56 protein-coding genes and 1 other RNA gene (1 of these 57 running past the window's edge) are annotated in these 56,336 nt (G+C 70.5%); 28 read left to right on the forward strand and 29 right to left on the reverse strand.

Annotated features, from left to right (window positions below; translation table 11 throughout):
• The 5 genes from V8688_RS12720 to V8688_RS12740 form a co-directional block, all read left to right on the forward strand.
• Positions 1–1,149: aminotransferase class I/II-fold pyridoxal phosphate-dependent enzyme (locus V8688_RS12720; protein WP_342800856.1), on the forward strand; the 1,149-nt coding region annotated here is incomplete at its 5' end.
• 188 nt (positions 1,150–1,337) lie between these two features.
• Positions 1,338–2,453, forward strand: coding sequence for a Nif3-like dinuclear metal center hexameric protein (locus tag V8688_RS12725; protein ID WP_342800857.1), 1,116 nt, complete (start codon positions 1,338–1,340; stop codon positions 2,451–2,453).
• A 110-nt stretch (positions 2,454–2,563) separates the two neighbouring features.
• Complete coding sequence (locus tag V8688_RS12730; RefSeq protein ID WP_342800858.1) at positions 2,564–3,301, forward strand: C4-type zinc ribbon domain-containing protein; 738 nt, start codon at positions 2,564–2,566, stop codon at positions 3,299–3,301.
• A gap of 4 nt (positions 3,302–3,305) precedes the next feature.
• Positions 3,306–4,457, forward strand: coding sequence for a bifunctional RNase H/acid phosphatase (locus V8688_RS12735; RefSeq protein WP_342800859.1), 1,152 nt, complete (start codon positions 3,306–3,308; stop codon positions 4,455–4,457).
• Between the two features lie 143 nt (positions 4,458–4,600).
• Complete coding sequence (locus tag V8688_RS12740; protein ID WP_218721884.1) at positions 4,601–5,290, forward strand: S1 family peptidase; 690 nt, start codon at positions 4,601–4,603, stop codon at positions 5,288–5,290.
• A 242-nt stretch (positions 5,291–5,532) separates the two neighbouring features.
• Here the strand turns inward: V8688_RS12740 and V8688_RS12745 are convergent, their stop codons facing one another.
• The gene (locus tag V8688_RS12745) at positions 5,533–6,321 is read right to left on the reverse strand and encodes a helix-turn-helix transcriptional regulator (RefSeq protein ID WP_342800860.1); all 789 of its coding nucleotides are present in this window, start codon (positions 6,319–6,321) and stop codon (positions 5,533–5,535) included.
• A gap of 114 nt (positions 6,322–6,435) precedes the next feature.
• Between V8688_RS12745 and V8688_RS12750 the strand changes: the two genes are divergently transcribed.
• The gene (locus tag V8688_RS12750; RefSeq protein ID WP_218721878.1) at positions 6,436–6,828 is read left to right on the forward strand and encodes a hypothetical protein; all 393 of its coding nucleotides are present in this window, start codon (positions 6,436–6,438) and stop codon (positions 6,826–6,828) included.
• A gap of 68 nt (positions 6,829–6,896) precedes the next feature.
• Here V8688_RS12750 and V8688_RS12755 read toward each other — a convergent pair whose 3' ends face one another.
• Positions 6,897–7,439 carry an NUDIX hydrolase gene (locus V8688_RS12755; protein ID WP_218721876.1) on the reverse strand — a complete coding sequence of 181 codons (543 nt, stop codon included), beginning with the start codon at positions 7,437–7,439 and terminating at the stop codon, positions 6,897–6,899.
• Positions 7,440–7,624: 185 nt separating this feature from the next.
• Between V8688_RS12755 and V8688_RS12760 the strand changes: the two genes are divergently transcribed.
• Positions 7,625–8,059: an SgcJ/EcaC family oxidoreductase gene (locus tag V8688_RS12760; RefSeq protein WP_255588704.1), complete on the forward strand. Its 435-nt coding sequence runs from the start codon at positions 7,625–7,627 to the stop codon at positions 8,057–8,059.
• A 16-nt stretch (positions 8,060–8,075) separates the two neighbouring features.
• Here the strand turns inward: V8688_RS12760 and V8688_RS12765 are convergent, their stop codons facing one another.
• Entirely contained in the window at positions 8,076–8,963 is an 888-nt protein-coding gene (locus V8688_RS12765) for an alpha/beta fold hydrolase (RefSeq protein ID WP_218721874.1), read from the reverse strand.
• A 110-nt stretch (positions 8,964–9,073) separates the two neighbouring features.
• On the opposite strand from V8688_RS12765, the gene rnpB reads away from it, so the two are divergent.
• Positions 9,074–9,479, forward strand: an RNA gene (rnpB, locus tag V8688_RS12770) — RNase P RNA component class A.
• A 67-nt stretch (positions 9,480–9,546) separates the two neighbouring features.
• Here rnpB and V8688_RS12775 read toward each other — a convergent pair.
• Positions 9,547–9,918 carry a hypothetical protein gene (locus V8688_RS12775; protein WP_342800861.1) on the reverse strand — a complete coding sequence of 124 codons (372 nt, stop codon included), beginning with the start codon at positions 9,916–9,918 and terminating at the stop codon, positions 9,547–9,549.
• Between the two features lie 412 nt (positions 9,919–10,330).
• Here V8688_RS12775 and V8688_RS12780 point away from each other — a divergent pair, with 412 nt between their 5' ends.
• The 3 genes from V8688_RS12780 (at position 10,331) to V8688_RS12790 (ending at position 12,376) form a co-directional block, all read left to right on the forward strand.
• Positions 10,331–10,663 (forward strand): hypothetical protein, encoded by a 333-nt coding sequence (locus V8688_RS12780; RefSeq protein WP_218721870.1) that lies wholly within the window; start codon positions 10,331–10,333, stop codon positions 10,661–10,663.
• Between the two features lie 20 nt (positions 10,664–10,683).
• The gene (locus tag V8688_RS12785; RefSeq protein ID WP_342800862.1) at positions 10,684–12,114 is read left to right on the forward strand and encodes an RNB domain-containing ribonuclease; all 1,431 of its coding nucleotides are present in this window, start codon (positions 10,684–10,686) and stop codon (positions 12,112–12,114) included.
• Positions 12,115–12,235: 121 nt separating this feature from the next.
• Entirely contained in the window at positions 12,236–12,376 is a 141-nt protein-coding gene (locus tag V8688_RS12790; protein ID WP_342800863.1) for a hypothetical protein, read from the forward strand.
• A 20-nt stretch (positions 12,377–12,396) separates the two neighbouring features.
• Here V8688_RS12790 and V8688_RS12795 read toward each other — a convergent pair whose 3' ends face one another.
• The 4 genes from V8688_RS12795 to panB all read right to left on the reverse strand — a co-directional run bounded on the left by V8688_RS12795 (position 12,397) and on the right by panB (position 15,907).
• Entirely contained in the window at positions 12,397–13,254 is an 858-nt protein-coding gene (locus V8688_RS12795; RefSeq protein WP_342800864.1) for a CHAD domain-containing protein, read from the reverse strand.
• 3 nt (positions 13,255–13,257) lie between these two features.
• Positions 13,258–14,220, reverse strand: coding sequence for a prolyl aminopeptidase (gene pip / locus V8688_RS12800; protein ID WP_218721864.1), 963 nt, complete (start codon positions 14,218–14,220; stop codon positions 13,258–13,260).
• Positions 14,220–14,663 (reverse strand): hypothetical protein, encoded by a 444-nt coding sequence (locus tag V8688_RS12805; RefSeq protein ID WP_218721863.1) that lies wholly within the window; start codon positions 14,661–14,663, stop codon positions 14,220–14,222. Before V8688_RS12805 ends, pip begins: the two co-directional genes overlap by 1 nt.
• A 386-nt stretch (positions 14,664–15,049) precedes the next feature.
• Complete coding sequence (gene panB, locus V8688_RS12810; RefSeq protein WP_218721861.1) at positions 15,050–15,907, reverse strand: 3-methyl-2-oxobutanoate hydroxymethyltransferase; 858 nt, start codon at positions 15,905–15,907, stop codon at positions 15,050–15,052.
• Between the two features lie 263 nt (positions 15,908–16,170).
• Between panB and V8688_RS12815 the strand changes: the two genes are divergently transcribed.
• From V8688_RS12815 to V8688_RS12825, 3 genes are all read left to right on the forward strand, one after another.
• The gene (locus V8688_RS12815; protein WP_342800882.1) at positions 16,171–17,652 is read left to right on the forward strand and encodes an alpha/beta hydrolase; all 1,482 of its coding nucleotides are present in this window, start codon (positions 16,171–16,173) and stop codon (positions 17,650–17,652) included.
• A gap of 121 nt (positions 17,653–17,773) precedes the next feature.
• Entirely contained in the window at positions 17,774–19,111 is a 1,338-nt protein-coding gene (gene glnA, locus V8688_RS12820; RefSeq protein ID WP_218721857.1) for a type I glutamate--ammonia ligase, read from the forward strand.
• A gap of 61 nt (positions 19,112–19,172) precedes the next feature.
• Complete coding sequence (locus tag V8688_RS12825; protein WP_218721855.1) at positions 19,173–22,184, forward strand: bifunctional [glutamine synthetase] adenylyltransferase/[glutamine synthetase]-adenylyl-L-tyrosine phosphorylase; 3,012 nt, start codon at positions 19,173–19,175, stop codon at positions 22,182–22,184.
• Positions 22,185–22,241: 57 nt separating this feature from the next.
• Here V8688_RS12825 and V8688_RS12830 read toward each other — a convergent pair whose 3' ends face one another.
• On the reverse strand, positions 22,242–22,445 hold the full coding sequence (locus tag V8688_RS12830) for a cold-shock protein (RefSeq protein WP_218721900.1): 204 nt from the start codon (positions 22,443–22,445) through the stop codon (positions 22,242–22,244).
• A gap of 222 nt (positions 22,446–22,667) precedes the next feature.
• Here V8688_RS12830 and V8688_RS12835 point away from each other — a divergent pair, with 222 nt between their 5' ends.
• Together V8688_RS12835 and V8688_RS12840 are read left to right on the forward strand one after the other, a co-directional pair.
• Positions 22,668–23,687, forward strand: coding sequence for a hypothetical protein (locus V8688_RS12835; RefSeq protein WP_316574009.1), 1,020 nt, complete (start codon positions 22,668–22,670; stop codon positions 23,685–23,687).
• Positions 23,688–23,803: 116 nt separating this feature from the next.
• Positions 23,804–26,317: a DUF262 domain-containing protein gene (locus V8688_RS12840; protein WP_342800865.1), complete on the forward strand. Its 2,514-nt coding sequence runs from the start codon at positions 23,804–23,806 to the stop codon at positions 26,315–26,317.
• 18 nt (positions 26,318–26,335) lie between these two features.
• Here the strand turns inward: V8688_RS12840 and V8688_RS12845 are convergent, their stop codons facing one another.
• Together V8688_RS12845 and V8688_RS12850 are read right to left on the reverse strand one after the other, a co-directional pair.
• On the reverse strand, positions 26,336–27,001 hold the full coding sequence (locus V8688_RS12845) for a phosphoribosylanthranilate isomerase (protein ID WP_342800866.1): 666 nt from the start codon (positions 26,999–27,001) through the stop codon (positions 26,336–26,338).
• A gap of 29 nt (positions 27,002–27,030) precedes the next feature.
• Entirely contained in the window at positions 27,031–27,315 is a 285-nt protein-coding gene (locus V8688_RS12850) for a hypothetical protein (RefSeq protein WP_218721849.1), read from the reverse strand.
• Between the two features lie 106 nt (positions 27,316–27,421).
• Between V8688_RS12850 and V8688_RS12855 the strand changes: the two genes are divergently transcribed.
• Both V8688_RS12855 and V8688_RS12860 read left to right on the forward strand, forming a co-directional pair.
• Positions 27,422–28,372, forward strand: a complete 951-nt coding sequence (locus V8688_RS12855) for an endonuclease/exonuclease/phosphatase family protein (RefSeq protein WP_342800867.1) — start codon at positions 27,422–27,424, stop codon at positions 28,370–28,372.
• Positions 28,373–28,448: 76 nt separating this feature from the next.
• Positions 28,449–29,894 (forward strand): metallopeptidase, encoded by a 1,446-nt coding sequence (locus V8688_RS12860; protein WP_342800868.1) that lies wholly within the window; start codon positions 28,449–28,451, stop codon positions 29,892–29,894.
• Here the strand turns inward: V8688_RS12860 and V8688_RS12865 are convergent, their stop codons facing one another.
• Genes V8688_RS12865 through V8688_RS12875 form a run of 3 tightly spaced genes read right to left on the reverse strand, consistent with a single transcriptional unit; the run spans position 29,895 to position 32,629 of the window.
• Positions 29,895–30,359 carry a 6,7-dimethyl-8-ribityllumazine synthase gene (locus V8688_RS12865; protein ID WP_218721845.1) on the reverse strand — a complete coding sequence of 155 codons (465 nt, stop codon included), beginning with the start codon at positions 30,357–30,359 and terminating at the stop codon, positions 29,895–29,897.
• A 24-nt stretch (positions 30,360–30,383) separates the two neighbouring features.
• Positions 30,384–31,220 carry an alpha/beta hydrolase gene (locus V8688_RS12870; protein ID WP_218721843.1) on the reverse strand — a complete coding sequence of 279 codons (837 nt, stop codon included), beginning with the start codon at positions 31,218–31,220 and terminating at the stop codon, positions 30,384–30,386.
• Positions 31,217–32,629, reverse strand: a complete 1,413-nt coding sequence (locus tag V8688_RS12875; protein ID WP_342800869.1) for a M20/M25/M40 family metallo-hydrolase — start codon at positions 32,627–32,629, stop codon at positions 31,217–31,219. Before V8688_RS12875 ends, V8688_RS12870 begins: the two co-directional genes overlap by 4 nt.
• 128 nt (positions 32,630–32,757) lie before the next feature.
• Between V8688_RS12875 and V8688_RS12880 the strand changes: the two genes are divergently transcribed.
• The gene (locus V8688_RS12880; RefSeq protein ID WP_218721839.1) at positions 32,758–33,501 is read left to right on the forward strand and encodes a DUF4191 domain-containing protein; all 744 of its coding nucleotides are present in this window, start codon (positions 32,758–32,760) and stop codon (positions 33,499–33,501) included.
• A 67-nt stretch (positions 33,502–33,568) separates the two neighbouring features.
• On the opposite strand, the gene V8688_RS12885 is transcribed toward V8688_RS12880, so the two are convergent.
• Complete coding sequence (locus V8688_RS12885) at positions 33,569–33,952, reverse strand: YrdB family protein (RefSeq protein ID WP_342800870.1); 384 nt, start codon at positions 33,950–33,952, stop codon at positions 33,569–33,571.
• 36 nt (positions 33,953–33,988) lie between these two features.
• A complete protein-coding gene (locus V8688_RS12890) occupies positions 33,989–34,444 on the reverse strand; it encodes an RDD family protein (RefSeq protein WP_218721835.1) in 456 nt (151 codons plus the stop codon).
• Positions 34,445–34,695: 251 nt separating this feature from the next.
• Here V8688_RS12890 and glnA (V8688_RS12895) point away from each other — a divergent pair, with 251 nt between their 5' ends.
• Positions 34,696–36,132 carry a type I glutamate--ammonia ligase gene (glnA, locus tag V8688_RS12895; protein WP_218721833.1) on the forward strand — a complete coding sequence of 479 codons (1,437 nt, stop codon included), beginning with the start codon at positions 34,696–34,698 and terminating at the stop codon, positions 36,130–36,132.
• A gap of 229 nt (positions 36,133–36,361) precedes the next feature.
• On the opposite strand, the gene V8688_RS12900 is transcribed toward glnA (V8688_RS12895), so the two are convergent.
• From V8688_RS12900 to V8688_RS12910, 3 genes are all read right to left on the reverse strand, one after another.
• Complete coding sequence (locus V8688_RS12900; RefSeq protein WP_342800871.1) at positions 36,362–37,573, reverse strand: lipase family protein; 1,212 nt, start codon at positions 37,571–37,573, stop codon at positions 36,362–36,364.
• 395 nt (positions 37,574–37,968) lie between these two features.
• Positions 37,969–38,439, reverse strand: a complete 471-nt coding sequence (locus V8688_RS12905) for a hypothetical protein (RefSeq protein WP_342800872.1) — start codon at positions 38,437–38,439, stop codon at positions 37,969–37,971.
• Between the two features lie 109 nt (positions 38,440–38,548).
• Positions 38,549–39,175: a TetR/AcrR family transcriptional regulator gene (locus tag V8688_RS12910; protein WP_316574015.1), complete on the reverse strand. Its 627-nt coding sequence runs from the start codon at positions 39,173–39,175 to the stop codon at positions 38,549–38,551.
• A gap of 118 nt (positions 39,176–39,293) precedes the next feature.
• Here V8688_RS12910 and V8688_RS12915 point away from each other — a divergent pair, with 118 nt between their 5' ends.
• Together V8688_RS12915 and V8688_RS12920 are read left to right on the forward strand one after the other, a co-directional pair.
• A complete protein-coding gene (locus tag V8688_RS12915; protein WP_316574016.1) occupies positions 39,294–40,094 on the forward strand; it encodes a thioesterase family protein in 801 nt (266 codons plus the stop codon).
• 59 nt (positions 40,095–40,153) lie between these two features.
• A complete protein-coding gene (locus tag V8688_RS12920) occupies positions 40,154–41,806 on the forward strand; it encodes a CocE/NonD family hydrolase (protein WP_342800873.1) in 1,653 nt (550 codons plus the stop codon).
• Between the two features lie 114 nt (positions 41,807–41,920).
• Here the strand turns inward: V8688_RS12920 and V8688_RS12925 are convergent, their stop codons facing one another.
• Positions 41,921–42,856 carry a nitronate monooxygenase gene (locus tag V8688_RS12925; RefSeq protein ID WP_316574035.1) on the reverse strand — a complete coding sequence of 312 codons (936 nt, stop codon included), beginning with the start codon at positions 42,854–42,856 and terminating at the stop codon, positions 41,921–41,923.
• A 172-nt stretch (positions 42,857–43,028) separates the two neighbouring features.
• On the opposite strand from V8688_RS12925, the gene V8688_RS12930 reads away from it, so the two are divergent.
• Positions 43,029–43,325 (forward strand): hypothetical protein, encoded by a 297-nt coding sequence (locus V8688_RS12930; protein WP_342800874.1) that lies wholly within the window; start codon positions 43,029–43,031, stop codon positions 43,323–43,325.
• On the opposite strand, the gene V8688_RS12935 is transcribed toward V8688_RS12930, so the two are convergent.
• The gene (locus V8688_RS12935; protein ID WP_342800875.1) at positions 43,267–43,839 is read right to left on the reverse strand and encodes a helix-turn-helix domain-containing protein; all 573 of its coding nucleotides are present in this window, start codon (positions 43,837–43,839) and stop codon (positions 43,267–43,269) included. The two genes, V8688_RS12930 and V8688_RS12935, sit on opposite strands and share 59 nt — an antisense overlap.
• A 100-nt stretch (positions 43,840–43,939) precedes the next feature.
• On the opposite strand from V8688_RS12935, the gene V8688_RS12940 reads away from it, so the two are divergent.
• Both V8688_RS12940 and V8688_RS12945 read left to right on the forward strand, forming a co-directional pair.
• Positions 43,940–44,596: a methyltransferase domain-containing protein gene (locus V8688_RS12940; protein ID WP_255588699.1), complete on the forward strand. Its 657-nt coding sequence runs from the start codon at positions 43,940–43,942 to the stop codon at positions 44,594–44,596.
• 62 nt (positions 44,597–44,658) lie between these two features.
• Positions 44,659–45,300, forward strand: coding sequence for an HD domain-containing protein (locus tag V8688_RS12945; RefSeq protein WP_218721821.1), 642 nt, complete (start codon positions 44,659–44,661; stop codon positions 45,298–45,300).
• A 111-nt stretch (positions 45,301–45,411) separates the two neighbouring features.
• Here the strand turns inward: V8688_RS12945 and V8688_RS12950 are convergent, their stop codons facing one another.
• The 6 genes from V8688_RS12950 to V8688_RS12975 form a co-directional block, all read right to left on the reverse strand.
• Entirely contained in the window at positions 45,412–46,143 is a 732-nt protein-coding gene (locus V8688_RS12950) for a copper homeostasis protein CutC (protein WP_218721820.1), read from the reverse strand.
• Between the two features lies 1 nt (position 46,144).
• On the reverse strand, positions 46,145–46,924 hold the full coding sequence (gene nagB / locus V8688_RS12955; RefSeq protein ID WP_342800876.1) for a glucosamine-6-phosphate deaminase: 780 nt from the start codon (positions 46,922–46,924) through the stop codon (positions 46,145–46,147).
• On the reverse strand, positions 46,924–48,078 hold the full coding sequence (locus V8688_RS12960; RefSeq protein WP_342800877.1) for an amidohydrolase family protein: 1,155 nt from the start codon (positions 48,076–48,078) through the stop codon (positions 46,924–46,926). Before V8688_RS12960 ends, nagB begins: the two co-directional genes overlap by 1 nt.
• A 208-nt stretch (positions 48,079–48,286) precedes the next feature.
• A complete protein-coding gene (ptsP, locus tag V8688_RS12965) occupies positions 48,287–49,951 on the reverse strand; it encodes a phosphoenolpyruvate--protein phosphotransferase (protein WP_218721814.1) in 1,665 nt (554 codons plus the stop codon).
• Positions 49,951–50,211, reverse strand: a complete 261-nt coding sequence (locus tag V8688_RS12970) for an HPr family phosphocarrier protein (RefSeq protein WP_218721813.1) — start codon at positions 50,209–50,211, stop codon at positions 49,951–49,953. Before V8688_RS12970 ends, ptsP begins: the two co-directional genes overlap by 1 nt.
• 4 nt (positions 50,212–50,215) lie before the next feature.
• The gene (locus tag V8688_RS12975; protein WP_218721811.1) at positions 50,216–51,562 is read right to left on the reverse strand and encodes a PTS transporter subunit EIIC; all 1,347 of its coding nucleotides are present in this window, start codon (positions 51,560–51,562) and stop codon (positions 50,216–50,218) included.
• 227 nt (positions 51,563–51,789) lie between these two features.
• On the opposite strand from V8688_RS12975, the gene V8688_RS12980 reads away from it, so the two are divergent.
• Positions 51,790–52,020, forward strand: a complete 231-nt coding sequence (locus V8688_RS12980) for a PTS glucose/sucrose transporter subunit IIB (protein ID WP_218721810.1) — start codon at positions 51,790–51,792, stop codon at positions 52,018–52,020.
• Positions 52,017–52,472 (forward strand): PTS glucose transporter subunit IIA, encoded by a 456-nt coding sequence (locus V8688_RS12985; protein ID WP_342800878.1) that lies wholly within the window; start codon positions 52,017–52,019, stop codon positions 52,470–52,472. The genes V8688_RS12980 and V8688_RS12985 overlap by 4 nt, the downstream gene beginning before the upstream one ends.
• 45 nt (positions 52,473–52,517) lie before the next feature.
• Here V8688_RS12985 and V8688_RS12990 read toward each other — a convergent pair whose 3' ends face one another.
• Entirely contained in the window at positions 52,518–52,655 is a 138-nt protein-coding gene (locus V8688_RS12990; protein ID WP_342800879.1) for a hypothetical protein, read from the reverse strand.
• A 131-nt stretch (positions 52,656–52,786) separates the two neighbouring features.
• Here V8688_RS12990 and V8688_RS12995 point away from each other — a divergent pair, with 131 nt between their 5' ends.
• Positions 52,787–53,845, forward strand: coding sequence for a class I SAM-dependent methyltransferase (locus tag V8688_RS12995; RefSeq protein WP_218721804.1), 1,059 nt, complete (start codon positions 52,787–52,789; stop codon positions 53,843–53,845).
• Here V8688_RS12995 and V8688_RS13000 read toward each other — a convergent pair.
• A protein-coding gene (locus V8688_RS13000; protein ID WP_342800880.1) for an AAA domain-containing protein crosses the window boundary here: on the reverse strand, positions 53,827–56,336 show its 3' portion. The gene runs 808 nt beyond the window's last position; only the last 2,510 of its 3,318 coding nucleotides appear in the window; its start codon lies off the right edge, out of view; it ends in the stop codon at positions 53,827–53,829. The two genes, V8688_RS12995 and V8688_RS13000, sit on opposite strands and share 19 nt — an antisense overlap.

Here is a 56,336-nt window from a genome sequence, read left to right on the forward strand (position 1 = left end):
GCCCGCCACGGCCGCCGCCCCGACGAGGTCCTGCTGCTCGCCGGCGCCGCCGAGGGCTTCGCCCTGCTGCCCCGGCTCGCCCCGCGCCTGGCCGCGGTCGTTCACCCCTCCTTCACCGAGCCCGAGCTGGCGCTGCGGGAGGCCGGTGTCCCGGTGACGCGGGTGATCCTGGAACCGCCGTACACGCTCGACCCGGATCTCGTTCCCGAGGAGGCCGATCTGGTCGTCCTCGGCAATCCCACCAACCCGACCTCGGTACTGCACCCGGCGGCCGTCATCGCGGCGTTGCGTCGGCCGGGGCGTCTCGTGGTGGTCGACGAGGCGTTCGCCGACGCGGTCGCGGACGGCACCGTCGCGGGTGCGGCAGTGGACGGAGGACCCGGCGGCGGCCGGGAATTCGGCGGTACGGGCGACAACGTGGCCGGCGCTGCCCGGAACGTCGCGTCCGGTGCCGTGATGCGCGGCGCGGTGGCCGATCCTGGTGGTGCGCGGCCCGCGTCGTCGTCCGCGCGCCGGACGCCGGACCTGTCGTCGACCCCGAGTGCGCCGGACGCATCGTCCATCTGGACGGCGCCGGCCGTCGACGTGGAACCGGGAGCGCCGGTGCGATCGACCTCCCGACCGGGGTCGGATTCCCCGACGTCGCACATCGCCGGGGAACCGGAGTCGCTGGCCGCGCTGGCCGCCCCGGACGTCCTCGTCCTGCGCAGCCTCACCAAGACCTGGGCGCTGGCCGGACTGCGGTGCGGGTATGTGCTCGGCGCGCCGGAGGTGCTGGCCCGGCTGACCCAGGGCCGCCCGCACTGGCCGCTGGGCACGCTGCAGCTCGAGGCGATCATCGCCACCGCCGAACCGGCGGCCGTCACCGCGTCCCGTCGGCACGCCGACGAGATCGCCGTCGAACGCGCGGGCATGATCGAGCGCCTCACCGCCCTCGGTCTCGACGTGCACACCCCGGCCGCGGGCCCCTTCCTGCTGCTGCGCGTCCCCGACGGGGAACTGCTGCGCAAGCGCCTGGCCGACCGGGGCATCGCGGTGCGCCGGGCCGACACCTTCCCCGGGCTGGGGCCCGATCACCTGCGGGTCGCCGTGCGCGGTGCGGGCGAGGTCGATCGGTTGGTCGAGGGTTTGCGGGCCTCGCTGTGGTGACAAAAGCCGACTGGGCCCGTAGAGGCGGACTGGCCCGTGGTGGCCGCGGCGGGTGGTGCTGTGGTGCCGGAGGACCGGGTCGGGGCCACCGCAGGTCCCCGGCGCGAGTAGTGGAAAGCATTGTGGTGCAAGGTGATCCCGCCGCTTCGATGGTGTCGGGGTAAGGCAACGGAACGAAGGAGGCGGCGGTGACCGACCTGGCCGAACTGATCGGGGTACTCGACGCGGCGTACCCACCGCGGCTGGCCGAAACCTGGGATTCGGTCGGGCTCGTGTGCGGTGACCCGGGCCGGGAGGTGACCAAGGTGGTGTTCGCCGTCGACGCCACCGCCGCCGTCGTCGACGAGGCGATCGAGTGGGGGGCCCAGGCGTTGGTCGTGCACCACCCGCTGCTGCTGCGCGGCGTCGACACCGTCGCCGCCGACACCCCCAAGGGCGCGCTGCTGCACCGGCTGATCCGCTCCGGCTGCGCCCTGTTCTCCGCGCACACCAACGCCGATTCGGCCGACCCCGGCGTCTCGGACGCGCTCGCTGCCGCCGTCGGCCTCACCGTCACCGGCCCGCTCGACCCCAAGCCCGCTGCCGCCGTGGACAAATGGGTGATCCAGGTCCCGCAGACGCACACCGCCTCGCTCATGTCGGCACTGTTCACCGCGGGCGCGGGCGCGATCGGCGACTACCGCGAAGCCGCCTGGTACACCTCCGGCACCGGCCAGTTCCGTCCCCTGCCCGGCGCGAATCCGGCGATCGGGGCCGTCGGCACGGTCGAGACCGTCACCGAGGACGCCGTCGAAGTGGTCGCGCCGCCGACCTCCCGCCTGGCCGTCCTGGCGGCCCTGCGCGCGGCGCACCCGTACGAGGAACCGGCCTATCACGTCACCGAGCGCGCGCCGCTGCCGTCCTCGCTCGGCATCGGCCGCATCGGCGAACTCCCGGAACCCGAGACCCTGCGCGAGTTCACCGCCCGGGTCGGCGTCGGCCTGCCGCGCACCGTCTGGGGCGTGCGCGCCGCCGGTGATCCGGACCGCGTCATCCGGCGCGTCGCCGTCTGCGGCGGCGCGGGCGACTCCTACCTGAACGCGGCCGTCCGCGCGGGCGTCGACGCCTACCTCACCTCCGACCTGCGTCATCACCCCGTCGACGAACACCTGCGCCGCGGCGGCCCCGCCCTCGTCGACGCCGCCCACTGGGCCACGGAGTTCCCCTGGTGCGGGCAGGCGGAGCAGGTGGTCCGCGCGGCCCTGCCCGGGATCGAGACCCGCGTCTGCACCCTGCGCACCGACCCGTGGACGGTCACCGGCTGACCCCGCCGGGGAGCCCGGGCCCAGGTCCTCGGGTCATGGCGTACCCACACCGCGCGGCGCGGTACGGTTGACCAACCCATCCGTCCACCGTGTTCAGGAGTTCGTGCGCGTTGAATGTCGAACCGTCGGTCCAGTCCAAGCTGCTCCAGCTCGCCGCTGTCGATGCCGAGTTGACGCGGATCGCGCACCGCAGGAACGCGCTGCCCGAACAGCAGGAGGTGGCGCGCCTGGCGGCCGAGCGCAACGGCTACAAGGACGCCGCCGTCGCGGTCGAGATCGGCATCGACGATCTGGACCGCGACATCCGCAAGCTCGAGGGTGAGGTCGACGCCGTCCGCAAGCGTGAGGACCGCGACCGCGGCATGCTCACCGCGGGCACCGTCGCCGCCAAGCAGCTCTCCGAGATCCAGCACGAGCTGGGCAGCCTGGAGCGTCGCCGCTCGGTGCTCGAGGACGAGCTGCTGACCGTGATGGAACAGCGTGAGGCCATGGTCGCCGATCACGACCACGCGGGCGCCCGATTGAGCAAGGCCGATCAGGACCTCGCCGACGCCGAACGGCTGCGCGACGAGGCGATGGCCGATCTGGAAGTGGCCCAGCAGCGATGCGAGAACGACCGGGCCGGGCTGGTCGGCCTGTTCCCGGACGAACTGCTCGCCATCTACGACAAGCAGCGCGCGGCCCACGGCGTCGGCGCCGCCCTGCTGCAGGCCCGGCGCTGCGGCGCCTGCCGGATCGAGATCGATCGCGGCGAGATGCAGCGCATCGCCAAGGCCGCCCCCGACGCGGTCCTGCGCTGCCCCGAGTGCAGCGCGATCATGGTGCGTACCAAGGAATCCGGGCTGTAACCCGATGAACGAGGTGATCGTCGAGGCCGACGGCGGGTCGCGCGGCAATCCCGGCCCCGCCGGCTACGGCGCGGTGGTGTTCGCCGCCGATCATGTGCGGGTGCTGGCCGAGCGCAAGGAGTATGTCGGCGTCACCACCAACAACGTGGCCGAATACCGCGGTCTCATCGCCGGTTTGGCCGCCGCGGCCGAGCTCGGCGCGCGGGTGGTCACGGTCCGGATGGATTCCAAGCTCGTCGTCGAGCAGATGTCGGGACGCTGGAAGGTCAAGCACCCGTCGATGATTCCGCTCGCCGAGCAGGCGCGCGGGCTGGCCGCCGGGTTCGATCGGGTCACCTTCACCTGGATTCCGCGCGCGGAGAACTCCCACGCCGACCGATTGGCGAACGAGGCGATGGACGACGGCGCGGTCGTCGGCACCGTCCGCGACGCCGTGGCGGCCGGGCACGCGGCGGGCGACGAGGTCGCCGTGCCCGCCACCGAACCGCGCGATTCCGCTGCCGCCCAGCGTGTTCCGGCCGCCCCCGGCTGGACCGGCGCGGTCGGCAGGCCGACGCGGCTGTTGCTGCTGCGGCACGGCCAGACCGAGCTGTCGATCGAGCGCCGCTACTCCGGTCGCGGCAATCCGCCGCTGACCGATCTCGGCCGCGACCAGGCCGAGCGGGCCGCGAAGATGCTGGCCGCCAAGGGCGATATCGCCGCGGTGGTGACCTCGCCGCTGCAGCGGGCCCGCGCCACCGCCGAAGCCGCAGCGGCCGCGCTCGACGTGCCGCTGCGCGTGCTCGACGGGCTCATCGAGACCGACTTCGGCGACTGGGAGGGGCTGACCTTCGCCGAGGCCGCGCAGCGCGATCCGCAGCTGCACGCGGACTGGCTGGGCGACCCGTCGGTGCCCGCGCCCGGTGGCGAGAGCTTCGATCAGGTGCGCGAGCGGATCGAATCGGTGCGCCGCGATCTGGTGGGGCTGTATCCGGGCGAGAACATCGTCGTGGTCAGCCATGTCACGCCGATCAAGACCCTGCTGCAGCTGGCGCTCGGGGTCGGCCCGTCGCTGCTGTATCGCCTGCACCTGGACCTGGCCTCGCTGTGCATCGCGGAGTTCTACCCCGACGGCGGCGCTTCCGTCCGTCTGGTCAACGACGTCTCGTACCTTTAGCGCTGGCCGTCGGTCACCCGGGCGCGGTACGGTCGCCCCGGTTCGTGGTCGGCGTAACGACTATGCCCCGGCGCCCGAGAAGTCTCTCGGGCGTGCGGAGATGCCGCGGCCGTCGAGAAAGGTACTTGATGAGGTTTCTACGGATGGCGGCGTTCGCGGCGGCCATCGCGGGGGCGCTCACCGCGTCCGCTGGTGCGGGCAGCGTGTCGGCCGATCCGAGCGTGGTGCTCGGCGCGGCCTCGGGCATCGTCTTCGACAACAACTCCGGTTGCTCGCTGACCGCCATCGGCCACGACAACGCCGGTCGCCTGGTCGGCCTGACCGCCGGGCACTGCGCGCCGACGGGGGCTCGGGTCGGCGCCGAGCAGGCGCTCAACGCGGGCGTCATCGGCACCGTCGCCTTCTCCGACGACGGCGACTACCTGGACTTCGCGGTCCTGCAGCTGGACGCGTCGAAGGTCCTGCCGGTGCGCACCATCGGCCAGACCACCGTCGTCGGCATCGGCGGCGCGCCCGGCCCCGGCACCACCGTGTGCTCGGACGGTCGCACCAGCGGTCGCAGCTGCGGCGTGGTGTGGGGTGAGCTCGAAGGCACCTCGATCAACCAGTACTGCTCCCAGCCCGGTGATTCCGGCGGCCCGGTCGTCGTCGGCGACCGGCTGGTCGGCATGAACCAGGGCCGGCTCACCGGCCTGGGCCCCGTCGACTTCGATATCCCGTGCACCGGTGGCGCCAACCCGATCCACTCGCCCGCCTACTTCCAGCCCATCCAGGTCATCCTGGACGTGCTGAACCGGGCAGGCGGCGTCGGCGCGGGCTTCCAGCCGATCTGATCCCGGCTCGACCCGACAGGGGCGCATCACCGGCTCGGTGGTGCGCCCCTGTCGCCGTCTCCGCCCGAACTCGTCGCCGCGCCACCGGGCTGCACCGCGGTGTGCCTCGAATCGACCGAGGGCAACGATGCCGCCGAAAACCTCTACCGGTGACACGGTTTCGCACCGACCGGCCGACGCGGGCCGGTGGAACCGGGTGATCCGCGCACCGAGTTCGAGATGCGCCGCTCGCTCCGGCCCGGTCAGGGGGCGGCGGCCATGGCGCGCAGCGCGGTGGCGGTGGCGTCGTCGAGGGGGTAGAAGAACTCGATGGCCAGTTCGGAGAGGGTGACGTCGGCCGGGGCGCCGAAGGTGGCCATGGTCGAGAACATGGTGAGGGGGCCCAGCGGTGAGTTGATGCGGATCGGGACCTGGAACGGGCCGGTCGGCTCGGCGGTGCCGGGCGAATCAGCCGGTGCCGGATAGCTTCTGACCTCGTCGTAGAGGGCGCGCAGTCGCCTGTCTCCGGTGGCGCCGAGCTGGCGCAGGAGCCGTTCGAGGAACAGTTCGCGGACCTGGTGCAGGTTCTCCAGCCTGCGCGCGAGCCCGTCCGGATGCAGGACCAGCCGGAAGACGTTGGGGCGCGGGGTGAGCAGATGCTCGGGCACCCCGGCCATCAGCACGGGCATGGCGGCGTTGCCCGCCACCACATCCCACCAGCGATCGACCACCACCGCCGGATACGGCTCGTGCGCGGCGAGCATCGTCTCGATCGCGGCGCGCGCGGGCGAGAGCGCGACATCGTCGAGCGCGGACTCCCGGAACGCGGGCGCGAACCCGGCGGCCAGCAGCAGCGTATTGCGCTCCCGCAGCGGCACATCGAGGGTGTCGCACAGCCGCAGCACCATCGCTCGGCTCGGCTCGGCACGCCCGGTCTCGACGTAGGAAAGGTGCCGGGAGGAAGTGTCGGCGGCCAGCGCGAGGTCGAGCTGGCTGAGCTTGCGCCGCTGCCGCCACTCCCGCAGCAGCGGCCCGATCCGCGGATCCGTCATCGGCCCAGCGTATCCAGCGCGACCAAGGCCCGGCCATGACCTCGGAGGTCATTGCGAGCATGACCCGCGCCCCGCACAGTGGCCTCGTCACCCCCCGGAGAACAGGAGCCGACGATGACCACGATCACCGACCGACGCCGCGCTGGACTGCCCACCGTCCTGCGTGTAGACGGCTGGAGCACAGCGCTCTTCGGCGGCGGGCTGACCCTGTGCGCGCCACTGCTGCGCGCGCCGCTCGGTCTGCCGACCGCGCTGTCGCTGCTCTTCGGCGCCGTCATGATCACCGGCGGCGCGGCCCTGCTGTCCATCGCCGGTCACCGCCCGCATCGCTACGGCCGCGTGGTCGTCGCTGTCAACGCCGCCTCGGCCCTGGGCATGACGGCTCTGGCCTGTTCGGGTCTGCTGCCCCTGACCGCCCTCGGCATCGGCTTCCTGCTCACCGGCGCGGTCCTGGTCGCGACCTTCGCCGCACTCGAATTCGCGGGCCTGCGAGCGGCCCTCCGATGACGGCCACCCGCGGATCGATCAGCACGGACGGTGGGCGACGGCACCCGCGTCACCCCGGCTGGGAAGACCTACGGTGAGCTGAGGCCGCGTTCGTGCATGAGCAGCAGGCCGTACCCGGCTACCGCGTGGGCGTCGATGATCTCCCCGCGCAGGATCATCGCCTCGAACTGGGCGCGGGAGAACCACGCGGTGCGCATGTCCTGCTCCTCGGGTTCGCGCTGCGGCTCACCCGGGGTGAGGTCGGTGGCCAGGAAACAATGGCCACGCTGACTGGTCGAGGCCGGTGCGGTCGCCAGGATGCCCAGCGGCGTCATCCGCCCGGCTCGCAACCCGGTCTCCTCGCGCAATTCGTTGTGCGCCAGCTCGAGCGGCGACGGCGCCGTGCCCTGCGGGGGAGTGCCCGCGGGGAACTCCCAGTAGCGTTCGCCCAGCGGGTACCGGTACTGCTCGACGAGATGGAACCCCGCGCCGTCGAACGGGATCACCATCGCCCAGTCGACCTTGTCGACCACGGCGTAGATCCCCACCGACCCGTCGGACCGGCGAATGGTGTCCTCCCGCAGCCGCATCCACGGATTGGTGTAGATCGTGCGCGAGCTGAGCTGTTCCATGCCTCCATGGTGCCCGACTCGGGACTCGACATAGGGCAAGTGCCGGGCCTCGATCGAAGTATCCGTTCCGGTCGGCCTCTCGCCGGCGTATCCGGGTGGATGTCCGGCCATGACCTCGGAGGTCATTGCGGCGCCTGCCGATGGCACGGAAGGGTCGAACCGTCACTTCGAGACAGGAGACGGATATGACCACTCTCGGCGGGCCGATGGCCGAACCCGACGAGCGCGCCGTGCGCGCGCTGTTCGCCGCCCAAGCCGCGGCCTGGGCGGCCGGAGACGGCAGCGCCTTCGCCGACACCTTCACCGACGATGCCGATTTCGTCTCGGTCTTCGGTGAATTCGTCCAGGGCCGCGCGGAATTGGCGACCGTCATGCAAGCGGGGTTCGACGGCATGATGCGGGGCACCTGCCTGTCGGAGCCGGACGGGACGAGTCTGCGGTTCCCCACCCGCGATACCGCGGTGCTGGTGACCTATGGCGTGCGGCCCCTGCCGCCGGGCGCGCCGCGAACCGAACCGCAGGAGCGCAGCATCCAGATCCGAACCGCGGTGCGCACGGAACGAGGCTGGCGCTTCACCTCGTTCCAGAACACCCGGATCGCCGGCCGGCGCCCGCGCTGACGGGACCTCGGCGGGTTCAGGGACGCAACACCGACACCAGGAAATCGGTCTGGTCGCGCACGACCTGCTCGAAGACGTCGTCGAAGTACACGTCGAAGTGGCCGACCGGGTACTGCTTGACCACCGCGTGCTTGGTGCGCTCGGCCGCCTTGCGGGTCGGGCCGGCCGGGGCGACCGAATCGTTCTCGGCGATCGCGTAGAACACCGGTACCTTCAGCGCCTTCGCGCGGCGGCCCGGCGCGTCGAACAGGGTCGACAAGGCCACCCGCGCACCGACTTTCGGCCGGTAGGTCTCGCTCTCCTCGGCGAGCCTGCCGAATCCCTCCGGTACATCGGGCGCGCTCATCAGCGCCGCGGCCCGTTTGCGGCCCGCCAGCCGGATCCGCACGGGCTTGCGCCGGATCGGGCCGAACAGCAGGTCGGTGGCGGCGATGGTGGCGACCTTGGTGACGCTGATCGGTCCCTTCGCCATCGCCGAGGCCCACCCGCTGGTGAACGGTACCTGCGCGACCACCGCGGCGAGGTAGTCGTCGTCGGGCGCCACGGATAGCACGTGCCCGCCGCCGAACGAGGTGCCCCACAACGCGATTCGGGTCGCGTCGAACCCCCGGATGCTGCGCCCGTAGGCGATTGCGGCCTTCCAGTCCTGCCGCTGACGGGCGATGTTGAGCACCTGGCGCGGATCACCCTCGCTGGCGCCGAAATGCCGGTAGTCGAACGCCAGCACCCCCATCCCCGCCGCGGCGAACCGCCGCGCATATCGATCCAACCCCATTTCGCGGGTTGCCCCCAGCCCGTGTCCCATGATCACCAGCGGGCGCGGCCGGGGCGCACCGTCGGGCAGGTAGAGCCACGCAGCGCACTGCTGGTCACCCGAGGGGAAACTGACGTCGACACGTTCCATGGGTGATTACCGTACTGCGTTTTCGGGCGGCGCTCCCGGGGCCCTGCGCGGTCACGCGGGCTGCCGCCGCCGAGGCCGTCGTTCGCGCCACGGTACTCTGTACGAGCGGACGAGTCGGCCGGGCGACCGCGGTGACGAGAACGGGCGCGTGCGCGCCGCTGCTCGGTACCGAGGAAAGTCCGGACTCCACAGAGCAGGGCGGTTGCTAACGGCAACCCGGGGTGACCCGCGGGACAGTGCCACAGAGAACAGACCGCCGCACAGCACGTGCGGTAAGGGTGAAACGGTGCGGTAAGAGCGCACCAGCGCCCCGGGTGACCGGGGCGGCTCGGTAAACCCCGCCCGGAGCAAGGTCGAAGGTCGCACCTCACGGTGCGGCTGCGCAGGTGTTCGAGGGCTGCTCGCCCGAGCCTGCGGGTGGACCGCTCGAGGCACCCGGCGACGGTGTGTCCAGATGGATGGTCGCCCCCCGGTGTGAACCGGGGACAGGATCCGGCTTACAGGCCGGCTCGTCCGCCTGTCGAACGACGAGGCGGCGGCTCCCCCCAGGGGAACCGCCGCCCCGGTCGCGCCGGAATCCGGCTCAGCACATCAGCGTGGACATCTGGTAGATCGCCTTGGCCTCGTCCTCGGTCGCGGCGTCGGCGCCGTTCTTGGTGGCCTTGATGATCCCGGCGATGGTGTCGGCCTCGGACTTGCCCGCCTTGATGTCACCGCACGACTGGTTCAGCACGGTCGCGACGGCGGCATCGTCACGCCCGGCGGCCAGCTTCGGGAAGGCGTTGCGGTAGCTCACCACGAACATGCCCGCCTTGCTCGGATCGACCTTGTACTCGGGCGTCGTGGTGGCCGAGGAGCCCGCGGCGGCGGAAGAGGAGGAGTCGTCGCCGCAGCCGGTCAGAAGCAGGGCGAAGACGGTGGCGCTGGCCGCGAGAGCGGCGGTAGTTCTACTCACGCGCGGGATGCTAGCGCCCCAGAAAACAAGCCGCCTCCCGTGAGGTTAACGGGAGGCGACAGGTGCTCGATCTGCTCGGTGAGCTACGCGGGGTTGATCACCAACAGCTGGGCCCAGTAGGACGCCTGGTCCGGGCCGAGGATCGGCAACAGGTAATCGAAAATCAGCGACGACATACGCTCGGAACTCCCATTTATCGACGTGGGTGCCGCACTGCCCGGCAGCTGCCGGGTGTGCCGCCGACACAGTAACAACTGGCGGGACGAGCGCGGGAAAAGTGTGTCGCCTGCGTGAAAATGCGCTGGAAGTCGCCGGAAACGTGAGCGAGGTCATAGAGTGTTCGCCGTCGGCAGGGCTCGCTGCCCGGGTGGTGAGCCCAACACATTCGATCGCGGAAGCAGGTCACATTTACATGCGGGTAGTTCGTTCCATTGTCGCCGGTGCACTGATCGCCGGAGCCGCTGCGGTTTTCACCTCGCTGGGTGCCGGATCGGCGAGCGCGGTCGCGGTGACCCCGCTGGCGGGCGGGGTCCAGGTCGACCTCAGCCCGGCCGATACCGCCTGGGTCCACCAGACCCGGTTCGGTCTGACCGTCGCCGGTCTGCCGCACCCCTCGGCGGCCTCGTTCGGTCAGGCGCTCGACGCCGCGGCGACCGTCTCCTCGTCGGTCCCCAACGGTCGGGTCACCTTCACCGTGTACGGCCCGTTCGACCAGCTCAACGGCACCATGCTGGCACTGCAGTAGGCACTCGCTAACCTGCCAGGATGGAACTCCATCAGCGGATCGTCTCGGCGCCGGTCGACTTCGGCGCCATCCGTTCCGAATTCGGGCTGGCCTCGGACTATCCGGCCGAGGCCGTCTCGGAGGCCCGCGACGCGGTCGACGCGTTCGCGGGCACGCGGGTCGACCGGACCGACATCGAGTTCGTCACCATCGACCCGCCCGGCGCCATGGATCTGGACCAGGCGCTGCACCTCGAACGCACCCCCACCGGCTTCACCCTGCAGTACGCGATCGCCGATCTCGGCGCCGTGATCGTGCCGGGCGGTGCGCTCGCCCGGGAATCCGAAACCCGTGGCCAGACCTTCTACCTGCCCGACGGCAGCGTCCCGCTGCACCCGACGGTGCTGTCCGAGGGCACCGCCAGCCTGCTGCCCGGCGTGGACCGGCCCGCCGCGCTGTGGACCATCGACCTCGACGAACGCGCTGTCCCGCAGCGCTTCTCGGTCACGCGCGCGCTGGTGCGTTCCCGCGAGCGCTTCGACTACGCGCAGGTCCAGGCCGCCGCCGACGCGGGCACGCTGCACCCCTCGCTGGTCGCGCTGCCCGAGTTCGGCAGGTTGCGGATCGAGGCAGGCCTCGACCGAGGCGCGATCGCGTTGCGACTGCCCGCCCAGGATGTGGTGCGCCACGGCGACAACTGGCGCCTGGAACTGGAACCGCGCACCGCCGCCGACGACTGGAACGAGCAGGTCTCGCTGCTCACCGGCATGTGCGCGGCCCAGATCATGCTGGCGCACCAGGGCCCGGCGATCGGTCTGCTGCGCACCATGCCGCCGCCGCCCGACAGCGCGATCGCCTCGATGCGGCGCACCGCGGCCGCGCTCGGCGTCGCCTGGCCCGCCGACATGCCCGTCGGCCGACTGCTGGCCGGCCTCGACGCGAACACCCCCGCCGCCCTGGTCCTGATGTCGGAGGCGACGAGCCTGCTGCGCGGCGCCGGCTACACGCTGCTCGCCGACCTCGACCAGCCGACCGCGGATCAGCTCACCCACAGCGCGATCGGCGCCCCCTACGCCCACGTCACCGCCCCGCTGCGCCGTCTGGCCGACCGCTTCACCACCGAGATATGCCTGGCCCACTGCGCGGGCACCGAGGTCCCCACCTGGGTGATCGACGGTCTGGGGCCCGCCGCGGAAACCCTGCGCCGCACCGACTCCGTCGCGAGCAAGGTCGACCGCGCCTGCGTCGACCTGACCGAGGCGACCGTCCTGGCGCCCCGGGTCGGCACCGAGTTCCCGGCGCTGGTCCTGCGCGAAGCCAACGGCACCCGCGACGCCGAGATCTTCGTCAGCGAACCCCCGATCCTGGGCCGCTGCGCGGGCAAACCGCCGGAAGGCGAGCACGTCCCGGTCCGGCTCGTGACCGCCGATATCGCCACCCGCACCATCGGATTCGACTACGCCCGACCCTGATCCGACACCGGCGGGCAGGCTCGGGGTGGGGGCAGCCGTCGCAACCGCCGTCTCCTGGCCGGCGACACGACCTACCGGTGGGCCGTCTCGCATCGGCACGAGCTGACCGGCGAGGCCGGGTGTGGTCCGCACCCTGCTCGACCTCGCGTCGGCCGACGACGCGGGCTTCGACCGCACCAGGGAACTGGACGGCTGGCCGCTGCTCGACCGGGCGCTTCGGGAGCGGGACCGGGACCGGGACCGGGAGGACCGGTGTCCGTGACGAACCGACGCGGCCGACCGCTAGTCGGCGGCGGTGGCGAAGGCCGCGGCGGCGGGATAGTGGGCGATGGCTCGGCCCGCGGCGGATTCCTCGGTGTCGGCGAGGAGTTCGTAGAGGGTCGCGGTCGCGGTGGGCGACGTTGCGGCCGCGGCGAGGATGGCCTCGCGGGATTCGACGGCGTCACGGTGGTCGCCGAGGACGGTTTGCAGGCGTTTGGCGCGCGAGCCGAGGTCGGTCGCGTCGTCGCCGAGGACGGTGCCTGCCGCTTCGCAGGAATAGCGCAAGCGCTTGGCGCCCTTGCGGATATCGTGCAGAAGCTCGACGCGGTCGGCGGGGGCGGCGGTGGGTTCGGCGAGGACCAGTGCGCGCAGGCGCTTGCGGTCGCGACGCACGACGCCGTCGAAGACCTTGCGCGCGGGCGTGCGGGCCAGGTCGCGGTCCAGCGGGGGATCGGTGCGCCAGGCGGTCAGGGTTTTGCGCAGGCGCCGGTAGCGCTTGCCGTCGAGCGCGCTCAGCACCTCGGCGTGGGCGTCGGTGTAGGCATCGAGGGAGGCGCCGACCAGCGCTTGGGTGACCTCGTCGGGGACCTCGTCGTGCTCGGCGAGCAGGTCGACGAAGCGCTCGGCACGGACCTCGGCATCGCGGGCAACGCCGAGTAGATCGGCCAGCCACTTGAGCTCGGCCTCGGTGGCCGCCGCCCGCTTCGTGTGGAAGAGCCTGCGATAGGACCGCAGGACGCTGCGCAGGCGGCGGGTGGCCACGCGCATCTGGTGCACCGAGTCCTCGGCGTCGGCACGCACGTCGGGTTCGGCGGCGAGCAGCCGGTCGATGTCGTCCCGCAGTGCCGCGACGACGGCTTTGCCGGCCTTGGGCGCCATGATTCAGCCTCGCTTCCCGAACGCGTCGGTCGCTTCCACCAGATGGTGGGTGATGCCGGGCTCGTGGGCGGTGTGCCCGGCGTCCTCGACGATGTGCAGGGTCGAACCCGGCCAGGCGTTGTGCAGATCCCACGCGCTCACCGCGGGGCACACGATGTCGTGGCGGCCCTGCACGATCACCCCGGGGATGTCGGCGATCCGGTCCATGTCACGCAGCAACTGTCCCTCGTCGAGGAATCCGCCGTGCCGGAAATAGTGGTTTTCGATGCGCGCGAACGCCAGCGCGAAGCGTGCCTCGCCGGTCTCGGCGACCCGATCCGGTTGCGGCAGCAACGAACTCGTCGCGCCCTCCCACGTCGACCAGGCCACGGCGGCGTCGAGCGCCACCTGCGGATCGGGCGAGTGCAGCAGCCGGTGATACGCCTCCACCAGGTCCTCGCCGCGCTCGGCGACCGGCACCGGAGCCAGGAACTTCGCCCACTCGGCCGGGTAGACGTTGCCCGCCGCGCCGTTGTAGTACCAGTCGATCTCCTTGCGCCGCAACAGGAAGATCCCGCGCAGCACCAGCTCGGTGACCCGCTCGGGATGGGCTTGGGCGTAGGCCAGGCCCAGGGTCGATCCCCACGAGCCGCCGAACACCTGCCAGCGGTCCACGCCGAGGTGCTCGCGCAGCAACTCCATGTCCGCGATCAAATGCCCGGTGGTGTTGACGCCGAGGTCCGCGCCGTCGGCGAGGTGTGGCACCGACCGGCCGCACCCGCGCTGATCGAAGAGCACGATGCGGTAGACGGCGGGATCGAAGAACCGCCGTTGCAGCGGCCCGGTGCCGCCGCCCGGCCCGCCGTGCACGAACACCACCGGCTTGCCGTCGGGATTGCCACTGACCTCCCAGTACACCGACTGGCTGTCGCCGACGTCGAGCAGGCCGTGCGCGAACGGCTCGATCTCCGGGTAGAGGTCGCGCATCAGAACGCCAGTCCCGCAGCGAGATTCGGCAGATCCAGGGCGGTCATCGCCTCGGTACGCACGTCCGGGCAGGCCTCGGTGGTGACCCGGTCGACGATCGCCTTGTCGGCCAGCACCTGGGCGTTGATCCCGCCGTTGCGCAGCGCCCACTCGTGCACCATCGCGTTGAGCGCGAACCGGCCCAGCGTCGGGCCCTGCACCCGGAAGTTGGACAGCTCGGGCCGGATCATGTCGCACAGCTGCGCGGCCGCGGTGTCGGTGATCGTCACGCTCCCCGGCGTGCCGGAGGTGCTCGGCTTCGCCACGCTGGTCGTCGCGGCGGTCGTGGTGCCGGAACTGCCGGTCGGGGTGGTTTCCCCACTGCCGCAAGCGCTCAGGCTCGCGACGGCGAGCGCGCCCGCGAGCAGCAGCGCGGGACGGGTCTTCCAACGGCGGTGCGGCATCGATACCTCTACTCGTGTCGACTATGTCGGTATCGAGTCTGCCATCCGGTGCCACCGCGCACATCCGGCCGAACCCTGAGTTCGACGCGCGAGCCCGCACGCCCCGCCCTCGGCCGGACATGCCGTGAACCCGGCCCCACGCGCCCCGACCCTGAGGAGGGCAGGCCGCGCAGCGGCCGTCGCGGCCGTCCCGTCGGTCAGGTGCCGTTGCGTAGGCGACGAAGGAGCAAGCAACGGTGCCCGACCGACGGGACAGGAGGGGCCGCGACCTCGAGCGCGCCAGCGCTCCAGAAACTCAGAAGCTGTGCTCCGGGCCGGGGAAGGTGCCCNCCCGACCGACGGGACAGGAGGGGCCGCGACCTCGAGCGCGCCAGCGCTCCAGAAACTCAGAAGCTGTGCTCCGGGCCGGGGAAGGTGCCCCGGCGGACCTCGTCGGCGTAGGCGGCCGCGGCCGAGCGCAGCTCGTCACCGACATTGCCGAAGCGCTTGACGAACTTCGCCGTCTTGCCGCTGGTGTAGCCGGCCATGTCCTGCCAGACCAGCACCTGGGCGTCGCAGTCGGCGCCGGCGCCGATGCCGACGGTCGGGATGGTCAGCTTGTGGGTGACCTGGCCCGCCAGCTCGGCCGGGACCATCTCCATGACGACGGAGAACGCGCCCGCCTCCTGCACCGCGATGGCGTCGGCGATGAGCTGCTCGGCACCGTCGCCGCGCCCCTGCACCCGGAACCCGCCGAGGGTGTTCACGCTCTGCGGGGTGAAGCCGATGTGCGCCATCACCGGGATGCCGGCGGCGGTGATCAGCGCGATCTGCTCGGCGACGCGTTCGCCGCCCTCGAGCTTGACCGCGTGCGCGCCGCCCTCCTTCATGAACCGGGTGGCGGTGGCCAGCGCCTGCTGCGGCGAGGACTCGTAGGTGCCGAACGGCAGGTCGGCGACGACCAGCGCGTGCGGCGCGCCACGGACGACGCCGCGCACCAGCGGGATCAGCTCGTCGATGGTGATCGGCACGGTGGTGTCGTAGCCGTACACCACGTTGGCGGCGGAATCGCCGACCAGCAGGACCGGAATGCCCGCTTCCTCGAAGAGGCGCGCGGAGGAGTAGTCGTAGGCCGTCAGCATCGACCAGCGCTCGCCCTCGGCCTTCATCTGCTGCAGATGCTGGACGCGGGTCTTGCGGCGGGGCTTGGCTTCGGCGGCGGGAGCGGCACCGTAGGCAGGGGTCTGCTCATCGGATACGGACATCATCGTCCCTTTCGTCTGGTTCCTCGAGGCCCGTACCGGGTCCCCGGGTTTTTCTGACGAATCCAGTGTGCCACCTCGGGCCGAGCCGACTTAAGGGCCGGTACCGGTGTGATCGGTCACAGCGGTGGTTCGGCTAGCGTGAACGAGAGCCCTTTCGCGCGGATCGGGCGCATCGTGTTGTGCGCCGTGCGGCGCGGAAAGGTGGGCCCACAGTGCAGCGTGGCAGGCTCGTCGTGCTCCTCGGCGCTCTCGCGGCGCTGATCGTGTCCGGCTGCACCAGCGCCGAGACCAGCGCGCCGCGCGCGGAGCTGCCGCCACCGCCGCCCGGTCTGGAGAAGTTCTACGACCAGCCACTCGACTGGGGTTCGTGCGAGGGCTTCGGCAGCCCCGAGGACCGGCTGCCGCCCAAGACCGAATGCGCGCGGATCACCGTGCCCGTCGACTACACGCGCCCGGACGGCCCGACCGCCCAGATCGCGCTGTCGCGGATCCCGGCCACCGGCGACAAGATCGGCTCGCTGCTGCTGAACCCCGGCGGCCCCGGGGTCTCCGGGCTGTCGATGGTCACCGTCGGCAACCGGACCGAGCTGGCCGAGAAGTTCGACCGGGTCGGATTCGATCCGCGCGGCGTCGGGTCCTCGCTGCCCGCGATCGTCTGCCTGACCCCACAGCAGGCCGACGCCGAACGCGCCGAGCCGCCCACCGACAACACTCCGGCCGGCATCGCCGACGCCGAGGCCGACAATCGCGAGTACGCCGACCGGTGCGCCCAGCGCACCGGCACCGACCTGCTCGCCCATGTCGGCACCCGCGAGGTCGTCCAGGACATGGACGTGCTGCGCGCGGTGCTCGGCGACCCGAAACTGAGCTACCTCGGCTACTCCTACGGCACCCGGCTCGGCTCGGCCTACGCCGAGAAGTACCCGCAGAACGTGCGCGCCCTGGTCCTCGACGGCGCGGTGGACTCCTCCCAGGACCCCGTGCAGGAGTCGCTGCGCCAGGCCGCGGGCTTCCAGGGCGTGTTCAACGCCTACGCCGCCGACTGCGCGAAGAACGCCGACTGCCCGCTCGGCACCGATCCGGCCCAGTCCGTGGCCCGGTTCCGCGCGCTGGTCTCCCCGCTGGAGGCCACGCCCGCCGCCACCGCCGACCCGCGCGGGCTCAGCTACGGCGACGCCATCACCGGCGTCCAGCAGGCCCTCTACACCGACGACCTGTGGAACGTGCTCACCCAGGGCCTGACCGAACTGCGCGACGGACGCGGCGACACCCTGCTGCAACTGGCCGACATGTACGACGGCCGCCGCGAGGACGGCACCTACGCCAACACCCAGGACGCCTTCAACGCCATCCGCTGCGTCGACGATCCGCGCGTCACCGATCCGGCGGTCACCGGCCGCCAGGACACCGAGTACCGCAAGGCCGCGCCGTTCCTCGACGACGGCAAGGGCACCGGCGCCGCCCCGCTGGAACTGTGCGCCTCCTGGCCGGTGCCCAACACCAGCACCCCGCACCGGGTCAGTGCCCCCGGCGCGCCGAAGACGGTCGTGGTCTCGACCACCGACGACCCCGCGACGCCGTACCAGGCCGGTGTCGATCTGGCCGCGCAGCTGGGTGCCGACCTGATCACCTTCCGCGGCAACCGGCACACCGCCGCCCTCGTCGCGGGCGACCGCTGCCTCGACGACGCCGTCATCGACTATCTGGTCGACCTCGCCGCGCCCGGCGCCGGACTCACCTGCTGAGGCGGATCGCGGCTCAGCGCGCCCCGTCACCGCGGGTGAGATGTGCGAACGATGTGACGAGATAGCAAACGCGAGCGCGTATGTAACACGGATTTAACGCCGGGTGCTTACGCTCGCCGGTATGGATCGCCAGAAGGAATTCGTGCTGCGGACGCTCGAAGAGCGGGACATCCGCTTCGTACGTCTCTGGTTCACCGACGTGCTGGGTTACCTGAAGTCCGTCGCCATCGCGCCCGCCGAGCTCGAGGGCGCCTTCGAGGAGGGCATCGGCTTCGACGGCTCGGCCATCGAAGGCTTCGCGCGCGTGTCCGAGGCGGACATGGTTGCGCGGCCCGATCCGTCGACCTTCCAGGTGCTGCCCTGGGCCACTTCCAAGGGCCACCAGCACTCCGCCCGCATGTTCTGCGACATCACCATGCCCGACGGCTCGCCGTCGTGGGCCGACCCGCGCCACGTGCTGCGGCGTCAGCTCAACAAGGCCGCCGACGTGGGCTTCAGCTGCTACGTGCACCCCGAGATCGAGTTCTTCCTGCTGGAGAACGGCCTGAAGAACGGCGCTCCGGTGCCCGCCGACAACGGCGGCTTCTTCGACCAGGCCGTGCACGACTCGGCCCCGAACTTCCGCCGCCACGCCATCGACGCGCTCGAGTCGATGGGCATCTCGGTGGAGTTCAGCCACCACGAGGGCGCCCCCGGCCAGCAGGAGATCGACCTGCGCTACGCCGACGCGCTCTCGATGGCCGACAACGTGATGACCTTCCGCTACCTCATCAAGGAGGTCGCGATCGACGAGGGCGTGCGCGCGACGTTCATGCCCAAGCCGTTCGCCCAGTACCCCGGCTCGGCCATGCACACCCACATGAGCCTGTTCGAGGGCGAGTCCAACGCCTTCGCCGACCCCGACGATCCGGAGAACCTGTCCGCCACGGCGCGCTCGTTCATCGCGGGCATCCTCGAGCACGCCCCCGAGATCAGCGCGATCACCAACCAGTGGGTCAACTCCTACAAGCGCCTGATCCACGGCGGCGAGGCCCCGACGGCCGCCTCCTGGGGCCGGTCCAACCGCTCGGCGCTGGTGCGCGTGCCGATGTACACGCCGAACAAGTCGTCCTCGCGCCGGGTCGAGATCCGCAGCCCTGATTCGGCCTGCAACCCGTACCTGACCTTCGCGGTGCTGCTCGCGGCCGGGCTGCGCGGCATCGAGAAGGGCTACACGCTGCCCCCCGAGGCCGAGGACGACGTGTGGTCGCTGACCGACGCCGAGCGTCGCGCGATGGGCTTCCGCTCGCTGCCGGGCACCCTCGACGAGGCCCTGCAGGTGATGGAGCGCTCGGAGCTGGTCGCCGAGACGCTCGGCGAGCACGTCTTCGACTTCTTCCTGCGTAACAAGCGCCGGGAATGGGCCGCCTACCGCAGCCAGGTGACCCCGTGGGAGCTCGAGGAATACCTCAGTCTGTGACACCGCGCCCGGCCGCGCCGGGCGTGACGCGGTCGATGCGCGGACCATGTACTTTTAGGGCATGGTCCGGCCACCGACTGCCCGCTCCGCTGTCCCCGGCGTCGGCCGGCTCGGCTTGCTCGAGCCCACCGCAGCGGATTCCCTGCACCAGCTCGGCTGGGACAATGTCGACGGCGTACCAGTGCTCTGGGCGCTGTCGCGTTCGCCCGACGCCGATCTGGCCCTGTCCACGCTGATCCGGCTGCGGGAGTCGCTCGGAACCGACTGGGCCGAACTGGATTCGGCCATCCGCTCCGATGCCACGTTGCGCGGCAGACTGTTCGGGCTGCTCGGCTCGTCCACCGCGTTCGGCGATCACCTCGTCGCCACGCCCGCCGCGTGGAAAGTGCTGCGCGCGAACCGGCTTCCCGAACGCGACGAACTGATCGCCGACCTGCTCGCCGCGGTCGAGGCGAAACCCGAGAGCGGACCCAACGCGGGGCCGATGCTGTTCCGGGCCGAGATCGCCGGTCCGGAGGCGATCGCGTTGCTGCGGAGCCGGTATCGCGATCAGCTGATGCTGCTGGCCGCGGTCGACCTGGCCTCCACTGTCGAGAACGAGCCGGTGCCGCCGTATCAGGTGGTCGGCAGGCACCTGTCCGATCTGGCCGACGCCGCGCTCACCGCCGCGCTGTCGGTCGCCGTGGCGCGGGTGTGCAAGAACGGCCCGGTGCCGGTGCGCCTGGCGGTCATCGCGATGGGCAAATGCGGTGCGCGCGAACTGAACTACGTCAGCGATGTCGACGTGGTGTTCGTCGCCGAGCCGGCCGACGCCACCGCGACCAGGCTGGCCGCGGAGATGATGAGCGTCGCCGGTTCGGCGTTCTTCGAGGTCGACGCCGCGCTGCGCCCCGAGGGCAAGGCGGGCGCGCTGGTGCGCACGCTCGACTCCCACCTCGCCTACTACAAGCGCTGGGCCCGCACCTGGGAGTTCCAGGCGCTGCTCAAGAACCGGCCGATGACCGGCGATCTGGAACTCGGGCAGCAGTACCGCGACGCGATCATGCCGATGGTGTGGACCGCCTCCGAGCGCCCCGACTTCGTCGCCGACGTGCAGGCCATGCGTCGCCGGGTGGAGGATCTGGTCCCCGCCGACCTGCGCGAACGCGAACTCAAGCTCGGCGCGGGCAGCCTGCGCGATGTCGAATTCGCCGTACAGCTCCTGCAATTGGTGCACGGCCGGGTCGATGATTCGCTGCATGTCACCAACACCGTCGAGGCGCTCACCGCGCTGGCCGCGGGCGGCTACGTCGGGCGCGACGACGCGGCCAACCTCACCGCCTCCTACGAGTTCCTGCGGCTGCTCGAGCACCGGCTGCAGTTGCAGCGGCTCAAGCGCACCCACACCCTGCCCGCCTCCGACGACGAGGAGGGCATGCGCTGGCTCGCGCGCGCGGCCCACATCCGGCCCGACGGCAGGCAGGACGCGGTCGGGGTGCTCGAGACCGACATCCGCCGCAATTCGATGCGGGTGCGCAGGCTGCACGCCAAGCTGTTCTACCGGCCGCTGCTCGAGTCGGTCGCCCGGCTCGACTCCGACGCGCTGCGGCTGAGCCCCGACGCCGCGGTGCGCCAGCTCGCCGCACTCGGCTACGGCGCGCCCGCCAACGCGCTCGGCCACCTCAAGGCGCTCACCGGCGGCGTCTCGCGCAAAGGCCGCATCCAGGCGCTACTGCTGCCGACGCTGCTCGAATGGCTCGGCGACACCCCGAATCCCGACGCGGGCCTGCTCGCCTACCGCCGGGTCTCGGAAGGTCTCGACGACCAGATCTGGTTCCTGCGCGAACTGCGCGACGAGGGCGCCATCGCTCAGCGGTTGATGATCGTGCTCGGCTCCTCGGAGTACCTGCCCGACCTGCTGATCAACGCCCCCGAGACCATCCGCATGTACGCCGACGGCCCCGGCGGTCCGCAGCTGCTCGGCCCGCAGCCCGAGGATGTCGCGCGCGGCATCCAGACCGCCGCGGCCCGCTACGACGATCCGTCTCGCGCCGTCGCCGCGGCCAGGTCGCTGCGCAGGCACGAGCTCGCTCGCGTGGCCTCGGCCGACCTGCTGGGCATGCTGGACGTGCCGCAGGTGTGCGCGGCGCTGTCGTCGGTGTGGGTGGCGGTGCTCGAGGCCGCGCTCAGCGCGGTCATCCGGGCGTCGGTGGCCGAGCGGGGCGCGCCGGCGCCCGCCGACCTCGCGGTCATCGGCATGGGCAGGCTCGGCGGCATGGAACTGGGCTACGGGTCCGACGCCGACGTGCTGTTCGTCTGCGACCCCCGCCCCGGCGAGGACGAGACCACGGCGGTGAAGTGGGCGACCGGCGTCGCGGAGAAGGTCCAGCGCCTGCTCGGCGCGCCGAGCACCGACCCGCCGCTGCAGGTCGACGCGGGCCTGCGCCCGGAGGGCCGCAACGGCGCGTTGGTCCGCACGCTGGCCGCCTATCAGGCCTATTACGCCCAGTGGGCCCAGCCGTGGGAGGTGCAGGCGTTGCTGCGCGCGCACCAGGTGGCCGGCGATCAGGATCTGGGCGTGCGGTTCCTGCACGTCATCGACCCGATCCGCTATCCGGCCGGTGGCGTCTCGGCGGAGTCGGTGCGCGAGATCCGCCGGATCAAGGCCCGCGTCGACGCCGAGCGCCTGCCGCGCGGGGCCAATCCGGCCACCCACACGAAGCTGGGGCGCGGCGGTCTGGCCGATATCGAGTGGACCGTGCAGCTGCTGCAGCTGCGGCACGCGCACGAGGTGCCCGCGCTGCACAACACCTCGACGCTGGAGGCGCTCGACGTCATCGAGGCCGAGGGCATCCTGGAACCCGAGGACGTCGCGCTGCTGCGGGAATCGTGGATCACCGCGACGGCGGCCCGCAACGCGCTCGTGCTGGTCAAGGGCAAGCCGACCGATCAGCTGCCCGGTCCGGGCCGACTGCTCTCGGCGGTCGCGCGGGTGGCGGGCTGGCCCACCGACGACGGCAGCGAGTTCCTCGACAACTACATGCGCATCACCCGCCGGGCCAAGGCGGTCGTCGAGCGGGTGTTCGGGGGATAGCGGACAAGAGAAAGGCCCCGCACCGAGGGTGCGGGGCCTTTCTCGTTCACGCCGGAATCAGATGGCGCGGACGTCCTGAGCCTGGGGGCCCTTCTGGCCCTGGCCGACCTCGAACTCGACCCGCTGGCCCTCTTCGAGGGACTTGAAGCCCGAGCCGCTGATGGCCGAGTAATGCACGAAGACGTCGGGGCCGCCTCCGTCTTGGGCGATGAAGCCGAAGCCCTTTTCGCCGTTGAACCACTTAACAGTGCCTTGAGTCATGTGTTTTACAAGTCTTTTCAGTCGATGAGCCATGGCGATCTCTGTGATCAGCCCAGTCTCAGCAGCCAAGTATGCCATACTCGCCGACAAACTGCGCGCAGGGGGTCTCGGCACCGCGATGTGGGCGGAGTCTGCGCCTCGCGCACGGCGTGTCGCCATGGCCGATCGGCGACGGGTGCGCCGAGGTCACACTGTCGCCCGCGATGTGCCAATCTGGGCGGCATGGGTGAGAGCAACGAGGCGGACTCCGGACACGTCGATCTGGCACTGCGGGTGCTCGACGCGCACGTGGCCTTCGCCAAGGAACAGCTGCTGACGCCCGCGGGCTTCCTCGAACTCGTCACCGAGGAGGTCGACGGCGTCCTGGCCGAGTGCGCCGTGCTGACCCTGGCCGAGGCGGTCACCCGCGAGCAGATCAAGGGCGTCGCGCACAAGTACGCGGTGCAGATCCCGGTCGAGGGCGCGATCCCCGAACTCGTCGGCGAGATCGCCGCCCGGCTGTACAACCATCGCGCCCAGGACGAGATCCCCGTCGGCGACGTGGTGGACAACCGCCGCTTCGACGAACTGGTCTCGGCCGTGGCCGACATGGAGGTCTCGCACCGGCTGGTGCGGCTGGTGCTCAACAGCCCGGTCACCGTCGACGCCTGCGTCGAAGCGGTGCAGCGCGCCGTCGTGACCGCCGTCGACGACGGCAAGCACGCCGAGGGCGGCGGTCTGGCGCAGTCGCTGCGCGGCGCGCTGGCCCGGCTGGCCGAGCCGGCGCTGCCCGCGATCGAGAACGGCGTCGGCCGGATCACCCGCACCGGTGCCCGATTCGTCCTGCGCGGCAATCGCGACGACGCCGACGACATGCTGCTCGACGCCGCCCGCGAGACCTGGCGCAAGCACACCGGCGATTCCATCGGGTCCTTCCGCGAGCTGGTCTCGGCCAACGACGTGGAGGACGCCGTCGTCCTCACCTTCGAGTTCTGGCGCACCTTCCGCGACACCGACTACTTCCACGCCCTGCTCGACGAGGGCATCGATCACGTCTTCGACAAATACGGCGACACCCCGCTGGCCGAACTGCTGGCCGAGCTGGGCATCGGGCGCGCGGACATGATCGAGGAGGCGCTGCGTTTCGGCCCCTCGGTGCTGGCGACACTCGACGAGCGCGGCTATCTGGACGCCGTCGTCCGGCGCAGGCTGGCGCCCTTCTACGCCTCCCCGGCGTTCCGCGCCGCGGTGACCGGAACCTAGGACTCGCGAACCCGCGGACCGTGAGTTCTGTTCGGCCGCTGGTGCGTCGGTGTTTGTCGGTACGATCCGTGCAACGATGGAGCGCTTGCGCTACCGGATCGCGATGAAAGGCTGCCGTGACACGTCTGTCCTCCCTGCTCGACCAGATCGACTCCGGAGCGGTGCTGCTGCCCGAATTCCAGCGCGGTTACGTCTGGAACAGGGACCAGGTGCGCGGACTGATGCGGTCGCTGTATCTCGGGTATCCGGTCGGCGGGCTCCTGGTGTGGGAGACCGGATCCGAGGACATCGCGGTACGCGGCCAGGGCGGCGGCTCGGGATTGCGGCAGCTGCTGCTCGACGGCCAGCAGCGCATCACCACCCTCTACGGCATCCTGCGCGGCACCGCGCCCTCGTTCTTCGAGGGCGACGCCGTCGCGTTCACCGGACTCCATTTCGATGTCGACCGTGAGGTTTTCGAGTTCCAGGTGCCCGGCCGCGAGACCGCGCCGACCTGGATCGATGTCACCGAGCTGTTCGCGCTGGGGCCCGTGCACTACCTGCCCCGGTTCACCGAGGTCCCGCCGGAGACTCTGGCGGTCTACCTCGACCGGCTCAACAAGCTGCGCGAGATCACCCACCGCGAGTTCAATGTCGAGACCATCACCGGCTCGGACCGCACCGTCGACGAGGTCGTCGACATCTTCAACCGCGTCAACTCCGGTGGCACCAAACTGTCCAAGGGTGATCTGGCGCTGGCGACGCTGTGCGCGCAGTGGCCGCAGGCCCGCGGCAACCTGCGCGACCACCTGATCCGCTGGGACAAGGACGGCTACACCTTCACCCTGGACTGGTTGCTGCGCAATGTGATCGCCGTCGGCAACGGCCGCGCCCACTTCGACGCGCTCGGCGATCTGTCGCCCGCGGAGTTCGAGCAGGCGCTCAGCAATACCGCCACCCAGGTCGACACCTTCCTCGACACCGTGGCAGGCCGCCTCGGCCTCGACCACGACCGAGTCCTGATGGGGCGCTACGCGATTCCGGTCATCACCCGGCTGCTGTTCCTCAACGGCGGCCGCTTCGACGACGACCTGCACCGCGACCGGGTGCTGTACTGGTACATCCATTCCGCGCTGTGGGGCCGGTTCAGCGGGTCCACCGAGACGTTCCTGCAGCAGGACTACGAGACGCTCGAACGCGGCGGCATCAACGGCCTCATCGGCTCGCTGGAACGGCTGCGCGGCGGCTCACTGGACCTGTGCGCCGACGACTTCGGCGGCGCGACCCGCGGTTCCCGGTTCTATCCGCTGCTGTACCTGCTGACCCGCGTCGACGGTTCCCGCGACCTGGGCACCGGCGACGAACTGGGCATCGAGCAGTTCGGCGAGCGCACTCCGGTGCAGGTGCACTATCTGTTCCCGAAGACCACGCTGCGCGACGCGGGCTACGAACGCAACGAGATCAACGCGATCGCCAACTTCTGCTTCCTCAGCCCCGGCTCGGAAGCCGAACTGGGCGAACGCGAACCGGCCGACTACCTCGCCGAGGTCGAGCGCCGTCATCCCGGTGTACTGGCCTCGCAGTGGATTCCGACCGACCCCACGCTGTGGCGGGTCGAGAACTACCGCGAATTCCTGCGCGCGCGACGCAAACTGCTGTCCGCGGCCGCGGACGCCTTCCTCGAGCAGCTGCGCACCGGCACCCTGCACCGGCCGACGCTGCTGTCGGTCGGCGTGGCCGGGGTGAGCCTCGGTGACCCGGCGGTGGACCTGGTGAACGCGCTGGTCGACGACCTGGTCGCCGACGGCTTCGGGTTCCCGCTGCTCGACAGCGAGGTCTCCGATCCGGTGACCGGCCGCGAACTCGCTGTCGCCGAAGCGTTCTGGCCCGAGGGCCTGCAGCCCGGCGTCGGCATGCCGGTGGTGCTGGTGCTCGAGCCCGCCAACGCCGACCTCACCCGCCTGGCCCAGCTCGGCTACGCCGTGTTCACCTCGGTGGACGCGCTGCGCGGCTATGTCGACAACCTGCGCGTCGAGGTCTCGGGCGACACCGGCCTCTACGGCCCCGCCGCCGACGTGGCCGCGCTGGCCGATCGCCTGCCCGCCACCTGGGTCGGCAACTCCGAGCAGGTCTGGTTCCGCTTCGCCTGGAACCAGCTCGAGCGGGACCGCGCCGAGGGCCCCGACGCGGCGCTCGAGCCCGAACAGGTCGCCCTGCGCTACATCGCGCTGTGGGCGCTGACCCGCACCTTCTACATCCACGCCTTCGACCAGGGCAATCCGGGGGAGTGGCGGTACTACCTGGGCGACGCGATCGGCCCGAACCCGTTGGTCCCGCGCGACTGGCTGGCCCGCCGCGCTGTCGCCTCCGGCGCGCTGGCCCCCGGCGCCACCCCCGGCGACGAGGACATCGCGATCGCCATGGTGCACGGCGTCCTCGAGGTGGTCGAGGATGTCGCCACCGCCCTGTCCCACCTCCTCGGCGGCCCCGGCCTCTTCGCCTCCCTCTGGGCCTCGGCGGGCGCCGCCGAGCACTACGGCTACCCCCTGTCCACCGACCAGATCAACGACCTCATCAACCAGGTCGTCAACGATCCGGCCTCGCGAAAGATCCAGGCCTACAACTGGATCGAGGCTGGCCTGCCGCTCTGACCGTGCCGAGGGCCTGTCTCAGCTGTGCCGTGCGGCGTGCGCGGCGGCGACGAAGCGTTCGCACGCCTGCTTCGACTTGTCGCCCGCGGCTTCCTCGACGCCGCTGTTGACGTCGACCCCGAACGGTTTCACCGCGCTGATCGCCGCGTCGACATTGTCCGCGGTGAGTCCGCCCGCGAGCACGACCGGGCAGCCGAGTGCGGCCAACTCGGTCACGATGCGCGCGCTGATGGTCCAGTCGTGGGTGCGGCCGGTGCCGCCCAGCCGGTCGGCGGTGCGGGAATCCAGCACGACCGCATCACAGTCGGCGGCAGCGGCTTTCGCCTCCAGGATCGCGTCCGCCCCGGCGACGTGGACGGCGCGCAGGATGGTCCGGCCCCGCGCCTCGGCCCTGACCTGCCGCAGTGTCTGCGCCGATACCAGCCCGTGCACCTGGATCGTGTCGACGCCGAGGTGATCGGCGAGCTCGATGATCGCCGCGGCGTCGTCGAGGTGGGTCACCAGGACGGTGTTGACGAACGGCGGGACCAGCGCGGCCAATCGCCGTGCCGTCGCGGCGTCGAGCCCGTCTTCGCTGACGTGGGTGATGCCCGAGATGAGGCCGACCGCGTCCGCGCCCGCCTCGATCGCGAGCCGCAGGTCGGCTTCCGAGCGGATTCCGCAGATCTTGGCGCGCACGGTCATGGACCGAAGACTATCGGGCCGCGAGCACGTCAGCCCCGCGCGCCGGTGGCGTGCTGGAACGTCGTGACGAAATCGCGCAGGGCGGTGCGGTCCTCGGTGTCGGGTGGGCGGTGACCGCGGGCGGCTTCGATGGTGATCGGGGTGCCCGCGCGGATGGGGAGCTCGGTCCAGCAGACCGGCAGGACCGGGAGCTGGACGGTCCGGTCGGCGACGGTGAGGGTCAATGCCGAGGTGTAGCGGCCCGCGACGGTCATCAGCGCGTCGACGGCGTCCTCGGTGAGCGGGCCCGCGGCGGGGAATTCCTCGATGTACACGCGGTACCTCCTTCTGCGGCGCCAGTGTAGGCCGACGCGGGCACCTCAGAGAACCTTTAGCGGCACCATAAGGGCGCGCCAAGGACGTCGGCTTAGGCTCGGCCCCATGATGCGGAAATGGTTGGACCGGGCATTGCTGGTCCTGGGGTGGGGCGCACTGATCGCGGCGACGGCGGGGATCGTGTTGCATCTGGGCAGCTGGCGGCAGCAGTCACTGGTGCTGCTGGCGTCGGGGGCGATGTGGCTGATGCTGGGCGCGGTGATCGGGGTGGTCCTGGTCCTCCTCGCGCGCGGATGGCGCAGCGCGATCGCCGGGGGCGTGGTGCTGGTCGGCGCGGCGTGGCTGGTCGTTCCGGCCTACATTCCGGCGGCCGGTGCCGCCGAGGGGCCGCAGCTGCGGGTACTGCAGTCGAATCTGCTGTTCGGCCAGGCGGATCCGGCCGCGGTGGTCGCCGCGGTGCGCGACAACGACGTCGACGTGCTCACCGCCGACGAACTGACCGTCGACTCGATCACGCGGCTGCGAGCGGCGGGCCTGGAGGCCCGGCTGCCCTACTTCTATCTGGAACCCGCGCAATCCGGCGGCGGCGGTACCGGCATCTACAGTCGATACCCGTTGCGCCAGACCGTGAAGTACGACGGCTTCATCATGAGCAACATCTCCGCGACGATGGAACATCCACAGCGCGGCCCGATCTCGGTGTACGCCTTCCATCCGATCCCGCCGAACATCGATTTCGCCGCGTGGACCGCCGAGCTGCGCCGGGTCGACGAGATCCTGGCCACGGCGCCCACACCCGCGATCGTCGGCGCGGATTTCAATGCGACGCAGAACCACGCGGCCTACCGCGCGCTGCTGGACGGTCCGTTCGCGGCCGCGGCGGAACAGACGGGCGACGGCGTCCTGCTGACCTTTCCCGCGGATCGCCGGTGGGGGCCGGTGATCGGCATCGATCACATCCTCGTCGCCGGTGGCGTGGCCGAACAGGTACGCACGCTGACGATTCCGGGCTCCGACCATCGCGCGGTGCTCGCCACGGTCAGAATGCGGGATTGACGGCGTCGATTACCATGTGAGCGCTCGACATCGGACCGCTCGGCGTCCATGTCATTGCCCGGGGAGGAATCAGCGGATGATCAAACATCGGTTCGCCATGGCCATGGCGGCACTGGTGAGCGTCGGCCTGCTCGCCACCGGTTGCGCGGCGACGACCGTCGCCGGCGACCAGGCGATGCCCACGATGGACAACCCGTGGGAGGTGGCGGGCGCGACGTCGAACACCGGGCCCAGCGGCACCCGTCCGGGTGTGCCCGACACCGACAAGAAGGCCGACAACGGCGACAACGGCAAGATCGACAAGCTCGCGCTCAACGCCATCGCCGATATCGAAGAGTATTGGCAGACCGAGTATTCCAAGACCTTCCGGGGCAACTTCAAGCCCGCCTCGAAGTACATCTCGTGGTCGGCGAAGGCACCGGAATCGGAGTCGGTGCAGTTCTGCAAGAGCAGCACCTACAAACTGGTCAACGCCGCGTACTGCCCGCTCGACCACACCATCGGCTGGGACCGCTCTGTCCTGCTGCCGCTGCTGGTCGACAAGTACAAGGAGATGTCGGTGGTGATGGTGCTGGCCCACGAGTACGGCCACGCCATCCAGTCCCAGGCCGATCTGCTGCGCGGCTTCCTCACCGACGCGCTGGTGAAGGAGCAGCAGGCCGACTGCCTGGCCGGCGTGTTCCTGCGTCACGTCGCCGAGGGCAAGTCCAAGCACTTCACCCTCAACACCACCGACGGCCTCAACGGCGTGCTCGGCGCGACCGTCGCCGTGCGCGACCGTGACCCCAACGACCCTGACGCCGTGCACGGTTCGGCCTTCGAGCGCGTCACCGCGGTGCAGAAGGGTTATACCGAGGGTGCCGGGTCCTGCAAGGGGATCGACAAGGACGAGATCAGCAAGCGCCGCGGCGGTCTGCCGGTCACCTTCGAGGACGGCGAGCGCGATCAGCAGCTGCCGGTGAACAAGGAGAATCTGAGCTCGCTGGCGACCCAGCTGGGCAAGTCGATGCCGGTGAAGAACGCGCCGACGTTCGACTACGCGGGCGTCACCCGCAACTGCGCCTCGACGACCACCACCGAGCCGGTGTCCTACTGCCCGGGCAGCAACACCATCGGCACCGACCTGCCCGCCATGGCCAAGCGCGCGGGGGAGGGGTCCACCGGCAAGGAGGAACCGCTCTCGGCGGTCGTCACCGGCGACTACAACGCCGCGGTGGTCTTCGTGTCCCGCTACGCCCTGGCGGTGCAGCAGGACCGCAAGCTGTCACTGACCGGCGCCGAATCGGCGGGCCTGCGCACCGCGTGCCTGTCCGGCGCGCTGACCACGAAACTCAGTGAGCCGAGCAGTGATCCGCGCCTGTCGGCCGGTGATCTGGACGAGGCCGTGTCGGGCCTGCTCGCCGACGGCCTCGCGGCCGCCGACGTCAACGGCAAGGTGGTGCCGAGCGGGTACCAGCGCCTCGAGGCGTTCCGCACCGGCGTGCTCGACGGCGAACAGGCCTGCCTGACCCGGTTCGAGTAGTCAGCGCGCCGCGGGCAGTGACCGCAGGGAGCTGAGGGTGTTCGCCACCGCGCGGGCGGCCTCGGCTCCCTTCGTCACGAAATGGTTGGTGTAGTAGTCGACGTGCTCGCTGTGCTCGTGGAAGTGGTGCGGGGTGAGCACCACCGAGAACACCGGGACGTCGTTGTCGAGCTGGACGCGCATCAAGCCGTCGATCACCGCGGTGGCGACGAAGTCGTGGCGGTAGATGCCGCCGTCGACGACCAGCGCGGCGGCCACGATCGCCTCGTAGCGGCCGGTACGGGCCAGACGCTGCGCGTGCAGCGGGATCTCGAAGGCGCCGGGGACGTCGAACACCTCGACGGCGGCCGGGTCGAGCCCTAGACCGGCGTATTCGGCGACGAAGCCCTCGTGGGCCTTGGTGACGATGGAGCTGTGCCAGCTGGCGCGGATGAAGGCGACGGCGCCGGTAGACGTGGTTCCCATGGGCGGAGTCTACTAGGCTCTAAGCTACTCATCGGTAACATGTTGGGAAAGCCAGTCGACGACGTCGCCGATCACCTGGTCGCGCTCGGGCTCGTTGAACACCTCGTGGAACAGCCCGGGATAGCGCAGCACCGTCACATCGGACGAACCCGCGTCGCTCTCGAGCAGGTCCGCACTCGACGGCGCGGCGACGGTGTCGGCCGTGCCGTGCAGCACCAGCAGCGGCGCGGTGAGCGCGTCGAGACGCTGCTTCACCAGCGCGGTGTGCTGCAGGATCTCCACCGCCGTGCGGGCGGGCAGCTTGCCGCGGAACACCAGCGGGTCCGCGTCGTAGGCGCGCACGACCTCGGGATCGCGGCTGATCGTCGACGAATCCAGGGTCAGCACACCGAGATTCGGCGCCAGCCGGGTGAGCAGGGGAGCGGCCAGGCGCTGCACCGGATTGCCCAGCGGGATGTCCAGCGGCGGCGCGGAGACCACGATCCCGGCCACGTCGACCGGTCCACGGGTGGCCAGGTGCAGCACCACCAGACTGCCCATCGAATGGCCGAGCAGGAATCGGGGCACGTCGGGATGGGCCTTGCCCGCCAGGTCGAGCAGGGTCGCCACATTGTCGGCGGCCGCGTGCATCGAACCGATATTGGCCGCCGCGCCCTCGGACAGGCCGTGTCCGATGTGATCGAGCGCGTACACCGCGAAACCTTGCGCGGCCAGCGCGTCGCCCACGTACTCGTAGCGCCCCGAGTGCTCGGCGACGCCGTGCACCAGCACCACCACCGCGCGCGGTGCGGTGTCGGGTTGCCAAGCGCGCCAGGCGATCCGGCCGCCGTTGCCGGCGAATTCGCCCGTGTCCGTCGTCATCGCTGCGCTGCTCCTTCGTCGCCGGGCGCCACCGCGAGCCGCTCGATCAGGCGCCGATTGAACTCGATCAGTCGAGCGTAGTTGAGCCGGGAGATCCGCTCGTCGGTTCCGTGGATCCGTGCCAGATCGGCCGCGGTCAGCACGATCGGCGCGAAGTTGCAGCGGGTGGCGGCCAGACCGTCGTAGTGGCGGGAGTCGGTGGCGCCGGGCACCAGCCCGGTGGTCGTCACGATGCCGGGGACCAACTCGGCGGCGAGTTCGGCGATCAATGCGTAGGCGGGGCCGGGACCGGCGACCCGCGACGGCTCCGACGCGGGCCCGACGAGCTCGATCGCCACACCGAGGTCGCGGATCACCCGGCGGCAGTGCGCGAGCACCGTCGACACCGAATCGCCGGGCAGGATGCGGAAATTCACCAGTGCCTCCGCGCTCTGCGGCAGCACATTGGCCTTCACCCCGCCCCGGATCACCGTCGGCGCCGTCGTCGTGCGGACCAGCGCCTCGGTGGTGGGGCCCGCCGCCAGGATCCGGGTGAGCAGCGGTCCGGTCAGCGTGGCCAGCCCGCGTCGGTCGGTGAGTTCGAGCAGCTTGCGGCGGGGTTCGGGCAGCGCCACCCGCATCCGGGCGAGCATGTCGGTGATCACCGGGGTCAGCCGCAGCGGCATCGGATGGTCCTGTACCCGGGCCACGGCACGCGCCAGGCGCCCGACCGCGGTCTGCTTGCCCGGCATCGAGGAGTGGCCGCCGGTCTCGCTGACCGACAACCGCACCGTCGCGTAGCCCTTCTCACCCAGCATGATGCTCGCGACCGGCCGGTCGACCCCGTCGGCGACCCCGTCGGTGATCACCCCGCCCTCGTCGAGCAGCAGCTCGGCCCGCACGTTCTCGGCGCGCAGGTGCTCGGCCATCCGGACCGCGCCACCGTCGCCGAAGACCTCCTCGTCGTGGCCGAAAGCCAGGTAGATCGTGTGCCGCGGGCGGACCCCGGCCGTCAGCGCCTGCTCCACGGCCTCGAGCACGGCGAGGACCCGGCTCTTGTCGTCGATCGCGCCCCGGCCCCAGATGAACTCCGCGTCGACGACGCCGGCGAACGGGGGATGGGTCCAGCGCTGCGGATCGTCGACCGGGACGACGTCCTGGTGGGCCAGCAGGATCGCCGCCACCGGTCCCGGCTCGGCGCCGTCCCAGCGGTAGAGCCTGCTGCGGCCGAAGGTGGTCAGGGTCAGCTCGGCGTGCACGCGCGGGAACGACGCCTCGAGGTGGTCGGCCAGGCGGGCGAACTCCGCGTCGGCGGTCTGGGTCGGGTCCTCGGTGGACACCGTCACGCAGCGCAGCGCCGCGGCCAGTCGCTCGGCGACCTCCTCGTCGACTCCGTCGGTGACGGGGGATCCGGTCGGTTTCTCGGTCATCGGGCGCACCCTCGCCATTGTTGCCCGTGCCCGGCGGGTTCGCCGTCAAAGACGTCCGAAACGCCGTGTTCGAGGTCGGGGCGTCATGCGGTCCGACAGCCCGGCGAGGGGCCATCTAAGCTGACACCATGGCAGGAGGCAAGGGCGGCAAGCCGTCGAAGGAAGCCAAGGCCGCGGCTAAAGCGGCCCGTAAGCAGGCATCACGCGAACGGCGTCAGCAGTTGTGGCAGGCGTTCAACATGCAGCGCAAGGAAGACAAGGCGCTGCTGCCGCTGATGATCGGCGCACTCGTCGGCACCACGGTGGTCTTCTTCCTCATCGGTCTGATCTTCGACATGCAGTGGTTCCTGCTGCCGCTGGGTCTGCTGCTCGGTGTGCTGTTCGCGTTCATCATCTTCGGACGTCGCGTGCAGAAGAACGTCTACCGCAAGGCCGAGGGCCAGGCGGGCGCGGCGGCGTGGGTGCTGGAGAACCTGCAGGGCAAGTGGCGGGTCGCCAACGGCGTCGCGGCCACCACCCAGCTCGACGCGGTGCATCGCGTCATCGGCCTGCCGGGCGTGATCTTCGTGGCCGAGGGTTCCCCGCAGCGGGTGAAGTCGCTCATCGCCCAGGAGAAGAAGCGCACCGCCCGCCTCATCGGTGACACCCCCATCTACGAGGTCGTCGTCGGCAACGACGAGGGCCAGACCCCGCTCAAGGATCTGCAGAAGTTCCTCACCAAGCTGCCGCGCAACATCGACGTCAAGCGGATCGACCAGATCGAGGGCAGGCTGACCGCGCTGAGCTCGCGCAGCGGACCCGCGATGCCGAAGGGCCCGATGCCCCCCGGCGCCAAGATGAAGGGCATGCAGCGCGCGATCCGTCGCCGCTGACCCCCGCCTACCGACCGAGCCCGGCACCTGATCGCAGGTGCCGGGCTCGTGTCGTGTCAGGAGTTCGTCAGGAGTTCGGCGGCCGTCCGGTCAGCAGCCACAGGATCCGGTCGTAGGCCAGCAGGTGGTAGCCGACCAGCACCGCTGTCGCGATCAGCGCGAGCCGGGGCAGCCCGGCGCCCCACAGTGCCGCGGCGCCGCCGAAGAGCACGCCGAACTCGACGAGCAGCCGCACCGGGCCCGGGACCGGCACCGGCGCGCCACCGCCGCGACTCGGATCATCGGCGAGGGCGAAGGTGCCCCACAGCAGCGCGGCCGCGATGGGCAGCACCACGACGAGCAGATATCGCCAGGGGGAGTCGAATGCCCGCCAGCCGAAGACCCCGAACGAGGTGATGGCGATCAGTTCGAGCAGGAAACGCACGGCCAGCAGGGCCGGATTCAGTGACACGGCCACAGCGTAAGGCCGTGGCGGGCCTGCTGCGGGTCAGCGCGCGTTGACCAGGGCCGTGCCGGTCGCACGGTCGTGCATGCCGCGCCCGTCGGCATCGGTGAACAGCGCCGGGATGACGAACACCAGCAGCACCTGCCGGGCCAGCGCCCGCACGAACCCGACCGCCACCGGGGCGTCGATCCGCAGCACCCGCAGCTTCAGGAAGTACTGGCCGGGGGTGAACCCGAACAGCGTCACCGCGGCGACGCCGATCACGAACCACACCAGCAGCGGCACCGACGACGAGGCGAAACTGCGGGTGATCACGGCGGCGATGCCGACCGCGATGAACCAGTCGACGAACAGCGCGACCACCCGGCGCCAGGTCGGCGCCAGCGAGCCCGCGCCCTCGCGTGGCAGCCCGTAGAGCTCGCCGGGGTAGCCGGATGTTTCCGGGTCGCCCGGTTCCGCCGGATTGCCGGAGAGCCATGTGCCGGTGATACGCGCCATGGCTTCCAGGATAGTGGCCGGCTATCGCCCGCTCACGACCGCATTAGTGGAGGTCACGTCACCGCGCGGTCGGACGGATGGCAGGATTACGATGCAGGTCGCGCCCGGATGGCAGACATCACCCCGCCTCCGGCACGCGTAACACTGGCGAAACACAGCCTTGACTGTAGGGAAACACCGCGTCCTTAGCGTCAGGTCGCGACGAACCCATGCATCGTGACTGGCTGGGAACCGATCCGTAAGGAGAACAAGTGACGTTCAGCACGGCCGAAGAGGTCATCCAGTACATCAAGGAAGAGGACATCGAATACGTCGATATCCGCTTCTCCGACCTGCCCGGCGTCCAGCAGCACTTCTCGATCCCGGCCAAGGCGTTCACCGCCGACCTGGCCGAAGAGGGTCTGGCGTTCGACGGCTCCTCGGTGCGTGGCTTCCAGTCGATCGACGAGTCGGACATGCTCCTGCTGCCCGACTTCAGCACCGCTCGGATCGACCCGTTCCGTGCCGCGAAGACCCTGAACCTGAACTTCTTCGTGCACGACCCGTTCACCCGTGAGGCGTACTCCCGCGACCCGCGCAACATCGCGCGCAAGGCGGAGGAGTACCTGCGTTCGACCGGTATCGCCGACACCGCGTACTTCGGTGCCGAGGCCGAGTTCTACATCTTCGACGGCATCCGCTACGGCTCGGGCATGAACGGCTCGTTCTACGAGATCGAGTCGGTCTCGGGCTCGTGGAACACCGGCAAGGAGTTCAACCCGGACGGCAGCCGCAACCTGGGCTACAAGGTCCGCAACAAGGGTGGCTACTTCCCCGTCGCCCCGTACGACCACTACGTCGACCTGCGCGACAAGATCTCGACCAACCTGCAGAACGCGGGCTTCGAGCTCGAGCGCGGCCACCACGAGGTCGGCACCGCCGGTCAGGCCGAGATCAACTACAAGTTCGGCACCCTGCTGGGCGCTGCGGACGACCTGCAGCTGTTCAAGTACATCGTGAAGAACACCGCGTGGCAGGAAGGCAAGTCTGTCACCTTCATGCCGAAGCCCCTCTTCGGTGACAACGGCTCGGGCATGCACGTGCACCAGTCGCTGTGGAAGGACGGCAAGCCGCTGTTCCACGACGAGGCCGGCTACGGTGGGCTCTCGGATCTGGCGCGTCACTACATCGGCGGCATCCTGCACCACGCCCCGTCGCTGCTGGCGTTCACCAACCCGACCGTGAACTCCTACCACCGTCTGGTGCCGGGCTACGAAGCCCCCATCAACCTGGTGTACTCGCAGCGCAACCGCTCCGCCGCGGTCCGCATCCCGGTCACCGGCAACAACCCGAAGGCCAAGCGCATCGAGTTCCGCGCGCCGGACTCCTCGGGCAACCCGTACCTGGCCTTCGCCGCCATGATGATGGCCGGCCTGGACGGCATCAAGAACAAGATCGAGCCGCTGGCTCCGGTCGACAAGGACCTCTACGAGCTGCCGCCCGAGGAGGCCAAGAACATCCCGCAGGCCCCGACCAGCCTCGCGACGGTCATCGACCGCCTCGAGCAGGATCACGACTACCTCACCGAAGGCAACGTCTTCACCGAGGACCTGATCGAGACCTGGATCCAGCTCAAGCGCGACAACGAAATCGCGCCGGTCAACCTGCGTCCGCACCCGTACGAGTTCGAGCTCTACTACGACGTGTAAGCCTGACCTGCGGGAACGGGCCTGATCGGCCCGTTCCGTCCGCAGTGGGTACGCAGTAAACGGTGTCGAGTCCACCCGCTCCGTGATCACCCATGATCACGCGGCGGGTGGACTCGTCTGTACCGGGCCCGCGACGCCCGTGTGCCGCGTCTGCGTGGCCGCGAGCCTGCACGACCGCGATGGTCGCGCTGCCCGCACTCGGCGGCGAGGTCAGGCCGTGCTTACCGCGCTACGCGCCACCGAGCGACATGGACGTCACTGTGCGCGTCGAGCAACCGTCCGGCGCGGTCTGTCCCGCCAGACGTTCATCGATCCACCGCAGGACCGCGGGAGTCGCGCTGATCGCCAGACTGACGTGCTCGCTCAACAGGTCTCGCGTGTAGGTGATCGGCGCCCCCGCCGCGCACCACTGCGCCACCGCCTTGTCGGGTCCGGCGATGGTGACGATCTCGTCGTGCACGGCACTGTAGAGGAACAGCGGCGCCGTCGAGGCCACGGCGCTGAAGTCCAGCGCGTCCAACGACGGTCGTATCTCCTCGAGCAGGCGTGTGAACGGGATCGTCAGGTAGTCGTCCATGCGCACGAACGCGTGCTGAGCGACGTTGGCCGTCACGCATTTGCTGTCACCCGCTGCCAGCAGAGCGCGTCCGGCAGGCGTCAGATACTTGTCGAAAGCCGCCGCCAGACGCGGGTCGGCGCGCAGCATGCCCGGCAGGAGCGACGGCAGGAAGCCGGAGAACGGACCGGCGTCGAGCGTTCCCAGGTAGCTGCCGATGGGCGCTGTCCAACCACCCATGGCGACTCCGACCAGTTGTATTTCCGGAGCGTAGGTCGGCTGCACGTGCGCGGCCCAGCTGGTGCCGATCGACCCGCCGGAGTAGCCCATCGCGGCCACCGGGGTCTCGGTGCCGGGCAGGCCGAGCGGCGCGAAGCCCTGGGCGGCGCGCACTCCGTCGAGCGCGGCGTAACCCGGCTGTCTCGGGGTGAACAGCGTCCCCTTCGGCCCCTCCCAGTCGGGGATGGAAATCGCATGACCGGACGACAGCATCTGGTCGATCTGGATGAGGTCCAGCGAGGAGTCGTACTTGTCGGGCGCTCCCTGCCGGAGCACGAACGAGGGCGCGCACTGCGGGGCCGAGGCATCGGTGGCGGGCTGATAGGAGATCAAGCCTTTGACCTGTCCGGTCCGTGGCCGCAGCACCGTCGTCACGGTCGCCATGGGTCGGCCGTCGGTATCGGTCGACCGGTACAGCAACTGCCAGGCATCGGCGTCTTGTGCCTGGGGTTGCAGCGAGGCCACCTCGACGGGTCGCGAATGCAGGACGGTGCCTGGCGCCGCCGAGTCCCAGCCCGACGGCGGCGTGTAGAACGGATCGTTCTGCGGAGTTGTCAGCGGGTCCGCATGACCGATCGCTATCGAAGTGCCGGTCAAGCACAACACTGCCGAAACTGCGATCACCGCCGAGCGCAGGTGACGGCGTTGGACTGCCGAACCCCATGCACCACCGGGCGAAACGACACTGCCTGTCATTCGATCTTCCCTTCCGGGGGACCACAGCCCGCGAATCCCCCTGAAGGCAGTCAGGCTATCTCCCGAGATCGGGCTGGTAACCCGAACGACGAAGATCGCGTCGGGTTCGACGACCGTCGCGAAGCGCGGGAGAGCAGGCCGGCGGCAATACGCTGCGGCTGTGGAGTTTTCGGAGGTGCTTCGGGCCGCCGACCAGCCCTCGGCCCGTTCCAGCGGCGTCGGCGTGGGGCGAATGCTGTGGTGCGGGACGGGCGGTGGGGAAATCCCTGGGGGCGGTGCGTAGTCGGTGCGGGGCCCGACCCGGACTAGCGGGCGGCGAGCTTGGCGTGGATGGCCGCGACGAAGGCGGTGGGGTCGGGGTGGGGGCCGGGGCCGAGGTTGAGGTGGCTGTGGTCGGCCCAGGAACCGAGGGTGGTGGCGTCGGAGCGGTCCGGGGGCTGGAAGGCGGCGCGTTCGAGGGTGAAGATCCGGATGTCGTCGGAGTCGTCGGGGAGGACGACGGCGACGAAATGCGCCTCCACGGGGGCGGCCGGCGTCGGGAGCTGGACCAGCAGGAGCCGGAATCCGTCGCCGTCGAGGCGTCGGCCGGTGATGTCGTCGCAGGGGAGCCGGTCGGCGGGGGCCAGTCGCTCACCGACGCTGTCCCAGAGGTATTTCAGCTGTTCGGTGTAGCCGAACGGCGGTTCGTCGGTGACCATGCGCGCGCCGAGCCGCTGCGCTAGGTCGGGCAGGACCCGATGGGCGAATTGGTAATGATGGGTTCTCGGCTCAGCCACAGTGGGTCCCTCCCGTGACGAGCGAGAATTCCCCGCCCGTGCCGGAGAAACTACCCCTTCGCTCCGACACCTGCCCCGCGGGTCCGCGCGGTGCCCGATCTGCGAGCTTTCAGGCTCGGACGAACAGCCGCAACGATTCGTCGACGACGGCGGCGCGGGTCCGCCCGTCCGGATCGGCGTCCGGGCGCAGCCAGATCGAGGCGTGGTTCAGGATGCCGTGCAGGCAGTGCAGCGCGACCGGCGGGTCGGGGCAATCGAATTCGCCGGCGGCGATGCCCGCGTCGACGACCTCGCGGAAGAGCCGGTCGTGCCGCCTGCGCATGGTCTTGATCGCCTCGGTGTGCTCGGCGGGCCACGGCGCCGGGAACGAGAAGAGCTTGCCCACTTCGGGATACAGCACGGTGAGCACCCGCAGCTGCTCGTCGACGAGCGCGCGCAGCCGTTCGGCGGCCGACCGATCCGCCGCGCCGTCGAGGGCCGCGCCGAGATGGGTCAGCACATCGGAGGTCAGCTTCTCCAGCGCGGCGGAAACCAGCGCGTCCTTGCTCGGAAAGTAGTGGTAGAGGGTCGCTTTCGCGATGTCGGAGCGCTCGGCGACGTCCTCGAAGCGCATTCCCTGATAACCGCTGCTCGACAGGATCTGCAACGCGGCATCGATCATCTCCGCCTTGCGGCGGTCGCGGCGTCTGGCCGCGCGCCCGGCGGGCGCGACGCTCTCGTCCGCCATCGAAGTCATCGGCCGATCATATCGGGGCCGCCGGCGGGCGTGCCGGGGCAAGCCGCCGCTGTGAGGTCGACCACAAGGATGGTGAATCGACTAGCGAGATGAAAATTCGACCCTTAGGTTGAATTTTGTGACGGAGACGATCGCCCCCAGCTACTTCCAGCGCGTCGGCACGCACCGCTTCGTGCCCACCGTCCACGCGGGCGGCGCCTGGGACCTCGACGAACAGCACTTCAGCCCCCTCGGCGGCCTGATCGTCCACGAGATCCTGCGCACGCGGGCGCGCGAACAACGTCCCGCACTGACCCTGAGCCGGATCAGCTTCGACATCCTCGGCCGGATCGGCTTCGAGGAATTCGACATCGACGTTCGGATCGTCCGCCCCGGCCGCACCATCGAACTGGTGGAGGCCACGGTCACCATCGCCGGCCGCGCCGTCGTGAGCGCCCGCGCCTGGCTGCTCAGTGATCAGGACACCGACAGCGTCGCCGGCGGCGAGCCCGATCGGCTGCCCGCCCCGGACACGCTGTCCTCGTGGCCGCTCAGCTCGATCTGGCCCGGCGGCTATATCGCCACCCTCGACACCCGGCCCGTCGGGCATCCGCAACCCGGGCGAACCGGAGCCTGGATCCACTCGGCGGTGGAGCTGGTGGCCGGCGAGCCGAGCGAGCCGCCGGCGTCCTTCATCGCGCTGGTCGACACCGCGAACGGCATCGCGGTCCGGCAGGAACCCACCAAGTGGATGTTCCCCAACGTCGATCTGACGATCCACCTGTACCGGCAGCCCGAGGGCGAGTGGACCGGCCTCGACACCAGTGTCACCTTCGGCCACGCCGGCCAGGGTCTGACCAGCACTGTGCTGCACGACGTGCGCGGACCGGTGGGCGTGGCCCAGCAGATCCTCACCGTCCGCCCGCAACCGCTGCCCTGATCCGCGGCCCCCGGATCTCGGGGCTGGACGCGCGCGACGCGACCGGCGATAGTCCATCCGTGCAATGGGGTGCGATGGTGGCGCGGGTGGCCGCCGGTGTGGCGTTGATGCTTGGTATGGCGGCGCCGGTGTCGGCCGAACCGGTGAATGTGGCGTTCCAGTGGACGCAGGACTATCTGACCGCCCCCGACGGCACCCGCCTGCACGCCGACATCCTGCGTCCGCACGGCATCGCCGACGACGTGCGCACTCCGGTGCTGCTGACGGCCAGCCCCTATCGCGCGCACCTGGCCTACCTCACCCAGCCGCGCCCCGAGGGCGGCCCGTCGACCGACAACCTGCCGGTCGAGTGGGCGTTGAAGGCCGGCTACACCTACGTGATCGTGGATCTGCGCGGCTACGGCGGCTCCAACGGCTGCCCGGATTTCGGTGGCCCGGGGGAGCAGTCCGATGTCGCCGCCGCCGTCGAGTGGGCCGCGAGCAGGCCCTGGTCGACCGGCCGGGTCGGCGTGGTCGGCACGTCCTACGAGGGCTGGACCGGGATGCTCGCGTTGGCCGCGAAGCCGAAGGGTCTGGCCGCGGTGGCCGCGTTCGAGCCGGTCGTCGACCCGTACACCTACCTGTACATGCAGGGCGTCTCGTGGAAGTTCGGCGGAAAACCGTTGACCGAGGACGGACTTCGCCCCGCCGACCTCGCCGGCCCCGAACACCTCGCCATCGCCCACACCCCCGGCCGCTGGGACGACTCACCCGAATATCAGGCCAACGCCGTCGCGCTGACCAAGGAATGCACCGACAACTATCTGGCCCTCACCACCGACCACAACGGCGCCAACCCGGGCTGGCGCGACCGCGACATCGTCGAGGACCTGCGCGGCAACACCACCCCGCTGTTCCTCGGCCAGAGCTTCCTCGACTCCAACACCCGCGCCGATCGTGTCCTGGACGCCTGGCAGGCGATGGGTCCCGGTGAGCACCGGGCCTGGTTCGGCCAGTGGGGGCACTCCGACTGCCGCAGCCGCTGCGGCACACCGCATTTCACCGACGAACTGGCCGCGTTCCTGGACCGCCACGTTGCCGGTGCCGCCGTCGAGGTGCCGGGTCCACCGGTCACCGTCGGCCAGTTCGACGGCGGCTGGCGCGGGGAAAGCGTCTGGCCGCCGGTCGATTCCGAGCGTGTTTCCGTCGACCTGCGCACCGGCACCTACACCGATCGCGGCCTGCTCCCCGGCCCCGATCGCGAGATCTGGTCGATCTCGGCGCCCGTCACCGAAGCGCTGCACCTCGCGGGCCGGGCGACAGCGACCGTTCGGCTCTCCGGACCGCCGGAAGCGACGGTCGCGCTGGAGCTCTACGACATCGCCCCCGACGGCCGCGCTACTGTGCTGACCCGCGGCATCGCTCCGGTCCGCCCGGAGGCCGCGATCCGCCTGCTGTGGCAGGACGCCCGCCTGGCCACCGGCCACCGGCTCGGTATCCGGATCACCGACGTGGTCGACGACGTCTGGTCACACACCCCGGCCAACGCCGCGGTCACGGTGACCGGGGCCCGCCTCGAACTCCCGCTGCTCACCTCCGCGCGGGAGACGAATCTGCCCGGCGGCGTACCGATCTGGCACGCCCGGTGGCGGACCGAGGAGACGATCCAGCTCGACCAGGGTCTGCTGAACGACCCCGCGCGCGTCGTCGACCTGCGCAATCCTGTCCGTTGAGTCACCGAGCCCGTGGGGCCTCGTCTCCGAAGCCTCGGGCTGCCGAGCCGCAGAGTGGTGGGGGAGTTCGGCGTAGCCGTGGTCGTGGCCGCTGAGCGCAAGACCGCGGTACCCTCAGCGCCGCAACAAGGCGGCCGCGTCCCGGCAGAGTCGGTCGACGATCGCGGCCGCGGGCTCGATGTGGGTGATCAACCCGACGCCCTGTCCCGCGTCGACCGGCGCGATGGTCGCGTCGTCGACGGCGATGGCCGCGCGCAGCAGGTCCGCGTCCGGCCGGGTCTCGTCGAGTTCCGGGCGTGACCACGGATCGGTGAAGTCGTTGCGCAGCACCCGCGCCGGATAGATCGGCGGCCACGGCAGGTCGAGCGTCTCGTCGAAGGCCGTGGTCACCACCGTGTGGGTGGAATCGGCCGCGAGCATCGCGCGGCGCGCGTTCTCGGGCAGCAGGGATTCCTCCGCCGCGGCCAGGCACGTTCCCAACCAGGCCCCGGCCGCGCCCGCCGCCAGCACCGCGGCCAGGGTGCGCCCGGAACCGATCCCGCCCGCCGCCAGCACGGGCACGGTCGCGATGTCGAGGACGGCGTCGAGCAGCGGCAGCAGCCCGAGCCGGTCGGCACCGTGCCCGCCGCCCTCACACCCCCGCGCGACCAGCACGTCGATCCCGGCATCCTGTGCGCGATGCGCCCCCGGCACGTCGTAGACCTGGGTGATCGCGACAATCCCCGCGTCTTGTACCACCGGCACCCAGGAGAAGTCGGTACCGAAACTGATCGACAGGGCACGGGGTCCGGCGGCGATCGCGGCGTCGAGCAGTCCGGCTTCGCGCTGCCGCACCCAGTCGACCAGCCCGATCCCGAACGCCGCGTCGCCGGTGAGCGCGAGCTCACGCTCCAGCGCGGCCACCGATCCGGCGCTGCCCATTCCGATCATGCCGAGCCCGCCCGCCGCGGTCACCGCCGCCGCGAGCCGTCCGCCCGCCGCCCCGCCCATCGGCGCGTTCACCACCGGCACGCGCAGGCCGAGCGAACGCGACCACGATGTCGCCAGGATGTCGAGCTCCGGTGTGGTGGTCATGGGCGCAACCCCTCTCGTCGTGGCTGGGCTCACCCATCATGCCAAGAGCGCCCGACGCTCCCGGGCACGGCGTTCGCGAACCGCCGGGCAACGCATCGTCCGGCGCGTATGTTCGACAGCAGTGCCGCGACGACCGACGGGGGTTCGGATGACGATCAGGGACCGGCTCGAGCAGGCGGTCACGACGCCGCCGATGATCTTCGGCGACCCGGTGCCGACCGCCGACGGCGCGACCGTGATCACCGTCGCCCGCGGCGGCGGATTCGGCCGAGCCGCCCGTCCGGTCGGCGTGTTCGTCATCCACGACGGCCGCGCTCGCTGGACGCCCGCGGTCGACACCAACCGGATCGCTCAGCTCGGCGAATGGATCGGCCTGCTCACGGGCGTTATCGCGGCGCTGACCCTGCTGCGCCGGCCGCCGTGGCCCGACCTGGGCCGCCGCTGAGCCCGTACAGGGCCAGCGTTTCGAAGTGCTGCCAGGCGGTCGCCGGCGCGACCGGATCGTTCGGCTCTATCACGGCGCCGAGGAACCCGACCAGTCCCCACGACAGGAAGGCGACGGTGTCGCGGGGCAGTTCCTCGACCAGTTCGCCGATCAGGTCGGCCACGCACCGTTGGTAGGCGTGCAGCACCGTCGTGGTCGCCTTCGGCCCGATCAACGGTCGGTAGACCTCCGGATACCGCGCGGCGAGGGCGAACATCACCCGCAGCGGTGCGAGCGGTGAGCCCGGCACGGTGGTGCGGGCGATCTCGCGGCGCAGATACTCGGTGCAACTGACCAGCAGCAGGTCGTCCTTGTCGCGATAGTGCGCGTAGAAGGTGGAGCGCCCGACATCGGCGCGCTCGATGACGTCGCTGACCGTCACCCGGTCGTAGCCGCGCTCGATCATCAGCTCGATCAGCGCGCGGTGCAGGTTGTCCCTGGTCCGGCGGACCCGGCGATCGGTGTGCTCGGCCATCGTTCCTCCACGGGACGGATTCCGCGGATCTGTCCGGAAACGGACAGATCCGGCGATTCTGATCCTGGTCGCCGCCGTGGCCGCGTCCGACCATGGACCCATGTCAAGAAACCAGCTTCTCACCCCCATGTTCGTCGAGGACAGCGACACCGGCATCGTCATCGCGGGCCTGCGCCGGTACAACCTGTTCACCACGGTGTTCTTCCTCGGCAGGCAGCGTCGCCTGCTGGCCGAGTTCGTCGCGGCGGCCGGTATCGCGCCGGGGCAGCGCACGCTCGATATCGGCTGCGGGCCGGGCAAACTCGTGCGCGCCTCGGGTGCGGTGACCGGCGCGTCCGGTGCGGCGGTCGGGGTCGACCCCTCGGCGATCGCCGTCGCCGACAATCGGCAGCGCGATCGCGCGGCGCAGCACCGCTACGAACAGGCGCCCGCCCAGGACCTCCCCTTCGCCGACAGCGAATTCGACGTCGTCACCTGCACTTTCGTCATGCACCACATCCCCGCGCAGCACCGCGCGGCCGCGATCACCGAGATGTGGCGGGTCCTGCGCCCCGGCGGCCGGTTGCTGCTGGCCGACGCCTCGCTCACCCCGCGGGCGCGCCGGATTCTCGCCCCGTTCTTCGGCGGCGGCAACCCCTTCGCCGATGCCGACATCCGCCACTACACCGACCAGCTGGGAACGGCCGGTTTCACCGAGCTCGAGTACACGCAGAGCAAGTACCAGACCGGCATCCTCACCGCCAGGAAGCCGCGCTGATTGTCGGTGGCCTCGGCTAGGGTCGATCTCGTCACGATCCGAATCGAGCACGGGGGTGCGATATGGAGTTCGATCAGCGGGAATCCGAGGCGCGGGCGTTCGCCCTCGAGTCCCACGGCGACCAGCGCTACGGCGAGCATCCGTATATCACCCACCTCGCGGCGGTGCGGGCCGTCCTCGACGACTTCGGCTACGACGGCGCGGTCGGTACCGCCGCCTGGTTGCACGACGTCATCGAGGACACCCCGGTCACCGCCGAGGAGGTCGAATCTCGTTTCGGTCGTGAGGTTCTCGATTTGGTCTGGGCCGTCACCGGCATCGGCCCCGACCGCAAGGCCCGAAACCTGAACGCCTACGCCAAGATCGCCGCCCACCCGCCGGCGGTGATCCTCAAACTCGCCGACCGCACCGCCAACGCCGAGGCCAGCCCGCCCGACAGCAGCTGGATGGGCATGTATCGCACCGAACACCCCACCTTCAAAGCCCACCTGGGCGAACTGCTCACCGACGACCCGACGGTGGCCCGCATGTGGGAACGCCTCGAACGCCGACTCGACCTGTCGGTAGCCGCCCCGACCGACCAGTGGGCCGAGATCGACCGGCTGGTCGCGGCGGGGGAGCACGCCGAAGCCATCGCGGCAGTGCAGGCGGCGTTCGACTGCAACCCCGGTGAAGCGGAACTCATTCTCGCCGAACGTTCTTGAGGTCGCTGCGCCGGCTGGTGGCCCTGCGATGCCGGTGGCGGACATCCAGCTGCTGTGGTCGATGCCGCCACCGGTCGCCCGATGTCCTCGCGGCCCGATCCGGATGACAGATCAGCCCGCCGACGCCGCGTCGCGGAGCCGCGTCGCGACCGCTGCGGCGAGATTCTCGTCCAGCTGTTCGTGGCCGGTGGTGCCCCCACCGCCCGGTCCACCGTCATCGGCGACGACGCGACGGGCCGAGAGGTGGACCGCGTCGACGCCGATGCGACGCAGTGCGGGGATATCGGCCACCGTGATGCCGCCACCGGCCATGATCTGGAGTCGGCCCGCCGCCTGGTCGACCATGGCGGCGAGCTCGTGGAGACCGGCGGCGCAACACGTCGCGCCGCCGGAGCTGAGGACTCTGGTCATGCCCGCCGCGATCAGGCGGTCGATCGCCGCCGACCGGTCACCGATCTGGTCGATGGCCCGATGGAAGGTGAGCTCGATGCTGTCGACCGGAACGCCGTCGAGGATGCGTTCCAGCGCGTCGAGGTCGACCCGGTGCGCGGGCGTGAGCGCCCCGACGACGAGCCCGGCCGCCCCGGCCGACACCGCCGCCTTCGCATCGGCGTTCATCACCGCGATCTCCTCGGCCTCGGAATACACGAACCCGCCCGCCCGACAGCGGATCAGCGCGTGCACCGGAATCCCGGTGGACACGACCGCCTCGATCATCCCGATGCTCGGCGTCAGCCCACCGGTACTACCCAGCGCCGCGCACAATTCCACCCGATCCGCGCCGACCCGGCGGGCGCCGACCGCACCCGCCACGTCCTGCACCGCGAACTCGAGCGCGGTCATCTCAGAACGACTGCCAGGCAGGTTTGTTCGCCAGCGCGTACTTGTAGTAGTCGGCCAGCTTCAGCTTGCTCGCGGCGGCCTCGTCGATCACCACGGTGACGTGCCGGTGCCACTGCATGACCGAGGCCGGGCAGAAGGCGGACAGCGGCCCCTCCGCGGCGGCGGCGATGGCGTCGGCCTTGCCCGCGCCGAGCGCGATCATCACCAGGTGCCCGGCTTCGCCGATCGTGCCGAGACCCTGGGTGAGGACATGGTGCGGCACGTCGTCGGGCCCGTCGAAGAAGCGGGCGTTGTCCTTGCGGGTCTGTTCGGTGAGCGTCTTCACCCGGGTGCGCGAGGTGAGCGCCGAGCCGGGTTCGTTGAAGCCGATGTGCCCGTCGGTGCCGATGCCGAGCAATTGCACGTCGACCCCGCCCGCCGCGGCGATGGCGGCGTCGTAGCGCCTGCCCTCGCCCGCGATGTCCCCCGCCTCGCCGTTCGGGCTGAGTACCCGCGCCGGATCGAGATTCACGTGATCGACGAATTCGGCACGGATCACCGAGAAGTACGACTGCGGATGCTCTTTCGGCAGTCCGACGTACTCGTCGAGCAGGAAGGCGCTCGCCGTCGAGAAGTCGAGTTCGCCCTCGCGATACCGTCGCGCCAGCTCCTGATAGCTGCCCAGCGGCGACGACCCGGTGGCCAGGCCGAGGATCGCGTTGCCGCGCTCCACATAGCCGCCGACGATATCGGCGACCGTCGTGGCCACCTCGTGCTCGTCCGCCCGGATGACGATTTCCATCAGGTTCCTTCCGTTCCGGCGACGTACACCCGCCGCGGCTGCAATGACTGATCGGTGACGAGAAGATCGGCGCGCATGCCGACGGCGAGGACGCCCCGGTCGTGCAGACCGAGCACCCTGGCAGGCGTGCGAGTGGCGGCGGTGACGGCGACGACCAGCGGAATCCGCGCCTCCCGCACCGTCCAGCGCAGCACATCGAGCAACCGCGCGGTCCCGCCCGCGATCGCGCCCGGCGTCCCGTCCGCCGTGGCGAGCCGGGCGACGCCGTCGCGCACGCGCACATCCAGCGCCCCCAGCTGATAGTCACCGTCGCCGAGCCCGGCCGCCGCCATCGCGTCGGAGACCAGCGCGATCTGCTCGGGCCCGACCGTGTCGAACACCATCGCCACGGTCTCGGGCGCCAGATGCACGCCGTCGGCGATCAATTCGAGCACCATCTCGCCCCGACCGGCGGCGGCCAGGCAGGCGGCGACCGGGCCGGGGGAGCGGTGGTGCAGGGGCGGCATGCCGTTGAACAGGTGCGTCGCGGTGATCGGTCCACCGGTCGCGTCCGCGATCCGCGCCGCCGTCGTCGCGGCGTCGGCGTCGGTGTGTCCGAGACTGGGCAGCACATCGTTGCGGCGCATGGCCGCGAGTAGTTCCGCGAAGTGCGCGGTCTCCGGCGCCAGCGTCATCGATCGGACGGTGCCGCGCGACGCCGCATAGATCCGCTCGAACAACGTGGGATCACCGGGAATGATCGCCGCGGGATCCTGTGCGCCACAACGACATGCGTTGAGGAACGGCCCCTCCAGGTGAATCCCGAGCAGTACGCCGTCATCCACGAGATCGGCGAGCAGCTCCGCCTGCCGAAGCAACACCTCCGGCTGCGCGGACACCAAACTCCCGAGCAACCCGGTCGTCCCCTGACCGCGGTGATTCGCCGCCGCGACCCGCGCACCCTTCGTATCGGCGTTGGGGAATCCGAATCCGCCACCACCATGGCAGTGCACGTCGATCAGGCCCGGCAGCACCAGCTCGTCACCCGCCGAGGGAAGTTGCCCCGCCGCAGGATGATCCGCAGCCCCACCCACCCAGGTGATCCGGCCGTCCGCGAATTCGACCACCCCGTCGGCGATCTCACCGCCGGGCGTCCCGACAAGCCGTCCCCGCACGACACCTCGTGCGCTCACCGCGCCGCCCACCGGCTGTGGTCGGTTGCTCGCGTCGGCCACCGGCCGTGGTCGGCTGCCCGCACCGGCTGTTGCCTGAGGCCGGTTGGTCGCTGCGCGGTGGCAACGAAGGGGCCCACAAAATGGCCCCGCACACACCCATCGTGCGACGGCCCGACCACCGGCCGGACCGCCCACACCGTCCTCCGATTCATGCCCGCCCGACGATCGCCGCGACCGCCTCGCGCGCCACCTGCGGATTCCGGGCCGCGCACGCGGCATCGGCGGCGTCGCGGCAGGTCTCGATATCCACCGCCGACAACGCCGCCCGCACCCCGGGCAACGCGGGCACCGACATCGACAGGCTCGTCACCCCGAGCCCGACCAGCACCGGCGCCAGCGTCGGATCCGACGCCGCCTCGCCACACACGCCGACCGACTTCCCGGCGGCCGTCCCCGCCGCGCCGACCATCGCGATCAGATCGAGCACCGCGGGCTGCCACGGATCGAGCAGATGGGCGAGCCCACCCGCCATCCGATCGACCGCGCAGGTGTACTGGCTGAGATCGTTGGTCCCGATGCTGACGAAGTCCAGATGCGCCAGCAGATCGGCCGCCCGCAGCGCCGCCGCCGGAATCTCGATCATCGCGCCGACCTTGCGCAGCCCCGATTCCCTGGCGAGCGCGGCGAATCCGGCGGCCTCGTCGGCGGTGGCGACCATCGGCGCCATCACCCACAGGTCCGCTCCGGTGGCCTCGCCCGCCCTGGCCAGTGCGGTGAGCTGGGTGGCCAGGGTGTCGGGGAACACCGTCCCGATCCGCAGCCCGCGCACACCCAGCGCGGGGTTCTCCTCGGTCCCCAGATCGAGGAACGGCAGCGGCTTGTCCGAGCCCGCGTCGAGCGTGCGGACCACGACCTTGCGACCGGCGAACGCTTCGAGAACCGTGGTGTAGGAGGCGATCTGCTCGTCCAGGCTCGGCGCCGTCGCCTTGCCGAGATACATGAACTCGGTACGGAACAGCCCGACGCCTTCGCTGTCGACGGGGCCCGCCTTCTCGGCGTCGTCGACGGTCCCGATGTTCACCAGCAGCTGCACCGGCGTCCCGTCGGCGGTATGCCCCGGCCCGCTGGCCGCCGCCAGCCGCGCCGCGTCGGCCGCCGCCTGCTCGATCGCGGCCTGCTGCCGCAGCGGACTCGGATCGATCACGACATCCCCGGTGCTGCCGTCGAGCAGGACCGGCGCGTCCTCGATCAGCCGGTCGGTGTCGGGACAGTTCACCACCGCGGGCAGCCCCAGCGACTTCGCGAGAATCGCGGTGTGACTGGTCGGCCCGCCCTCGGTGGTCAGCAGCCCGACCACCTCGCTGTCACCGAGCATCGCGGTATCGGCGGGCGCGAGATCCCGGGCGACCAGGACGAACGGATGGCCGGGCTCCGGAATGCCCGGCATCGGTTCCCCGAGCAGCACCGCGACGGTGCGCCCGCCGATATCGCGCAGGTCGGTCGCGCGCTCGGCCATGTACCCGCCGAGCGCCTCGAGCTTGGCGCAGAAACCCTCGAACGCCAGGTGCACCGCGTGCGCCGTCGGCATCCCGTCGGTCAGCTGCTTCTCGGTGGCGGCGACGATGCCAGGGTCGCGGGCCATCGTCGCCGACATCGACAAGATCTCCGCCGCGACGCCGGTCACCCGACCGGCCCTGGCCTGCATCTCGTCGGCCACACCGCCGAGCGCCGCCTTGACCCGGACCATCTCGTCCTCGACCGAGCCGCCGACCGGATCCTGCGCCGAGGTCGCCAGCTGCGAACCGAACCGCAGCCACGGCGCGCACACCACGCCGGGGCTCACGCCGAGGCCGCGGATCACCTGTTCGCCCATCAGGCGGCGTCCAGATCCGAGGCCACCAGCGCGGCCAGGCTGTCGAGCACCGCGTCGTCGTCGGCGTGCAGGGTCACCTCGGCGCCGTGGCCGGCGCCCAGGGTCATGACGGCGAGCACGCTGGCCGCGTCGACCGGTTCGCCCGCTCCCAGCGAGATCCGCACCGGTACTCCGGTGGCCTGCACGGCCTGGGTGAATTTCGCTGCGGGCCGGGCATGGAGCCCCACCTGGGATCCGACGACGACTGTGCGGGTGGTCATGTCCTCACTCACCTTCCAATTTCTTGTCCAGCTTCGATTCGACTTCGGCGACCAACGGCGCGTCGGTGCGAGTATCTCCGGTCGCCTCCAGCGCCGCCTCGGCTTCGGCCGTGGCGACATCGGGCGCGCCCACCTCGACATCGGTCTCGGCTTCGCGGCCGGGCGTGCGCAGGTTCCACTTCTTGATCACGAAGCTGAACAGCACGTAGTAGATCACCGCGTAGCCCAAGCCGATCGGGATCAGCAGCCACGCGTCGGTCGCCTTGCCGAAGTTCAGCAGATAGTCGATCGCGCCCGCCGAGAACGTGAATCCGTCGTGGATGCCCAGCGCGTTCACCAGCGCCATCGAGGTGCCGGTCAGGATCGCGTGCACCACATACAGCGGCCACGCCACGAACATGAACGAGAACTCCAGCGGCTCGGTGATGCCGGTGACGAACGCGGTCAGACCGGTCGAGAGCATGATGCCGCCGACCAGCTTCTTCTGCGACGGGCGCGCGTTGTGCCAGATCGCCAGCGCGGCGGCGGGCAGCGCGAACATCATGATCGGGAAGAAGCCGGTCATGAAGGTGCCCGCGGTCGGGTCGCCGGCGAAGAACCGGTTGAGGTCGCCGCGCACGAGCTGGCCGGAGGCGTCGGTGTAATCGCCGACGAGGAACCACACGGTCGAGTTCAGGATGTGGTGCAGGCCGGTCGGGATGAGCAGCCGGTTGGCCGCACCGTAGATGCCGCCACCGATGACGGTGTTGTCGGCGACCGTCTCGCCCACCCAGGTGAGCGCGGAGTTGAACGCCGGGTAGAGGAACGACATGCCGACACCGACGACCAGACCGGTGATCGCGGTCAGAATCGGCACCAGCCGCCGACCGTTGAAGAAGCCCAGGAAATCCGGCAGTTTCGTGCGGTAGAACCGCTGCCACAGGATCGCCGAGAGCAGACCCATCACGATGCCGCCGAGGACGCCGTAGTTGATCAGCGCCTGCGCGCCCTTCGGATCGGTCTTGCCCTCCAGCACGATCGGGGACATCGCCTCGAACACGCCGTTGATCACCATGTAGCCGACCACCGCGGCCAGCGCCGTCGATCCGTCGGCCTTCTTGGCCCAGCCGATCGCGATGCCGACGGCGAAGATCAGTGGCAGCCAGGTGAACACGGCTTGACCGGCCGCCGAGATGACCGACGCGGTGCTCTCCAGCGCGGAGAACCGGCCGAGGAGATCGGCCTGGCCGAGGCGCAGCAGGATGCCCGCCGCGGGGAGCACCGCGATCGGCAGCATGAGGCTGCGACCCAGGCGCTGCAAACCCGCGAACACCTTCGATTCTTGCTTGGGGCTGTCGGTAACGGCAGTCATGTCGACCTTCTTCGTGCCGGGTTTCCGGCGGTCTCGGCGAGCCGAACGGACTTGGGAGTCGGTCCGGGTTAACTGTTGTGAACCGGTGACCCTGACGGGTACTGTCCGGTCATAACCAGTTGTAAGTTTGACCAGGTGGCTGTCGGATGTCAACCGCGAAATATGACGTGGCGCACATTCGAGGCTCCCATACTGGAACCGGCAACCACCGCGGAAAGGGAGAACACATGTCCAAAGCGGAAGCGATCGTCAAGGGTCTGGGTGGCGCGGACAACATCGTCGAGATCGAGGCCTGCATCACCCGGTTGCGCACCGAGGTGAAGGACGGCAGCAAGGTCGACGAAGCCGCCCTCAAGGCCGCGGGCGCGCACGGCGTCCTCAAGGCCGGCTCGGTCGTGCAGGTCGTCGTCGGCCCCGAAGCCGACACCCTCGCCGAGGACATCGAGGACATCCTGTGAGCATGCCCGTCCTCGCTCCGCTCGCGGGCAAGGTCGTCTCCTTGGCCGACGTCCCCGACCCGGTCTTCGCCGGTCAGATCGTCGGTTCGGGCGTGGCCATCGATCCCGACCGCACCCGCGGCACCCTCACGGTCACCGCCCCCATCGCGGGCAAGATCCTCAAACTCCACCCGCACGCCTTCGTCATCCTGGGCAGCGGCGTCGGCGTCCTCGTCCACCTGGGCATCGACACGGTGAAGCTGAAGGGCGAAGGCTTCGGCCTGCTGGCCGCCGAAGGCGACGAGGTCGAGGCAGGCGCCCCGATCGTCACCTTCGACCCCACCGAGATCGCCGCCACCGGCAATTCCCCGATCTGCCCGGTCGTCGTGATGGACTCCCCGAAGGATTCGATCGTCAGCGACGCCATCGGCGCCGACGTCGATCCCGGTGTCCTGCTGTTCGATTCGCCGTAGCGGGGTCGGCTGACGCGCGGCGACTCGGCCGGACCCGCCCGCGCGTCAGCTGGTCTCGCAGCCGATCCCATCGTTGTCGGTGTCGAGCCCGTACTCGTCCGGCCCGATCACCCGAACCCGGCCCGTGTACGCGGGACCGTTCCCGTTGCCGCCCTCGCAGTCGACATCGGCGGCGAACGGCACGCACGGGTCGTACGACGGATGGCAGTCCCCGCCAGGTGGTGGCGGCGGGCCGGAATGAACCACGAACCGCCCGGCCACGTACTTCGCTACAGCGGGCCGATCGGTCCGTGACACAGCCAGGGAGGATCGACGTGGCCGCAACGGAGCAGACCAGTGAGCAGTTCGCCGACCGGCTGTTCGGCGCGGCACTCGGCGCCGTCGACATCCTCGCGGTGCACCTCGGCGACCGGCTCGGCTGGTATCGGGCACTGGCCGAGCACGGTCCCGCCGACGCCGTCGAACTGACCGCGCGCGCCGGCGGCGACCTGCGCTACGCCAGGGAATGGCTCGAGCAGCAGGCCGCGACCGGTGTGCTGACCGTCGACGGCGACGGCCGCTTCACCCTCCCCGCCGGTCCCGCCGAAGTCCTCACCGATCCCAGCAGCCTGAACTACCTCGCGCCGCTGGCCAGAATGCTGGCCGGTGCCGCGGTCCAGCTGCCCGGCCTGATCCGCGCCTACCGCGAGGGCGGGGGCGTCGGCTGGTCCGAATACGGCGTGGACATGCGCGAATCGCAGTCCGACATGAACCGCCCATGGTTCGAGCACCGTCTCGCCATCGACCTGGCCGGCGTGCCGGATGTGCACGCGAGACTCGCAGGCCAGGACGCCCGCGTCGCCGATGTGGGCTCCGGCGGCGGCTGGTCGTCCATCGCGCTGGCCCGCGCCTACCCGGAACTGCGGGTCGACGGCTACGACATCGACGAACCCTCGGTCGTGATGGCCCGCGACAATGCCGCCGGCCTCGGCGACCGCGTCCGCTTCCACCACGGCGACGCCGCGACCGACCTGCCCGAAGCCACGTTCGACGCGGTGTTCGCCTTCGAATGCCTGCACGACATGCCCCACCCCGTCGAGATCCTCACCGCGATGCGCAAGGCCCTGCGGCCCGGCGGCGTCGTGATCGTCATGGACGAAGCCGTCGACGCGGAATTCACCGCACCGGCCGGCGATGTCGACCGCCTGATGTACGGCTTCAGCCTGCTGATCTGCCTGCCCGACGGCATGGCCCACCCCGGTTCGGCGGGCACCGGCACCGTCCTGCGCACCGCGAAACTGGCCGAGTACGCCGAGCGGGCGGGCTTCGCCGCCGTCGACGTCCTCCCGATCGAGGACTTCGGGTTCTGGCGCTTCTACCGGCTGACCGTCTGACGCACCGGCTCGTCCTGCACCGTCCACTGCGCGGCCAGCGCGTCGAAATACCGCTGGCTGCTCCACAATCGGTAGTTGCCGATCACATACACCCGCCGCCGCGCCCGCGACACCGCCGCATTGAGCACATTCGGATTCATCGCCGCCCAGCGCCGCGACCCACCCGCGGCGGGCGAGGTCCCGAGAATCAGCACGACCACCTCGGCCGAATTCCCGTGCATCGCATGGACGGTTCCCACCTGATGCGCGGCGAACTCCGGCCCGAGCACCTCCTGCGCGACCTCCCGCGCCCCGCGCGCGACATCCCGGAACGGGCTGACCACTCGGATATCGCCGGGCGACACCCCGTCCTCGGTCAGCTGGGCGAGCAACTCGGCCAGCGCCTCGCCCTCCCCGGGAATCCAATTCCCTTCCGCCCGGGCCGATCGCACATCGATCCACCGATCCTGCCCGGGGAACTCCGGCCGTTCCGGCGTCCCGAAGATCAGCAGATCCTCGTCGTAGGCGATCCGATGCGTCAGCTCGAAGATCGGCAGATCACTGCGCCGATGCACCCGCAACGGTGCCCCGACCCACACCGGTTCGGCGGCGTCGGCGGGCGTCAGCCACGTTCCGAACCGCACCCCGCGATCGGCCGCCCGCCGCGCCGACGCCAGATCCGGCATCCACTCCGCGTCGAGCCCGAGCTGCCGCACCAGCGCCTCCTGCGCCGAGGTCGGCAATGTCTCCATCGGCCCCAGCTGACGATGATCACCCACGATCACCGCCCGCCGCGCCCGCCACAGCCCTCCGGCCACCGACTGCGGCGCGGCTTGCCCGGCATCATCGACGAACAACCAGCCCAGCGCCTCCCGCCCGAGCCCCTCGAACAACCGCGGCGCGGCCGTGAACGTCGTGACCACCAGCGGCACCGCCAAGAACAGCGTCTGCCAGGCGGCGGCGACGGTTTCCGGCTTCGGCGCCTCGGCCAGCTCACCCCGGATCAGCGCGATCGCGACGATCAGGTTGTCGCGCACCCGCGGCGCCGCGTCGAGCAGGAACGCCCGATGCAGCCGCAACGCCGACAGGAACAGCTCACGCCGCGCCGTCGCGTACTGCTCGTCGGCCCACGGATTGCACAGCTGGAACCGTTCGTCGTCCCCGGCGGCATCGCCGAACGGGATGGTGTCGGCCCAGTTCTCCCGCGCTCGCTCGATGATCTCCAGCGCCGCCTCGCGTCGCGCGGTCAGCTCCCGATGCGCCCGGATGAGCGCGCGCCCGTGCTCGGCCGCCTCCGCCCACTGCGCCCGCGTGTACTCGACCTCGGTCTGCCGCCGTCGCATCTCCGATTCGGCGATATGCCGTTCACGCAGCAGCTCGTTGCTGCGGGCACTCCAGCGCCGACCCGCGCTGAACCCGGTCGACGCCGACGCCGCGAACCCCGGCTTCTGCCCACCGTGCTCAGCGAGCAACTTGCCGACCCGATGCTGGGTGGCCTGCGCCGCCCGCAGATGCTCGGTGGCCAGCTGGTGCCGCTCTCGCCAATGCGCGTGCGCGGTATCGGCATTGGCGATCTCCGCCGCGATCGAGCGCAGCCGCTCGTGCATGTCGGGCAGCTCGGCCACCGCGTCGGCGACGTCCTGCCGTTCCTGGGCGAGCCTGCGCACCTCGGCGCGCCGATTGGCGAAATCCAGCACCGCCGTCGACCAGTCCGGGATCGAATCCGGGTCGGCCTCGGCCTGTTTGAGAAGGTCGAGCATGCCGCCGGCCGTCGACCCGGAGAAGTGCTCGGTGGCGAACCGGTCGCCGAACCAGAACCGCTCGCCGAAGCTCCGCCGCTGGTCGCCGAGCGCCGCGGCGACCAGACCCCACGCGGGTTCGTCGCCGACGAGATCGGCCAGCTCGGTGAAATGGTCGAACTCGCGATCGATGGCGTCGCGGCGCTGGATCTCGGTGACGACGTCGGCCGCGGCTTCCTCGCTGCCCGTCGTCAGCACCACCTCGAACCCGGTGACATTCGACGCCAGCCGATGCGCGCCGACCGTGTAGTTCTTCGCGACCTGCACCTGCTCGGTGATCCCGGTGAACACGTCGAGCGGATTGTCGAACGAGGCCAGCTGCGCCGCCCGCTCCACCACGATCGCCGCCAGCAGATCGCGCAGCATCGTCGTCGTGCCGGTCCCCGGCGCGCCGTGCACCGCGAAAATCCCCGCACTGTCACGCAATCCGGCCAGCGCCTGATCGACCGCGAACTGCTGTCCCGACACCAGCGGATCACCCGGCCAGCGGCCGTCCGGAACCAGATGTGGGAGCAGCCCTTCGACCACCACGTCCTGGCGCTCGCGGACATCGATGCGTTCATCGACGGGCAGCGTCTCGGTGGCCGCGAGATAGTCCTGCAGCGCGGCACCGACATCGCCGCGCTCGACGGCCGCCGCCAGCGTGGCGAGGTCCGCGCGCAAACCGCTGTTCAGCCGATCCTCGCCGGGGACACTGTCGCGCGCCGCCACCT

It is taken from the genome of Nocardia sp. No.11, from assembly GCF_038752175.1.
GTDB classification, from domain to species: Bacteria; Actinomycetota; Actinomycetes; order Mycobacteriales; family Mycobacteriaceae; genus Nocardia; species Nocardia canadensis.

Coding starts and splice junctions, on each gene's coding strand:
- V8688_RS12795 (WP_342800864.1), bottom strand. CDS start 13,254: ATGGCGCCCAAGGCCGGCAAAGCCGTCGTCGCGGCACTGCGGGACGAC.
- V8688_RS12950 (WP_218721820.1), bottom strand. CDS start 46,143: ATGACCGCGCTCGAGTTCGCGGTGCAGGACGTGGCGGGTGCGGTCGGC.
- V8688_RS12830 (WP_218721900.1), bottom strand. CDS start 22,445: ATGACTCAAGGCACTGTTAAGTGGTTCAACGGCGAAAAGGGCTTCGGC.
- nagB (WP_342800876.1), bottom strand. CDS start 46,924: ATGGAAATCGTCATCCGGGCGGACGAGCACGAGGTGGCCACGACGGTC.
- V8688_RS12945 (WP_218721821.1), top strand. CDS start 44,659: ATGGAGTTCGATCAGCGGGAATCCGAGGCGCGGGCGTTCGCCCTCGAG.
- V8688_RS12740 (WP_218721884.1), top strand. CDS start 4,601: ATGGCGGCGTTCGCGGCGGCCATCGCGGGGGCGCTCACCGCGTCCGCT.
- V8688_RS12890 (WP_218721835.1), bottom strand. CDS start 34,444: ATGGCGCGTATCACCGGCACATGGCTCTCCGGCAATCCGGCGGAACCG.
- ptsP (WP_218721814.1), bottom strand. CDS start 49,951: ATGGGCGAACAGGTGATCCGCGGCCTCGGCGTGAGCCCCGGCGTGGTG.
- V8688_RS12745 (WP_342800860.1), bottom strand. CDS start 6,321: ATGACGGATCCGCGGATCGGGCCGCTGCTGCGGGAGTGGCGGCAGCGG.
- V8688_RS12970 (WP_218721813.1), bottom strand. CDS start 50,211: ATGACCACCCGCACAGTCGTCGTCGGATCCCAGGTGGGGCTCCATGCC.
- V8688_RS12940 (WP_255588699.1), top strand. CDS start 43,940: ATGTCAAGAAACCAGCTTCTCACCCCCATGTTCGTCGAGGACAGCGAC.
- V8688_RS12930 (WP_342800874.1), top strand. CDS start 43,029: ATGACGATCAGGGACCGGCTCGAGCAGGCGGTCACGACGCCGCCGATG.
- V8688_RS12785 (WP_342800862.1), top strand. CDS start 10,684: ATGGAACTCCATCAGCGGATCGTCTCGGCGCCGGTCGACTTCGGCGCC.
- V8688_RS12880 (WP_218721839.1), top strand. CDS start 32,758: ATGGCAGGAGGCAAGGGCGGCAAGCCGTCGAAGGAAGCCAAGGCCGCG.
- V8688_RS12845 (WP_342800866.1), bottom strand. CDS start 27,001: ATGACCGTGCGCGCCAAGATCTGCGGAATCCGCTCGGAAGCCGACCTG.
- V8688_RS12855 (WP_342800867.1), top strand. CDS start 27,422: ATGATGCGGAAATGGTTGGACCGGGCATTGCTGGTCCTGGGGTGGGGC.
- V8688_RS12835 (WP_316574009.1), top strand. CDS start 22,668: ATGGGTGAGAGCAACGAGGCGGACTCCGGACACGTCGATCTGGCACTG.
- V8688_RS12825 (WP_218721855.1), top strand. CDS start 19,173: ATGGTCCGGCCACCGACTGCCCGCTCCGCTGTCCCCGGCGTCGGCCGG.
- V8688_RS12760 (WP_255588704.1), top strand. CDS start 7,625: ATGACCACTCTCGGCGGGCCGATGGCCGAACCCGACGAGCGCGCCGTG.
- V8688_RS12755 (WP_218721876.1), bottom strand. CDS start 7,439: ATGGAACAGCTCAGCTCGCGCACGATCTACACCAATCCGTGGATGCGG.
- V8688_RS12975 (WP_218721811.1), bottom strand. CDS start 51,562: ATGACTGCCGTTACCGACAGCCCCAAGCAAGAATCGAAGGTGTTCGCG.
- V8688_RS12865 (WP_218721845.1), bottom strand. CDS start 30,359: ATGGGAACCACGTCTACCGGCGCCGTCGCCTTCATCCGCGCCAGCTGG.
- V8688_RS12735 (WP_342800859.1), top strand. CDS start 3,306: ATGAACGAGGTGATCGTCGAGGCCGACGGCGGGTCGCGCGGCAATCCC.
- V8688_RS12750 (WP_218721878.1), top strand. CDS start 6,436: ATGACCACGATCACCGACCGACGCCGCGCTGGACTGCCCACCGTCCTG.
- V8688_RS12935 (WP_342800875.1), bottom strand. CDS start 43,839: ATGGCCGAGCACACCGATCGCCGGGTCCGCCGGACCAGGGACAACCTG.
- V8688_RS12910 (WP_316574015.1), bottom strand. CDS start 39,175: ATGACTTCGATGGCGGACGAGAGCGTCGCGCCCGCCGGGCGCGCGGCC.
- glnA (WP_218721857.1), top strand. CDS start 17,774: ATGGATCGCCAGAAGGAATTCGTGCTGCGGACGCTCGAAGAGCGGGAC.
- V8688_RS12875 (WP_342800869.1), bottom strand. CDS start 32,629: ATGACCGAGAAACCGACCGGATCCCCCGTCACCGACGGAGTCGACGAG.
- V8688_RS12870 (WP_218721843.1), bottom strand. CDS start 31,220: ATGACGACGGACACGGGCGAATTCGCCGGCAACGGCGGCCGGATCGCC.
- V8688_RS12980 (WP_218721810.1), top strand. CDS start 51,790: ATGTCCAAAGCGGAAGCGATCGTCAAGGGTCTGGGTGGCGCGGACAAC.
- V8688_RS12780 (WP_218721870.1), top strand. CDS start 10,331: ATGCGGGTAGTTCGTTCCATTGTCGCCGGTGCACTGATCGCCGGAGCC.
- panB (WP_218721861.1), bottom strand. CDS start 15,907: ATGTCCGTATCCGATGAGCAGACCCCTGCCTACGGTGCCGCTCCCGCC.
- V8688_RS12860 (WP_342800868.1), top strand. CDS start 28,449: ATGATCAAACATCGGTTCGCCATGGCCATGGCGGCACTGGTGAGCGTC.
- pip (WP_218721864.1), bottom strand. CDS start 14,220: ATGCGCGACCTCTACCCGGAGATCGAGCCGTTCGCGCACGGCCTGCTC.
- V8688_RS12805 (WP_218721863.1), bottom strand. CDS start 14,663: ATGCCGCACCGCCGTTGGAAGACCCGTCCCGCGCTGCTGCTCGCGGGC.
- V8688_RS12765 (WP_218721874.1), bottom strand. CDS start 8,963: ATGGAACGTGTCGACGTCAGTTTCCCCTCGGGTGACCAGCAGTGCGCT.